The organism is Streptomyces sp. NPDC040410 (genome assembly GCF_055595715.1).
Window position 1 is genome coordinate 92,985 of record NZ_JBVIVK010000017.1, and the last position, 57,671, is coordinate 150,655.

Below are 57,671 nucleotides of genomic sequence, written 5' to 3' on the forward strand. Positions count from 1 at the left end.
CCCCGCGTGCGAAGACTTCGAGACGGCCGTCCTGGTTGATGCTCACGGCGGGGTTGCCGGTGAAGCCGCCTGCCATGGGATACCAGCCGTGCCATCCTCCGCCCGGGCTGGTCTGCCAGTTGTGGACCATGGCGCCGCTGTTGTCGCGGATGAAGACCTCAAGCCGACCATCGCGGTTCACGCCCGCGGCAGGATCACCAGCCAGCGCCCCACCCAGACTGGACCAGTTGCTCCAGAACGGTGGATACAGCTGCCTGACTCCGTTGATGTCATCCGAGGTCAGCACCCGATTCACCGCATTGGCAGGAATCCGCGGGAACATGACAGCGCCTGGCACGCGGGTGTGCAGAAGACCGAGGATGTGACCGATTTCGTGGAGAGCGACGCTCTCGACATCGAAAGCTTCCGGAGCGGGCCCAACGGACCACCGATGTTCATCGTCGTCGAAGTGGAGAGGCTTAGGAAGCCTCCGCCCGGTGACAGCACCGCAGTCCGGAGGAAAGTCAGCATGAGCCAGAACCCCGCCGCGCATGTCGTGATCTGGGTCAGCTGCCGGGCGCCAGCCAACCACAATGTCGACGGGCCCGGGCTGCAGCGGCACTTCAGTGAAGGACATCGCAGTTGCCGCACTCCAGGTGCGGAAGGCAGCGCGCACCGCCTGCCGTTCATCGTCGCCCGCGATGTCGTCAGTTCCAACATCGAATGCAAAACTGAGATCGCGTTTCCCCCAGGAACAGGCTGTCGAGAAGGCCAGCCCGCTTGCAACATCCGGTATTCCGCAGCGCGACTGGCTCATCGCATCCCGGGTCACCTCGTCGAACTCGCCGGAAACAGCTATCCCGTTGAACCGCTGAAAAGCCTGCAACGCCTGCGACGTCGGCTCGTCAAGGACTCCGGGATCGAAGGGACCTGGAAGACCCGCCGTGCTGGTGAAGATGGCCTGTACGACTGCCGGTGCTGACCCTTCCCCGGATGAGGAGAGATAGCCAAACCGAACCAGGTAGTCCTGGACAAGTGTCAGAGCTGATGATTTCTCGCCAGCTGCTGCCGTCGGCGCGTCCGCGACTTTTCGCACCTCTGGTAACTCCGTCAACGAATCCCCCAGATGCTCACGGGCCTCAAACGCAATCGAGGCCTCTCGAGTACCGCTAAACCTGCGCTTCAAATGCGCATGCAGCGGAGCGTCGAGTGAAGTGAAGCAGTTGGGTTTCTCACCGTCGAGGCCATCCGACCGACGACATGACAGCCGGCTGCTGTCAAAGTGAAACATACGCGGAACGGCGTAGAGCATGGCTCTGTACGCGCCCGGCATCAGTACGCCACCACTTCACACCGCCGAGGTAGAGCAGGCTACCGAACTGCTGGACCGGCACCAGCACCACCTGGCACCGCCCCCTGCCCAGAACGCCCACCACCATCACGAACCCGAGAAACTGAGCAACCTGACGGAGTCCTGATAGGGCCTATTTCGAAAGTGCATGGATAACTCAAGATCCGCTTTTGGAGCACGGTATCGAGGGTCAAGAGTGCCGTTGAAGGAACTGCACGATCGCGAGGTTCACGCTGTCCGGCTCCTGCTCTGCGGGGTAGTGGCCGGATTGCTCGAGGACGAGTGGGGTGACATCGGTGGCGAGGGTGGCCATTCCGTCCGCGACAGCCGTCCCCATCGCGTGTCTGCCTCCGACCGCCAGGACAGGCGTAGAAATCGGCTGGATGGCAAGAGCTTGGATGTCATGGACATCTTCTGACCTGGTGCGGTAGTAGGCCAGCCCGGCGTCCAGTACGCCTGGAGTGCTGTACGCCTCGATGTAGGCCTGAAGGGTGTCTGGGCCGAGGCCGCTTGGTCCGGCGCTCTGTTCCAGGAACGTGCCGTAGTACGCCGCTTCCCGGCCGGGCACGAGCTTCTCCGCGAGGCCGGGCGTCCGGTTGAACGGGCCGTGCCAGGATGGATAGCAGTCCCGGCCGGCCTCGGGAATCTCGACATCGACACCGGGAAGGATCTCTTCCTCGACCACGAGCCCACTGACCGATTCCGGTGCTTGGGCCGCGATGAGGTATCCGACCGTCGCACCCCAGTCGTGACCGATGACAGCGAAGCGGGTGACGCCCTCCTGTGCCAGCCGTGCCCGGACCCCGTCGGCAAGTGCCGCCTTGCGGAAGTCGGTCACGCCGGAGTCGGGAACGGTGCCCAGCCCGGGAAGCGTTACCCGGACCGCGCTGATGCCGGCGGCATCGAGTGCCGGAATCAGGTGCCGCCAGTGGTCGGACGTGACCGGCCAGCCGTGCAGCAGCACCGCCGTCGGGGTTCGATTCTCGCTCATCGCCCCATGATGCCCTTGCTCCGGAACACGCGTGCGTCCGCCTGGCGCTGATGCAACAGGGTCTGTCGCGGAGGTGCTGGTCACAGCTCACTCGTTGACGGCTGCGACCAACAGTGTCGCCTGATCCCGCGTCTGCGCGGGCAGGAGCGGTTTGCGCGGGAGCCGTAGGCTTTGTCGGCACGGACCTTGTCGGGGGTGGTGCGTGGTCGTCCGGGGCCGGTGCGGGGCACGCGGATGCGTTCGAGGACCGGCTGGAACTGCGGGCTGTCGTGCCGGTGCCCGGCGGTGATCAACAGGGACAGCGGCTTCAGTCCCTGCTCGGTCGCAAGGTGGATCTTCGTGGTCAGACCGCCGCGGGAGCGTCCAAGCCCGTGTTTGTCCGGCTCGGTGTCGATCCCGCCGGGAGGCTCGCGCTGCAGATCCCTTTTTTGCCGTTCATCTCGGCGAGGCCCGCCGTCCCCACGAGGCACAAGCAGTGATGGTGGAGGCCCGGGCTCTGCGTGACCAGCCAGCGCTGACCTCGGAGGAGTAGAGCCAAGTGCCAGCGGTGATACCGCAAGCCCGGTGTCGTCACCGATCAGCACCGCGTGGCGTCGCTGATGCTCTCCACGACGAAGCTCCGGAGGTCATCGCGGACCCCATCAATGTTCCAGTCCGCCTCACCCGGCAGCCGCTGCATCCCGACCGTACAGTCGTCATCTCGGTGGTACACGCGTCGACGGCACCGATGTCTGCGGGGTCGGACCAGTCGCCGCACGCGGTAAGGCCGAGGCCCAGGACGAGTGCGACGGCGCTGACGGTGGCGGTGCGAAGGCGCATGAGTGAACGTCCCCGGGTTCGGGCCAAAGGCCGGTGGATTTACTTGAATTCATCCACTCCCGGCGCACGCCCCCGGTTCCCCCGCCGCGCGCCTCAGCGGGGTGAGGTGACTCACCGGCGCCCAGGGCAACCATGCTCCGCGAGTCGCCGTCCGGGGGCATGTGGACGCAGGAGTGGTCACGGCCGTCGCTTGACATCCCGGTGCACTTTCCGGGGTCACGATGTTCGACACGGCCGACGTCTACTCCAGCGGCGCGTCCGAGGAGGTGCTGGCCGAAGCGATCAAAGGCCGCAGGGACCACGTGATCGTGTCCACCAAGACCAGCCTGCCGATGGGCGACGCCAACGGGAAGACCGGCAAGGTCGAGATGAAGACCGTCTACACCGTCACCAGCCTCACGCCCGAACAGACCACCCTCGCCCAACTGGCCCAACTCGTACAGGAAACACCGGTCAGTGGAAGCCCTGAACCACGTCCGAGACGTGACTTTTACAGAGGACGCCTCACGCGTGCGCACCGGGACCGCGCCTCGGAGCATGGCCGCCCTGCGCAACCTCGCCATCGGACTGATGCGCCAGGCAGGCTGGACGAACATCGCTGCCGCCGCCGACCACTACCGGTCACGCCCCGACCACGCGGCCGCATTACTCGATCTCGCAGCCTGAGAACGCATCAGCCCTGCCCATTGCCATGTCCGGCGAGATGTCGAACAAGATTTCCCCCTCTCTCGTATTCCGCACGAGGCGGAACAACGATTGCCGACCGTAGCGGCGGCTCGGCGATCGGCGGAATAGACCATGCCTGTGGATTCACCGACCGCCTCTGATCACTTCGATCACATTACGGTCATTCATTGACACTTTTGGAGCCGATTTCATCGGCCGAACGGGCATCCGCTGTCAGCAAATTCCTCATCTGCCAACCTGCTCCCTCCCGTCCCGGCATACATGTCGGCTCCCATGCTCCCGCGCTCCTTCTGGATATCGCGGATCCGCCCGCTCATTTCCGCACCATGACTGGTTTTCCTCGTCCGAGCGGTGGCATATTTCTGACCGTGTCCAGGCCCGGCCGGGGGGAGCACCATGGGTTGGCTGGAGAAATGGCGCCTGTCGCCGACGCGTACCGGCGGGGACGGTCTCCGAGGCGCCGGAGGGAACGGGCATTCGCAAGCGGGCCCCACGCACCATGAACCCGAGCGCCTCGCGGCCGAATTGCACGATCTCGCCGGGCATCCGCGGTGCGCGGTGCACGCGGACGCGCTGCGCCGTCTCGCCGACGCGGTACGGACCGGCAACCAGGACGAGTTGTGCCTGTGGGCCGGCGGCGGCCTGGTCGCCGCGTACTGCGGGCCGGACTCGCTCACCGTACCCGCCGCGGCCGAATCGGGCCGGGCGCGGCGGCTGCGACGCATCTCCGCGCTGCCCTCGGTGCTCGTCTTCGTCCCGCTGCTGGTCACCTGGGCGGGGCTGGGGGCAGCCACGTACGCGTACCAGCAGATGCGCGAATCGGATGCGGGCACGGACGGCGGCACCGGCCCGTCCGGCTCGTTCCTCACACTCTGGCAGCAGGGATTCGACGGCAACCTCTGGCCGTTACTGCGCTTCGACATGATGGTCGTCTACACCGTCGTCGCCCTTCTCGCCCTGATGGCCGGCACCGTCTTGAGCCGCCTGTGGGCCCGCGCTGAGGAGACCGAACGGCACCTGTTCGTCCAACGTCTGTCCGGGGCGCTCGCCCAGGTGGAGGCGCTGGCCGCACGCGCCGCACACTCTTCTCCCGCACGCTTCGCCGAGGAACTTTGGGGCGCCGCGGCGGGCCTGCGGACGCTGCTGACCCAGGCGGCCGACGTCCAGGAAAGCGCTCACACCCTGCTTGCGCGTGCGGCGACGGCTGCCGAGCAGCACCTCGACGCCGTCAAGGCGCTGGAGTCGGCCGTCGCGGAGCTGCGCGCGGGAACGTCGGACGTACGCCGGTCGGTGCACTCGGCCGCGCAGGCGGCGGGTGAAGTGGCCTCCGGGGCTCAGCAGCTGACCAACGAGCTGGCCAGGTCCGGCGCCGCGATGGCGAACAGCGTGGACCGGGCCGGACAACTGGCCGCGGACCGGATCGGCGCGGCGGGGAAGTTCGCTGCCGACCGGATCGGCGCGGCCGGGCAGTCGACGGCCGAACGGATCGACAAGGCCGCGCACGAGGCACGGGAGCGGGACGGCGAGGCGGCCGGCCGCGCGGCGGAGTGGATGCGCAGGGCCGTGAACGAGGTGACCGAATCCCTCGACGCGGTGCGGGCATCGAGCGCCGAGTCGACCAAGCTTCTGAACGCGACGCTGAGCGGTCTCGACCGCACCGTGGCGCAGCTGCCGGCCGCCCTCGAAAGCGCCGCGGCCGAGGGGGCCGAGCGCATCGGCGGCGCCTACGACCTGGCGATCGCGGCCCTGGCCGCTGCCCTGCGCGATGAGGTGACCGCTCTGAGCACGGAGCTGGCGGCGCGCATGGCGGAGCTGCGGAACGCGGGCACCGCCCAACAGGACGGCCAGACCCGGATGCACACCCGTCTGCTGGAAGCGGTCGAGCGGTTGCACGACGTACTGCGGTCCGTCGCGAACACCCCGACAACACCCCACCCGGTCGCGGACACCCCGGACGTGCCTCCCTCCGCGCCGCTGCGGCCCCGCACCACGCCCACGAAGGTCCTGAGTCAGCCCGCGTCCGGGGATGAGCAGCCCCCCGCCGAAGCCCCCGGCACAGGCGCCCCACGGCATCCGGCCCAGCCAGAGCCTGGTGACGATCCCCGGACCCGGCAGACGGCGACCGAGGAGGACCGGTGAGCAGGCGTGGGCTGCCGGTAGCGCACCTGGCGGGCTGGCTCTTCGCGGATCTGCTGTTGGTCATGGTCCTGGTGGCGTTGGGCGGGACGGATTGGACAAGGTCCGGCCCGGCCCCCTGCGACCGGTCGCCCTCCCCTCCCTGCACACCGCCGACCACCCCCATACCTTCCACCTCGGCGCCCACCCGGGCCCCAGACCCTCCAGCCCCACCGAGCGGCGGACTGGACCCCGTCACCAAGTCGATCACCGTGCACACCGATCCCGAGGCCCTGATCACTGGCTCGGAGTCGGCCGTGACCGGCCTGAAGAGTGAAGTCGCCCGGAAGGTGAGGAAGTTCCGCGGCGAACGGGCCGCCTTCGTCATGGTCTTCGGCAACGCGGGGCGACTGCCGGGCGGAGCGGTCGACACCCAATCGAGCACGGCCTACGCGGAAGCCGTCGCCAGGCTTCTCCCCTCCGCCGCCCCGCGGTTCTTCCCGCCCTACGACGAAAAGATCATCCGCGGCTACCACAACACGGACCGACGCGTGGCCTCCGGCACCGCCCGCATCGAGCTGTTCTTCCTTCTCCACTGACGCATTGCCCCACTGACCCACGCACCACTGACCCACGCACGACCGACCCACGCACGACCGACCCACGCACCACCGACCCACGCACCACCGACCCACGCACCACCGACCCACGTCCCCACCGACCACCCCACCGCCCCACTCTCGACCGCACTCACCTCGGAGTCGCCATGCCCCGTTCAGCCGCCCCGGCCGCAGCGCGTCACCCAGCGGCCCCGCCCGTCGGTCTCGCCGATCTGCAGCGGTACGTCAAAGACGTCCAAGTCATGCTTCAGAACCAGGAGATGCCGGACACCCCGGAGTGCCACGCCGCCCGGGACCGCGTCCGGGAAGCCGCCCGGGAGCTGTGGGAGCGGGCCACGTCCCCGGTCACCATCGGCGTCGTGGGAGAGTACTCCGTAGGCAAGTCTCTGCTGCTGGGGACCCTCCTCGGCAGCCCCGACCTTCTGCCCGTCGAGGAACGTGCCACCACCGGCAACATCACCGTGCTGTCGCTCAAGGCAGGCGAGCACGGCGGCCCGACCGGCGCCGCCGAGGAGATCGAGGTCCGCTATCTGACCGAGTCACAGCTCAGCCGCTGCGTACAGGACATCCTCTCCAGCCTGATCACCAAACTGGACGAGCGGCACCCGGCACTGGGCGCGGGCAAGGCGCTCGGCGGATACGACCCGGTGACCGATCCGGGCGGCTGGGCACGCTTCGAGAGCTGGTACCCGTGCCTGTGGCCGGCCCCGCCGGGCGCCGCCCCCCGCCCCGTACCGCCCGAGGCCGTGGGCGACACCCACCGGGACACCGTGGCCGAGTTGTGCCGGATCAGGGATGCGTTCCTCAGCCAGCAGCGAGAGGGCGTTCTCGGACAGCGCGTCACCGTCAAACGAGCGATCGCCGACCAGGCCCTGAAACTGCCGACGGAGAGGCTCACTCCCCCCGCGCCGCCCAAGCCCGTGCTCCAGCCGTTCGACCGCGAGAGCGTCAAGAGCGACCCCGAGGCGCTCGGACACAGCTTCCCGTTGATCGAGCGGGTGGTCCAGGAGGTCACGGTGTCACCCGACCGCTGGCCCCTGGGCGGCCTGCTGACCGAACACCCCGTGCAGCTGCTGGACTTCCCCGGGATCGGCGCCGCGGGTTCCTACGGCAGGGACAAGTCCCTGAGCCGGCGGGCACTCGTGGACGTGCACACGATTCTGCTGGTCGTCCTCGCCTCCCGCCCGCAGTCCAAAGGCGCGTCCGAGTTCTGGGACATGCTCCTCGAGGACGGCCGCACTCCGGAGGCCCTCGCCCACGCCGCACTGGTGGCCGCGAACGTCTTCGACCGGACTCATCTTCCGTCCCTAGCCTCCGTGCCGGGTCCTGGACTCCCCATGCTCCAGCTGCTGCGGCACGCGGACGAGCTCAACGGGATCCACGTCCACGGCAACAAATACGTCCGGGGCCGCCAGGACGGCATCGTGGTGACCTCGCCGATTCCCGCGATCCGCCGCTACGAGCTGTCGTACACCAATCTCACCGAGGAGACACGCGACCGCGTCCGCAAGGCCATGGGCACGCTACCGCCCGTCGGTGCCCGCCAGTGGGAACCCATCGCGGCCCGTCTGGAGGAGACGGAGTCCGCCAATCCGTGGACGCCGCGGCTACGCGCGTACGACGAGGACGGGGGCATAGGCCTGCTGCGCAACCTGATCGAGGACCACGTCCGCAAGAACGGCGTGGCGCAGAAGCTGGAACGCGCCGAGGCCTCGCGCCGCAGGCTCGACGCGGCTCTGCTGACGCTGCAACGCCAGGTGCACCGCGCCACCGCGGGCGACAGCGCCGTCTACCGAGAGATCGCGGAGAGGTTCGCCGAGCTGCGCCGTCTGCTGGACCGGCAGGTGCGTCCGGCCCTGCACGCGGTACGGGATCCCGGCACACCGCTCGATCCCGGCTCATCGCCGGTGGGGGGTGCCACGGCGGATCCGCACCGCGACGCGGAGGCCTCGGACGCCCCTGCCCCGCCGCCCAGTCTGGCGGCGACCGCCGCCGCGGTGCACCGGGACGTCTTCCAGTGGACGCAATGGCGCCACCTGCTGGAGCGGGCCGACCGGGACCCGCGGCACCTGGTGACCAAGAGCAGGCCGCCGGTGACCGAGCCCGTGGACGACGAGGATCTACCCCCCGGCTACGACTTCGGCGCGGCCGCCGGCGCACCCGCCGCCGACGAGCCGACGGAGGATAGTTCGGACGTCTTCGTCGACAACTTCGTGCAGACGGTCCAGCACTGGAGCCGGAACGGCACCGACGGGTTGCGGGACTGGTGCCAGGACTGGGCGGACCACTGGCAGCAGGAGTTCGCCGCGCTCCGCGAATGGTTCGCCGACCCGGGCACCGCCACCGTGCTGACGGAGCTGTACATGCGACGGTCCGGCGACGGTGCGAAGGCACGTGCGCGCCTGACACACCTGTGGAACGGGCTCGTACCCGCGAAGGCGGTCGAGAAGCTGATGCCGGCGCTCGGCTACCGGGCGTGGGACACGGCGGAACTCGAACAGTGCTTCCCCGCGCAGCCACATCACGCACTGTCCTGGCACCACTTGATGCGGGACCTCGAGGAGTACCTCGAGGAGCGGGAGCGCCATCCGCTGCGAGTGGTGGAGCTGCGCCAGCACGCGGCGGTCGCCGCCGCCCGGGCGGTCACGGACCACCTGGGTGAACTGCTCGGCGCGGTCGCCGAGAACCTCGTCCCGCTGTACGACCGGGCGTCCGCGGCCCTCCTCCAGGAGAGCGACATCGTGCCCCCGCCCCGGGAGGACCCGCCGCAAGGCTCCGCCGGCGGCCCGGCGGACCGGCCCGAAGGCCCATCCGGGTCCGGGGAGCTCACTGGCTCGCCGGACGGTGACGACGGCACCACGCACGACACGCACGCCGAACGGCCGATCGACCGTCTCGTCCAGGCATGGAGCGTCGACTGACATGAGCGCACTGGAGATCTCGTTCCGCGTCCCGTGCCCTGCCGGGACTGAGTCCCCCGCCTTGGCACCACCCGGCGTCGTGGCCCTCGGCCGGCGCCACTTCCGTGTGTACGCCGGCCATCAGGGCTATGCCCTCCCCGAGGTGCTGGTGGAGCGCGAACCCGGCACCTCGGGCCACCTCTCCGTGCACCTGCCGCCCCGTGTCGAGGTCCGCGCCGAGCATGGAGTGCTCATACCGGCGCAGGTGGCCCACGCCCTGGAGACGGTCTGGACGCCCCAGGACTACACGGTCGTCAGCGTGGATGGGCCCCGCATCCTCTCCCGCGAGGCCGGGCTGCCGGTGAGCCTGGTCCACGGCGACCCCCGTGCAGCGGACTCCGCAGGAACCAGGCCGCCGGAGCTTCGCATCGACGTCCACTGGTCCGTGGAGTACACCGGATCGGCGGGAACGGCCACCGCTGCCGGCAGCGTCACCCTGGAGTTCGCCCCGCCCGGCGAACAGCCGCCGGACGCGGCGGGTGTCACCGCGCAGTCCGACTCCGACGACGAATTTTTGAGGCTGCGGCCCCCGCAGCCCAGCATGGACAGCCTTCAGCAGTTCATCGCGGTCGACCTCGGTTCCACCGCCTCCACGGCGACCGTCTGGGACCTCGGGAGGATCACCCACAAGCTGGTCGATCCCGGCCGGACGGCGGCGTTGGCGGACATGCTCAGCAGGCTGCTGGCGCCTCCTGCCGACTCGCCAGAGGAGTGGCGGAAGGCGGTGGAAGGCATCATGTCCGGCGGCATCGTCCTGGGCCGCCGCGGCGGGCAGCGGATTACCGGCAGGCAGGCCCTGTGCCGGCTGGACGACCCCCATGCGGTGGACGCCCTGATGGTGAAGGTCGAGCAGGCCCTGTGTGAGGACGGCCGGCCCGCGCTGCGGGACTGGCTGGTGCCGAGGCTCTTCGAGGAATACGCCCGCGTCATGAAGGCGCCTGCGCTGGACCGCCAGCGGCTGCGGCCGGTGGACTATACGGATGGCACCGGGGAACGGACCATGGCCCCCGCCAGCGCCCTGGTCGAACAGCCGCCGGAGTTCCACGAGAGCCGGATCGGCCGGGTCGAGCCGGACGGCGGGGTCATGTTCACCAGCTGGCAGGCGCCCGAGGAGCGACGCTTCGACCTGCAGGGTCCGCTGAGGGCTGGCGAGGTCACCGCGATCACCGGCATCAAGCGCGCGCTGCTCCAGCAGCAGCCGCCTCCCCTCGACGGCACGGACATGAGCGCGGTCCATCTTGCCCAGCATCTGTATCTGCGCCTGGTGGAGCGGGCGGAGGAACTCCTGCACCGCCCGGCCGGCCGGGAACGGCCCACCGTCCGGACCGCGGTCATCACCTCCCCGACGACCATCCTGCCGGAGATCAAACTCCGGCTGGAGAAGCTTGTCCGTGCCGGTCTCGGCATTCCGCAGGTGGTCATGGACTACGACGAGGGCCTGGCCGCCAGCCTCTTCTTCGTGATGCGGGAACTCTCCGACAACCAGAACCTCGGTCTGGAGGCCATGCGTTCCCGCTCCCGGCGGGTCGGCGACGACCCGCCGACCTGGCATCGCATCCTGCTCGCCATCGACATCGGCGGCTGTACGACGGACATCGCCCTGCTGCGCCTCGCCCTGGTGGACGGCACACCGGACCTGACGAAGGAGCAGCATTTCGTCTCCGGCCGTGACTACCGGCTGGAGCCCGTGCTGCTCGGCTCGACCGGGCACGGGCAACTGGGCGGAGACCTCTTGACCCTTCAGGTCTTCTACTGGCTCAAGGCGTGCTTCGTCGACCAGTTGCGGCCGAAGGCGTCGCCGACCGCCCCCGGTACGGCGAGCGAGTTCGGGGAGCGCACCCTGTCCACCCGGGTCGCCGAGCAGGCCGCCGACGCGCTCGGCACGATCGTGGCGCCCGACGTCCGGCTGACGCTCGACGAACACCTGCCGACGAACTGGGGCAGCGAGGAGCTCTCGGAGGAAGAACATGAAGGGCTGAAGCGCCGCTTCTCGTCGCTGTGGGCCCTGGCCGAGCACAAGAAGTGCGCGCTGGGCCAGGACGGCGACAGGCCGTCGGACGACACGCTCACCATCACCAAGACGGATGTCCAGGGGATCCTCGACGCGGCCCCGCACCGGCTGGGCCACGTCAAGGAGGTCATCCTCGACCCGGCCGACTTCCGCAAGCTGATGGATCCGGTGCTCAGGCGGGCGGCCGAGATGGGTGCGGACCTCGTCCGCACCGTCTTCGCCCACGTCCACGAGGACAACGCCAAGCGGGTCGCCAAGGGACTGGAGCCAGAGCCCCTGCCGATCCTCGACCAGGTCGTGCTCTCCGGCCGCAGCAGCGCCCTCGACCAGGTCGGGGAGACCGTGACCGACGTCCTCACCAAGGCCGACGCCGGTACGCAGCTACGCCTCGGCTGGAATCCGACGGCGCTGTCCGTGGAAAGGGGCGACATCGCCAAGCAGGCGACCTCGCTGGGGGCCGCCTGGGCCCACTCCACACGAGCGCTGGCGGGGCACCTGGCGCGGCGGGACGAGCTGTCCGCCACGGATCCGTTGATCCGGCTGAGCGAACTCGACATCAGGACCCAGGGGCTGTTCAGCAGCCTGCCCAGCGACTTCGGCGCGGCTGCCGAGGGCGGTGCGAGCGTACTGACGCTGCTGCGGGCCGGGACTCCGTTCGCCGAACTCGACGCACGGGGCCGCCGAGGGGTCCGTACGGGCTGGAGGCCGCTGACGGACATGGTGATGCTGCACCGGGCCACGTCGTCCCGGGACTCCATCCTCTGGGGGAGCTTCAACCTGTTCCTCGCCGCGCATGACGAGTCGCTGCCGCAGCCGCTCGCCGAGGTGTGGGGACGCAAGGACGGCACCGGGGTCAACTACCAGCTGGAGCTGGACCAGGAACTGTTCCCGTACATCCTGCTCTGCCACGGCACTCCCCGTCTGCTGGTCGCCGGGCAGGCGCTGGAGCTGAACGGTGCGCGCCCGGGTCTGGAATTCGACGCCGGACTGGGCAGGTTGGCGCTGCCGGGCAGTATCTGCGTGTCGCCGGGCGAGGCGGGCTCCGGCGGCCCGGAGTTGGTGGAGGTGTTCCCGGCGGCGCGGGACACGGAGGCGTATCTCGGCGCCCTCTTCCACGACACCACGGACTCCGAAGAGCCACCCGTGCCCGGCCGGACGGCGGTCGTCGACGCTCCGCCCCGCGACGGTGGCCACCACTTCTACCTGTTGCGTGAGGAGACGGGGGAAGCCGAGTACCTGGGCCGGCTCCCCGCGCCCGGCGGGACCGAACACCGCGCGACGCTGGACGCCCATGGCCGGCTGCGGCTCCATCGCGGTGCCGTGCCCTACCTGCCCGCCGAGACCCTGCGCGAGGTCGAGCAGCGCCCCGGGCGGGTGCTGCACCGGCCGATGAACAGCGGCACGACGGATTTCAACCCCTATTGGGACCCGTGGACTGGGAGGCACTGATGCCCGACAACGCAGCCGCGGCCACGGCAGCCGGTCACTGGGAGGAGTTCTCGGCGGCCGTGACCGCCTTCCTGCAGGAGGGGCCGTCGGCGACCCTCGACGCCCTGTTGGACGCCCTGGACGCCTGCTGCGTGGAGCTGGGCAAGGTGGGGCCGCACACCGTATACCTCGGCGACGGATTCGCCGTCGTCAACCGTGCCACGACCGCACGTGACGCGCTGGGCTTCGCGATCGCGGAGGCCAAGCGCATGCCCGTCGAAGGGCCGGGCGCGGCATCCGCGGCGAATACGGCGTGGGACGGGACCGAGCGCGTGGGGCCGCGCCAGGACGTCACCGGCAGCGTGTCCGGCCGGAATGGCCTGCCAGGTCCGGGACCGGGCCCGGAAGTCGAACCGAAACCGAAACCGGAAGCGGAAGCGGAAGCGGGGCCCGGGCACCGGCCAGGGCCCGACGTCGCGCCAGACTCCGAATCCGGGACACCGGAGTCCGAGTCGGCGCCGGAATCCGAAACCGTGGCCGCCCGGGAGCCGGACTCCGAACCCCGGCCCGTGCCCGAAGCGGAGGCCGAGACGCAATCCGAAGCCCGTCCCGGACCTGGGTCCGGCCCCGGCCCCGCGCCGGAGCCCGTGGCCCGGTGGGCCTTGCAGCTCGGCGAGTTGCGAGCGGAGATAGCCAAGCGGCATGGCAAGCACCTCGGTTCCCGTGTGTCCGACCCGGGGGACGCGGCCGGCGCCGTGACACCGGCCGCCGAGGCAGCGGCGGCGGCCTGGACGGCGCTGCACCTGACGCTGCTGCGACTGCCGGACGCCACCAAATGGCACACCCGGGCGGCGCAGACCGTACGGGACTGCCTCGGTGCCGAAGCGTCACATGACGATCCGGCCGTGATCGTGCCGGCGGTACAAGGTGCCGAAGAACTCCTGGGTGCCGGTGGCGGCTCGGGACCGCACCGCCTGCGCCAGGAGACCGCGGTGCCCCTGGAGTTGCGCGACCCCGCCGTCCTCCAGCGTGCCGCAGCCGCCGCGCCCTCCGATGTTCTCGAGGCACTCGGCCTCACCGCGGAGGTCATCGAGGTCCTGACGCCCGACGATCCCCGGCTCGCCTGGGCGGTCCGGGCCGGGCAGGCCCTGCTCCTGGCCCGGCTGGATGCGGAGCTGTGTGCCGTCGACGACCTGAGCATGTCTCCCAGCGCTGTCCCGCTCAGGGACGGCAGTCGCCGCAGGGCGTACGAGAAAAGGCTGTGCACCAACCTGAAGGGCGCGGCCGACGCGCTGCGCGGAGACCACTGGACGGACGACGAGCGGCTCGGGCCCGCCCACCGGCTCGACGGGGTGCTGGGCTCCTTGCTGCACTGGCCCCCGGCCGCTCCCGGAAGCTGGTGGTGGCGGTGGCGCCTGGAGGTGGCGGACATCCTGCGACCCCTGGCGCGCAAGGCGGATCACGTACTGGTCGCGGCTCCGGAGACCTGGAAGGAGAGCGACCTCCTCGAACACACCGGCGCCAAGCCCAACATGGGGTGCTCGGCGAGGCAGGGGCCTTTGGTGATGTGGCTGCTGCAGACACCGCTGCGCCGGACCGGCGCACAGCGGACGGACCTCAAGGGGCGGGTGGTCCGCCGTTCCGCACCGCCCGCGACCGGCGGGCTGTGACATGACAGAAGTTCGTCCGACCGGCCACGACGTTGTGCGTGGTCCGTGGTGGGTGCGTGCGAGCGCCGCGCTCGCCGCGTCCGGGGTGGGCCGGGCCGCAGGGTTCTCGCCGCACCTGGCTGCCGATGTGGCGCTGCTCGGCGCCACACCCGGAAGGCGGGTGCCGGTCCGAGTGGCGGTGGTCCGTACCGGCCCCGGCCCTGGGCCGGTACCGCTTCTGACGGGCCTGCGGGCCGCCGATCCGTCCGTGGAGGGGGACCTTCTTCCGGTCTCCGTGGTCTACGCAGGCGGCGTCCCGCGTCCCGAACTCCGGTTTGCGCCCGGTCAGGCCGCGGCGCTGAACCGCCTTGCACGGCTGTTGGCCGCCCGGCCGCACCTGTTGAGCGAGCGACTGCGCGCCGCGCCGGAGACGGCGGCGTGGCTCCGTGTCCGCGCCCACGAGGGTACGGCCGGCCAGGTCTTCTTCGCCCCGAGCTGCGCGGGCGCCGACGAGGTTGCCCGCACCTGGCGCCGCTGCCAGGACCTCGCGGCCACCGGCCGGTTCTCGTCGGACCTGGACGCCACGGTGGCCTCGATTCCGGCGTTCTCGGCAGAGATCCACACGCCGTTCGGCGCCTGCCTGCTGTCCTGGCCCCCACCTGACGTGGAGGACCTGTGGATCGAGGTCGTCGACCTGCCCGTGCAGTCGCCGGGCGAGGCCGGGCCCGCGGCCCTCCGTGCGCTGCGCCGGCGGGCCCTGGAAGTCATGAACGCCGCGCACCTCGTGCTCGCCGCGGTGCCCGCCTCCGCGCTCGCTGGGGACACGCGGTCCCCCGCCGCTGTCGGTGAGCTCGGCACGCTGCTGGAGCAGATACGGCGGCTCCCGCATGCGCAGATCGTGCTGCTCGCCACGGTGTCCGGGCTGCGCGGCGCGCAGGGCATGGCCGACCTGGGCGGTTGGCTGCGGGGGCCCGTCCGCCGGGCCCTCGGGCCTGCGGCGCACGGGCTGCCGCTGTACGCCGTCGCCCTGGCCGAGGCCCAACAGGCGGCGCGACTGCTCAACGACACGGTACGGCGGCCGACGCACGCGGTGCGTCAGGCGGACGCGGACTGGGTGGCTTCCGGCGCCGCGGCACTGGCCGACGGCGTCCTGTGTCCGCTGCTCGACGGGGCACGCGACCGTGTTCCGGAGCTGACCGCCCGGCGGCTCCTGGCGGCGTGCCGGGACATCCGGGTCGCATGCCGTGAGGTGACCGCACGTCAGGCCCCCATCCGGGCGCAGGCCTCGGCCGCCGGTGCACCGGGCCGTGGTCCGGGAGGGCCGGCAGGACGCGGCGCAGGCGACGGAAGCGGCGGAATCGGCCCCTGGGATGATCTGGAGGCCTTCGCGACGGCCGGGCTCGCCCAGCGGGTCGTGCGGCGGCTGGCCGCCGAGGAAGGGCGATGACATGGAGATTGAACCATTGGGCGTGGTCGCACTGCTCGTCCTGCTGTTCGCCTCGCTGGCGCTGCTCGGCGTACTGGCCGTGCGGACCCACCGCAGGCCCCCCGCGTCCCTCCCGGCGCCGAGGCCTCCGGGGCCCGGTCCGGAAGACCTCGAGCGCATCCGCAGCTCCTACGAAGCCCAGCTCGCCGCCCTCCGTGACGAGCGGCAACAGGCGCTCGCCGGCCATCACGAGCTCCGCTTGCGGCTCACCGATCTGGAGAGCGGCAAGGAGGCCGATGTCGCGGCGCGGCTGTCGGCCCGCCTCCCCGTACTGAAGGCGCAACTGCAGGCCGAGCTGAGGGCGGCATTCGACGCTCGGGTCGAAGCGCGAGTGGAGGCGAGGCTGGCGGCCGAAGTCGAAGCACGGGTGGAGGCCAGACTGGCGGCGGAAGCACAGGCGCGACTCGCGGCGCGACTCAGCGTGGGGCGGCTCACCGCGGGCGGCGGCGCTCCTGGAGAGACGCCCGAGGCCCTGGACCCGCCCGGCGGGGAGCCGTTCGGGCCCACCGTGCCGCAACCGCTCCCCAGAGGCAGGGACGCGGCCGCCGACAGCACCGTCGACGGCGCGGACCTGGGTCCGCTGACCGTCCGGGCGGCGTCCGTGCGGGGCGATCGGCAGCGTGAGGATGGTGAGCACCGGCGGGACGCGGTCCTGCTCCGGGTGGTGGAGGAGATCCCGTCCCCCACACTGCTCAGCGTGGTCGCGGCAGGTGCCCCGCGCGCGCCGTGGTCGCGGTCGGCTGCGGAACGGGCCTGCCGGAGCCTGACCGCCGAACTCGGCAGGTACAGCCGTCAGCTCGGCGACGAGCTGTATCGCGATCCGGGCACGGCCGGCGAGGAGGCGGAGGACGGTGAGCTGGGCGGCATGCTGTGCACGGCGGTCCAGGCCGTCGCCCGGTCCGTACGGCTCTTGGCGTGGGCCGAGGCGGGCGGCTCCGCCCCCGGCGCCCCCGCCGTCGGCGACGCCGCTGCGGGGAAGGACGCGACGGTCGAGGTCGCGCTCACCGCGCTGCTGACCCGCCTCGGTGATCACGGGGTACGTGAGCACGTGGCGTTCGGCGTCGGCGAGGGCTCCGTGCTGCGGCTGCGGGACGACGGCTGGCAGCTGGTCTTCAGCGGCGCCGCGGAGGCGCGACTGCCCGCCTCCCCGCTGGCACTGCGTTGCGCGCGGTTCGAAACCCGGCGGGGCGATGTGCTGGCCGTGTGCAGCCCCCACATGGGGCAGCTGCTGCGCCGTCCGGATCTCGGGGAGTGGTTCGCACACAGGTGGGCGGGCCGGCCGCGGGACCTGCCTGCGTTCCTCGACGAAGTGAACGTCCCGGCGAGACCCGCGGACGGCGACCGGTCCGTCGTCTGCCTGTGGGACTTCGGGGAGGCCCGCCGCCCCCCTAGCGACCCCTGACAGCGGTCGCAGTCCTGCGCGACCAGCCGGGCCACTTCGGCGGCCCGCCTCACACCCGTCTTCGACGCAGCCCGCCTCGCCCGCGAACTGGCCGCCGTCACCGAACACGAGTGGGAGCGCGCCAGCGCACCCACCACGCCGCTGACCGCATCGGCCCGGACACACCGACCGACTGGCGCGTCCTGCCGACTCTTCCCCGAAGCGTGGCAGGAGGAGCTCGCTGACAGCGACCTGCTGTTCAACCGGCAGCCCACCCGCACACGGCCGCCCGCGCCACTGCCGGCCCGGACCCCCGACCCGGGGCGGCACCCGCGTCGAAGGACTCCTCATGCTGTGCACCGGCGGGTCGAGGACTGTCCCCACCCGCGGAGAAGTTGGTCTCATCCGCAAAGCACGGACGTTCGTCGGCCTGTCCTGTTTGCGAGGGTCGGGCGGCCCTCCGTGCAAATCCTTGGGCGGCGACGCCAGCCATGCTCAGCATCGGCGGCGACAACGGCCACGACTCCTTCACATTTCCGTTTCTCTGAGTGATTCAACATAAGCTGAGCGCAATCGACGTGACGCGAAGCCCCCTTGAGTCGGAACGGAGGCGGCGAAAGACTTCTGCGGCAGCAAGGCCGCACTTGTGTCGCGGGACCCGCGACACAGCAGTCACGATCGCAATGTGAGGAGAACGTCATATGCCCGACGCCGGCGGTCGAGACGCCACACACTCGATCACGCTGACCGACGGCACCGCCACCCGGACCCGGGAGGGCACCCCCGTCGACCTGGCGCCGGTCCAGGAACTGCACCGCCGCTGCTCACTGGGCAGCCGAGCCCTGCGATACCACGCCGCAAAGTCCCAGATTTCACCCGTCGAATGGCGCCAGTTGTCCAATCCGGAGCGCGGCACCACCCTCGTGACCACTCCGGCCGGGCGTGCGAACCACATCATCGCCATGACCAACGTCATGCACACCGATCAGCAAGGGGTGGGGGAACTCGCGATCCTGGTCGAGGACGCGTGGCAGGCCAGGGGTCTCGGCACCGCGCTCGCCGAACACGCGGCCACCGTGGCCCGCCGCGAGGGACACCACACACTGACCGCCGCGGTGGCGGCGAGCAACGAGCCGATGCTCCACGTCCTGCGGAGACTGGACGCGACGCCGGTCGACGCCACCGGGCCCGTGCTCGACCTGCGCATCCCGCTGTAGCGGCCACTGTGGCCGGTCCGCACCGACGGGGCGATACCGCCGACACGGGCGGGTGGGTCAGGCGGGGTGTTCTACCGCGGTCGGCCAGACGCCCCGTTCAGAGAGGTGAAGCACGAGGGCCGCGATGTTCCAGGCATCGTCCTCGCCCCGGTGGTGACGGCCTTCGAGCCGCCGCCCGGCGATCTTCAGGGCCTGTGCCATGCCGGGGCGTTTGCGCAGGCCGTACGCCTCGGTGAAGACAGCCTTGGCGTTGGTGTGGTGGCGGCCGAAGGGGTAGGGCGTCCGTGTGCCCTGACACTGCCGTGTGAACTGGTGGCGGTCGTAGTCGCCCCAACTGACCCACGGCCGGGCGCCGGCGCGGTGCTCGGCCGCCAGTAGTCGGCATGCCTCGGCGAATGTGACCCCCTGGTCGACCTCGTGTTGAGTGAGGCCCGTCAGCTCCGTGCAGAACCCGCTGACCATGGACCGGGCGGGCCTCACCAGGATCCGGTGCCGGGCGAGGCGCTCGTTGGCGCCCAGGTCGATGACGGTCAGTCCGATCTCGATGATCTCGCTGACCTCGCCAGGCGGCTGGGAACCGGCCCAGCAGGTCGCTTCGACGTCCACGACGTTGACGAGGTCCTCCGTCCAGGTGCTGTTCATGGTGAGAAGCGTAGGGAGGCACAGCGGCGGGAGCACGTGGTTTTCGGGGCTCCCCGACGCCGGCCCGCTCTACACCGTCCTCGCCCCGTCGGACTCCGCCCATGGATCGCCGGAACCGCAGTACATGCTCGATCCGGCGGACCCCTACTCGGTGGGCTTCACCCTCTGAGCGGTCTCGTGTGCCGACCGTGCGGCGGTACGAGGCGCCCAAAGGTCACGCATCCATCACAAGAGGCAGCGAATTTCCCACCCCGCAGCCTCGGCAGCTACGGTCTGCGCAATGTCACACACCGCAGTACAGATGTGACATGACGCAGCCAGAGCCAGGCGTCCACCACAGGAACCACCAAGCTCCCTCCGGTGTCGCACTCCATGCCATGTCACAGTTTGTATGGCGTGGCGTTTGACGCTCCGGAGCGACCTCGGCCACCGGATGTTGGACCACGCATGATGGAGTACTACATGACCCTGATTCGTCGCGGCACCACGGCGGCGGCCGCCATTGCACTCGGGCTCACCCTCGCTGCATGTGGCGGCAATCTCACACAGGAAAGCTCCGGACAGAAGAACTCCGGCCCCATCAAGCTCGGCATGCTGACGCCGCTGACCGGCAGTTCGGCCGCCATCGGCCCGTACATGAAGAACGGCGCCCAGCTCGCCGTCGACGAGATAAACGCCAAGGGCGGGGTCAACGGTCGAAAGCTCTCGCTCACGGTTGAGGACGAGGCCTGCGACCCGAAAACGGCTGCCGCCGGTGCCGCGAAGCTCGTCAGTGCCGGCATCGACATCTCTGTCGGTGGCTATTGTTCGTCGGCGACCCTGCCGACGCTGAGCATCTTCAACAAGGCGCACATCCCGATGCTCATCCCGGCCGCCAACTCCGCCGACCTGGTCGCGAAGAAACTGCGGAACGTCTTCCTGATCAACGGCACGGGCATCCAAGAGGCAGAGGCCGCGTCGAAGTTCATCAAGGCGCAGGGCAGCAAGGGCGTGGCCCTGATCGACGACAACACGTCGTACTCGGCCGACATCACCCAGCGCACAGGGGACGAACTGGGGCTGCTGGGCGTCAAGGTCGCCAACCACGAGTCGGTCACGGCAGGCGAGTCGGACTACTCCGGTGTCGTCAACTCCGTGCTGGACTCGAAGGCGGACTTCGTCTACTGGACCGGCTACTACCAGGAGGGCGGCCTGCTCATCAAGCAGCTCAGAGCTGCCGGTTACCAGGGCAAGATCATGGTCGCGGACGGCTCGGCCGACGGCAAGCTGGTCCAAATCGCCGGCAGGAAGAACGCGCAGGGCGTGTTCGCGACGATGACCAAGACGCCGCAGACCATCCCCGGTGGGGAGGCGTGGGTCGCGAAGTACAAGAAGAGGTTCGGCTCCGAGCCCGGCACGTACTCGACGCAGTCGTACGACGCGGTGCGCATCGCCGCGGAGGCCGTCAGGGCGGCCGACTCCACCGACGGCGACGCCCTCACCAAGGCGCTCGAAGAGATCGACGGCTTCAAGATCTTCTCCGGGCCGCTGAACTTCACGATCCAGCACACGCTGAGCGTGGGCGGCTTCGACATCCTCGTCGTCAAGGACGACAACTTCGTCCTCACCAAGTGATCCGTGAGCCGGCTGCCGTCGCCGGCGGCGGTAGGCGCACGGGAGGCCTGTTCGTGTCGGTCGGTGGCTGCGGCCAGCTGCCCGGCGGTGGCTTCGATCTCTTGGAAGGGACTGCTGCGCTGCTGGTCATGTCGGTGACGCCGTCGGGGGTGCGGACGGCAGCCAGCAGTCGTTGGCGACGCTGCAGTCTCTCGTGTCCCTGTCGGGCCTGGTCGCGGCGCTCACGGCTCTCCTCGATACCGCGGTGGGCCTTGGCGACGACGTCCGCCGACGCTTCCAGCCGGTCTTCGCACTGCGCCGGCCCCCCTTGGGCGCCCTCGGCAACGGCGTAACGCCGTCGCGGCGCCCGGCCAGGGCTGCCTTCTCGGTGTACCGGTCGCGGGCGACAGCCAGCACGGTGCGCTGCGGGCACGCCTGGGCCGCTTCGGTGGCGTCGAAGAGAGCCTGAGCGGCGGCGTCGGCGGCGCTACGGGCATGCTGGGCAGCCGTCCGTGCCTCTGCGGCATGGCGTTGCAGCTCGGATTGGCCAGGACATCGCGGACGAGCCGGCCGTAGGCGCCGGCGTTCTGCGACGGGGTGTTGGCGATGATCTCGGCGGCCGGCGAGGTGGCGTCCACCAAGCCGCAGGCCGACCGCGAGGCCAAGCGCCGCTGCCACGCCCGCGGGGCCAGCCCGCTCCACCTGCTCGTCGACAGGGCTCGGCGCAGAATGAGTGGTGACGCTGGTGTCGTGCAGAAGGGTGTACCGGTGGACGAGCGCAGGGCCGCGTCGGTGAGCCGCGACGCCGCCGTGGCCGCGGCGGACGCCGAGGGGCTGGTCACCGCATGGAGCGACGCGGCCCGCCGCCTGCTCGGCTTCGGGCCCGGTGACGTGATCGGCCGCTCCGCGGCTGATCTGCTGGCCGAACCGCTGCCGGCCGACGCCATGCGCAGCCTGGCCGAACTGGAGGAGTGGAGCGGCACGGTCGCGGTGCGGCACCGGGACGGCCATCGTGTCGAGGTGCAGCTGGAGGCGCACCCACTGCTGGACACGGCCGGTGCGGTCCGCTGGTATGTGAGGGCCACCGTGCCCGAGCCAGCGGCGCGGCTGCAGAAGTGGGCGCTGGAGCAGTTCCCCGTGCCGGTGGCCCTCTTCGACCAGGACGGGCTCGTGGTGTCCGTCAACTCCGCGATGGAGGGGGTGATGGGCAGGCCCTCCAGGGATCTGCTGGGCTGGCGGGTGGGCGAGTCGGCCGACGGCCTGCGGCGCCTGCCCGGCTTCGAGGGCCTCGGTGACGCGGTGCAGCGGGTCTTGCGCACCGGGCAGACCGTGCCCTACGAAGCCCGGTTGCACGCCCCCGGCGAGCTCCGCGAACACGCCTGGCTGGTGTCCCTCAGCCCGCTGAAGGACAGCGCCGACCGCGTACGGGGCATGTGTCTTGCGGCCATGGACAGCACGGAGCAGTTCCTCGCCCGGCGCAGACTGAGCGTCCTCAACGAGTCCAGCGTTCGGATCGGCTCCACCCTCGACGTGGCCCGCACCGCCGAGGAACTCACCGAGGTGTGCACGGAGCACTTCGCGGACTTCGCGCTCGTGGACCTGCTGGACTCCGCGCTGGCCGGGGACGAGACGGCCGCCGTGCCCGATGCCGCGCCCGTCTTCCTCCGCACCGCCTGCCGGTCTGTGCTGGAGGGCTGTCCCGAGGTGACGATCCCCGTCGGTGCCCGGCACGGCTACCGCGAGGACTCGCCGCAGGGACGCGTGCTGACGGACGGCCGTGGTCTGTTCCACGCGGTCGACGACGCCGGGCGGCGGTGGTGGGCCGCGGACTCCCCTGACAGCGTCCGGAGCATCGACACCCACGGCATCCATACCCTGTTGGTGGTGCCGCTGCGTGCCCGCGGCATCACGCTCGGCCTGGCGATCCTCGGCCGCCACCGGACACCGGAACCCTTCGACGATGACGATCTGCTGCTCGCCAAGGAACTCGCGGCACGCGCGGCGGTGTGCGTCGACAACGCCCGCCGCTACACCCGGGAACGCGACACGGCACTCGCCCTTCAGCGCAGTCTGCTCCCGCAGCACACACCCAGACAGGCGGCGGTCGAGGTCGCCTCCCGTTACCGGCCAGCGAGCTCCCGCGCCGGCATCGGCGGCGACTGGTTCGACGTCATCCCCCTGTCCGGAGCCCGGGTGGCCCTCGTCGTGGGCGATGTCGTCGGCCACGGGGTGCAGGCGTCCGCCACCATGGGCCGGCTCCGCACCGCCGTACGCACCCTCGCCGACGTCGACCTCGCCCCCGACGAGCTGCTCACCCAGCTCGACGACATCGTCCTGCGCCTGGACTCCGAGCGGACACCGGATGCCGCCGAGGAACCACAGAGCCCGGGCGAGGTCGGAGCCACCTGCCTCTACGCCGTCTACGACCCCGTCTCACGCCGCTGCAGCGCGGCCCGCGCCGGTCACCCCTTCCCGGCCATCGTCACCCCGGACGGAAACGTCTCCTTCCTCGACCTGCCGAGCGGGCCACCCCTGGGGCTGGGCGGTCTGCCGTTCGAAACCGCGGAGTTCGACATCGCTGAGGGCAGCGTCCTCGCCCTCTACACCGACGGTCTCGTCCACACCCCCGACCGCGACCTCGACGACGGGCTCGCCCTGCTCCGCCGGGCCCTCGGCGGCCCCGGACGCGCACTGGAGGAGATCTGTGACGGAATCCTGCACGGCCTGCTGCCCGACCGGCCCGCCGACGACGTCGCCCTCCTCGTGGTCCGCACCCGCGCGCTGGAAGCCGGCCGGGTCGCCGCTTGGGACGTACCGGCGGACCCCTCGTCCGTCGCCCGCGCCCGCGCCCTGGCCTGCGAGCAACTGGCCGCCTGGCACCTGGAGGACCTCGGCTTCGTCACCGAACTCGTCGTCAGCGAACTCGTCACCAACGCAATCCGCTACGGCGGATCCCCCATCCAACTCCGCCTGATCCGTGACACCGCGCTCATCTGCGAGGTCTCGGACTCCAGCAGCACCGCCCCCCACATGCGCCGGGCCCGCGTCTTCGACGAGGGAGGCCGCGGTCTGCTGCTCGTCGCCCAGCTCACCCAGCGGTGGGGCAGCCGCCACACCCGCACGGGCAAGACGATCTGGGCCGAGCAGGCCCTGCCCACCGGACCCGCGGAGGCCGAAGAGCCAGGTCCCGGAGCCGAGGAGCCACCCGGCCCGGGCACCCCGGACGGTGGTGGGAAAGAGCCGCTCGCGCGACGATGATGGTCCCGGACCGCGGCGGCCAGAGCGGTTCCCAGGCCCTTCCCACGGACGTCGCGTGCGACGTACACGTCACACAACCAGGCGAAGGTGGCCGGGTCAGTGACAACGCGGGCACAGCCGACCTGGGCGCCGGAGGCTCTGTCGTAGACGCCGAAGTGTAGTTCGGGGTCACCACCACGTCCTCGTCACCGGCATCAAACAGGACGTTCAGTGCCGGCCGTGGAATGCAGCCGCCTCCATACGACGACGGCCGCGGCGGCCGGCGGTGGGCGTCACCGTGCTGAGCGCAGGCGGGGAGTCCTGCTGGTGCCGGATCCCCTGGTACCGGTGTTGGCGGCTCGTACGGCGGCGCACACCCGCTCCACGGTCACCTCGCTGATCAGGCCGCGCAGCCCGGCCTGGAACACCTCCCGACCCTCCTGGCCGACCAGATCTCGGGCGACCTGGTTCAGCATCAGCAGCAGCGTCAGCGAATCGCCCCCCAGCCGGTGGAAGGCGTCGGCGGGCCCGATCGGGAGGTCGGCCGTGCCGAGGTGCCGCGACCAGATCCGCGCCACGGCCGCTACCAGGGGGTCGGCCTGCGGGGCGGTCCGCTCCCGGCCGGCGGGGTCGTGCTCGTACGGGGCCGGCAGCGCGCGAAGGTCGACCTTGCCGTTGACCGTCCAGGGGAACGCGTCGACAACCCGTATGGCCGTCGGGACGAGATGGGGCGGCAGCAGCCGAGCGGTGTGCTCGCGCAGCGCCTCGGGCTCTGTGCTTCCGGTGACGTACGCGCACAGCAGCGGCTCCCCTGCCGGTCCGGGGCGGGCTGCCACCACGGCGCGGGTCACCTGCGGATGCTGTTCCAGCGCTGCCTCCACCTCGGCGGGTTCGATCCGGTACCCCCGGACGGACAGCTGGTCGTCGGACCGGCCCAGGAACTCCAGGGCGCCGTGGCAGGCCAGCCGGGCCAGGTCGCCGGTGCGGTAGGCGCGCGTGCCGTCGGCCAGGCGGACGAACCGCTCCCGGTCGAGTCCGGGCCGGCCGAGGTAGCCGCGGGCCAGTTGGACCCCGGCGAGGTGGATCTCGCCGACGTCACCCGGGCTGGCCGGACGGCCGTCGTCGTCCAGCAGCAGGACCCGCGTACCGGCGGTCGGCAGGCCGATTGGTACGGCGGGCCGGTCGCCGTCCCGCTGCGGGTCGAAGGTGTGGACCACGCAGCCGATGGTCGCCTCGGTGGGTCCGTACTCGTTGAAGATCTGGCATCCGGGGCCGAACAGCCGCTGGGCCCGAGCCGCCGCGGTGCCGCGCAGTTGCTCGCCGCCGACGATCAGGGCCCGGAAACCCTTCGGCTCGACGCCGAGCGAGGTGATCAGATTCAGATGAGCCGGTGTGAGTTTGAGGGCGTTGGCGCCGGAACCGGTCAGCAGTTCGGCGAGGGAGCAGGGGTCGGCCGCCTCAGGGACCAGGGCGACGCTGCCCCCGGCCAGCAGCGGGAGGAACACCGCCGTACCGGTGAGGTCGAAGGCGAGGGAGGTGAACAGGGCGAAGCGGGTGGTGGCGTCGATGCCGTAGCGTTCCGTCGCCCAGCGCACGTACGCCACCAGGGCGCGGTGCTCGACCTGCACGCCCTTGGCCACCCCGGTGGAACCGGACGTGTAGATGACGTACGCCACGTCGTCGGGCGTCGCCCGCTCAGGGGCGGGCTCGGCGCCTTCCGTGGGCAGGCGGTCCAGCACCAGCACCGGGCAGTCCTCGCCCGGCAGGCCCTCGTACGCCGCACCCACCAGGCACAGGGCGGCACGCGAGTCGGCGAGCACCCCGGCGATCCGCGCCGGTGGGTGCCCGGGGTCCAGCGGCAGATACGCCGCGCCCGCCTTGAGGACCCCCCAGAGGCCGGCGAGCGCCGCCGGGGTGCGGTCAGCCAGCAGCCCCACGACCGCCCCGCGCCCCACCTGCCTGGCGGCCAGCTCGGCCGCCACCACGTCGGAGCGCCGGTCCAGTTCCCGATAGCTCACCGGACCCTCCGGGCCCACCAGCGCTTGTGCCTCCGGAGTACGCGTCACCTGACGCTGCAGCAACGCGGTCAGGGTGGCGGGGGCTTCGGCGGGCATGGGCGGGCCGGCGCTGATTCCAGCACGGTGGGCGGCGGGCGACAGTGCCTCGCACACGGCGGCCAGCAGTGCGGCGGCCCGGTCCGTCTGCCGGCTGCTGTCGGCCGACACCACCAGCTCGGTGCGCCGGTCGAACTCGATCGTCGTGAAGGACGCAGGGATGAGAGGCGCTTGCAACGGCAGGGGGTACACGGTGTGGGCCTCAAAGCCGGGCGCGCGCAGGTCCTGCGGCTCGACCCTGCCGAGATGACTGACCAGCACCGTGCACGGGTAGCGGTCGAGCGCGGAGACGGCGGCACCGGCGGCCCGGGACAGCCCACGCAGCACGCCCCGGGGCAGCCGGGTCACGAACCGCTCCTCGCCTGCGGCCAGCTCGCGGTCGTCGGCGAGCGCCCGCAGAAGCTGCTCGTGCCACTCCTGCCAGGTCCGGCCGGGGCTGCCCGCGAGGAAGACCGGCAGGGTGAGGTTGGCGGTGGAGCGCAGTCCTGGGCGGTGCCGGCGCAGATCCACGGGGACCATGACGCGCGAGGCGGTGCCGGAGTGGTCGGTGACGGCTGCAGCGATCTTCGCCACCAGCCCGGGATGGACGCCGTCCAGAGCCCGGCGCGCCCAGCGCGCACCGGATTCCCCCGGACGCGCTGCGCGGACGAGCGGGGAGCGCCAGGCGGCCCGCTGCCACTGCCTGCGGGGAGTGCCTGTGGCGCCGGTCAGGTTCTCCAGCAGGGTGTAGTCGTGCCAGGGTGAGGGTGCGCCGACGGGGTCCTCGCCGCGCAGGACGCGGAAGACGTCGAGAGCCCATGCGTGCAGACCACGGCCGTCCATCACCGCGTGGTGGGCCCGGAAGGCCAGCGTCACCGCCGGCTTCGCGGCGCCCGGAGGGCTGGCCGGCTGCACCGAGACCACGACCTCACAGCCCTGCCCGGCGAGGGGATCCAACGGCGCGCGCAGCGCCGTGTCGAGGTCCCCGGCCTCCCGGACCGCCGGGGGCCGTCCGCTGTCCACCCACATCCTGCCGCTGAGCGTCAGCCGCGCGCCGGGGCACGCCTCGGAGGCCCGGTGGACGGCCCGGCGCAGCGCGTCGAGCGTGACGGTGCCCTCCCCCTCGACGACCAGTTGGATGACGAAAGGCGACCCTGACCGCTCCAGGGCCAGGCAGAGCCACTCGTTGGGGGACACCGGCCGCCGGAACCGGTATCCGGCGTGGCTGCCGTCTCCGTCCCGATGGGGGGCTGTCGCTCTCATGGTCTCCCGTATTCACTCTTCACACCGGCGTCCTTCGCCGTGGCCCGCCCACCGGACGCGGCGCAGCCGTGGGCGGCGGTGCCACCATAGGGAGGGCCGGGGTGCCTGCGGATGCGTCAATTCACCCGGCCGGAACCGGCCGGTGACGTTGATGTACTCACGGCTGTTGAGTGCAGGTACTCAGGTCCGCCGCCGGCCGGGTTCGCAACCATCCCTCCATGCACATACATCTCGCAGCGGACCAGAGCCGCCGTGTGGGGATCACCGCTGTCGGCTCCTTCCTTCCCGAGCAGGAGGTGACCTCCGATCAGGTGCAGGAGCGGCTCGCCCGAGCGATCGGTCAGCCATTTCCGGCCGGAATGCTCCGGCGGGCCACCGGTATCGCCGCCCGCCGGGTCGCCGCCGAGGGCGAATACGCCTCCACCCTTGCGGTGGCGGCGGCCCGTGACGCGCTGGCCCGTGCCGGGCTGACGCCGTTCGACATCGACCTGCTGGTGTTCGCCTCGGCCAGCCGCGATCTGGTGGAGCCAGCCACCGCGCACATCGTGCAGGCGGCACTCGGCTCCCGCGCCCACGCGCTGGACGTCACCAACGCCTGCAACAGCTTCGTCAACGGCATCGACACCGCGCGGGCGCTGATCCTGGCCGGGCGCGCCCGGCGCGCCCTGGTCGTCACCGGCGAGACCCCGAGCCGCGCCGTCCGCTTCGACCCGGCCGATCGGGCGGAGGTCGTGAGCGGGTTCGCCGGCTACACCTTCGGCGACGCGGGCGCCGCGGTCGTACTGGAGCCGGTGGACCACGGCGGCGTGCTGGACGTGGACACCGAGACCCGATCCGAGCACTGGCCGGTCGGCGGCATCTTCGGCGGCGGGTCCCGGCACCCCCGCTCCGAGGAGCACACGTACTTCACCGGCGACGGGCGGGAGTTGAGGGAGGTCTTCGAGAAGGTCGGTACCGCGGTGCTCGACCGCGTCCGCCACCGCACGGGCCTCGGCTGGGACGACTACCGGTATGTGCTCGTGCACCAGGTGACGGTCCCGTACCTTGAGCGCTTCGTGGAGCTCACCGGAGTGCCCGAGGACCAGCTGGTGGTGAGCGTCCCGGAGATCGGCAACGTCGCCTCCGCCACCCTCGGCGTCCAGCTCGACCGGGTGTACGACCGGCTGTGTCCGGGTGACAAGGTGCTGTTCGTGGGCCTGGGCGGCGGGGTCAGCATCATGACGATGGTCTGGGAGAAGGCGTGAGCGGGCAGCGGCCCGCCGTGCCCGCCCGCCGGTCCCCCGACGCAGGCAGCGGCCGCCACGGAAAGGACATGGCCTGATGCTTGACGCCGTCCCCCTCGCCCTGCGCCGCCGCCCGGAGCGGCCCGCACTGCTGGGCACCACACGGTCCGGCTCCGTACGGACCCGGGCCACCTGCGGCGAACTGGCCGATCTCGCCGAGGTGTACGCCTGCGCGCTGCACGGCCGAGGCCTGCGCCGCGCCGACACGGTGGGCGTCGCCGTACGCCCCGGGGTGCATGCTCTGGCCGTACTGCTGGCCGTGCACCGGCTGGGCCTGCGGGCCGCCGTCCTCGACCCGGCCGCCGGACCGGAAGTGCTCCGGGCGCAGCTCGCCCTGGCCCGCCCCGGCATGGTGGTCGCGGACTGCGCCGCGCAGGCCGCCGCGGGCTGGGCCCGCCCGCTCGCCCGCCGCCTCGGTGTTGACCTTCCGCACCTGGCCGGGCTGGGTCCGGTGGCCACGGTCGGCCCCCGGCTGCCCGGCTGCGCGCCCGCCCTGGAGCGGGTGCCACGGGCCGGTGTGCTGCCCGCCCCGGTGGACGGGGACGGTGACGCCGTGATCGTGTTCACCTCGGGCACGACAGCCCGGCCGCGTGCGGTGGTGCACACCCGGTCCTCGCTCGCCGCGGGCCTGGCCCAGGTCTCCAGGCTGGTCCGGCCCGAGCCGGGGGCGCCCGTGCTCGGCGATCCCTTCTTCGTACTCGTGCCGTCCCTGGCGAGCGGGGCGCCGGTCGCGCTGCCCGCCCGGTCACCGCAGCTGCTGGTACGGCAGCTGCGCCGACTGGACGCCCAGGCCACCTATCTGACGCCGCCGCAACTGCGCGCCGTGCTGGCCGTGGGCGGCGGTTTCACGGGGCGGGTGTGGACGGGTTCGGCGCCCGCGAGCGCCGGGCTGCTGACCCGCGTCAAGGCGGCCGGGGCGCACGAGGCGTGGGGTGTGTACGCGCTGACCGAGCTGTTCCCCGCTGCGGCTGTGGAGCAGACGGAGAAGGCCGCCTACGACGGGGACGGCGACCTGGTGGGGCATCCGATGCCCGATGTGGCGGCGAGGACCGGCCGTGCCGGTGAGCTGCTGCTGTCCGGACCCGCGGCCCGTCACCGCTACCTGGGGGAGGACCCCGACCCGTGGGTGGCCACCGGCGACCGCGGGCGGCTGGAAGGTGGACGCATCGTACTGGAGGGCCGCATCAAGGACATGGTGCTGAGGGACGCGGAGAACATCTATCCCGGCCTGTACGAACCCGCCCTGCATGTGCCGGGCGTGGAACTCGCCCTGCTCGTCGGGGTACCGGCCGATGACGGCGACGAGCGGCTGGTGGCCGTCGTACAACCGGGCCCGGGGGCCGATCCGGCGCGGGTACGTGCCGAACTGTCCGGCCCGCTGCGGCGGATGGGGGCCGCCCGCCCGGACGCCGTGCTGCTGGCCGAGATCCCGTTGGCCGGCCGCTCCCGCAAGCCCGACCGCGCGGCCACCGCACGCCTCGCCGCCGCCCGCCTCACCGCTGCATGCCCGGCCGCGCGATGAGGGCCGCCACGGCCGCGGCCCGGCGCCGGGACCGCAGGGTCTACACCCGCTCACACCCCGCGCTGTTCGTCCTGCTGGCGGCCACACGCCGTCGGTCCGTCGCGCGGGTCGGCGGCACCGTGCTGATACACGGCACCGAGGCGTTCCGCCAGGTCCTCACCCGCGTCCCGCTCGACCGAGGCGCGGCCGGCACCACCGGAGCGGCGGCCCGGGAGCTGTCCGGTGGCGGCCTACTGTTCGACCAGGAAGGCGACGAGCACCGCAAGGCCCGGCGCGCCGTCGCCGAGCAACTCTCCTCGGCCGGAACGGCGGATCTGCGCCCGGTCTGGCTGGACGTCCTGGACCGGCACCTGGAACCGCTGCGCGCCGGCCGCCCCGTGGACCTGGTGCCGCTGGCCCGGGAACTGGCCGGGGCCACCGTCGGCGCGCTGCTCGACGTACCGGCCGACCCGCCGACGATCGCCCGGGCCGCCACGGAGGCCGCGGCGACGGCCGTACGGGACCACCTACCCGGCCCGCGATGGCCCGGCAAGGCCCGTGCCGCCGCTGCCGCGGCCCGGCTGGAGGCACTCCTGGCGCCCGGGGGCTCCGGTGCTGCGGCACTGCGGGCGATGCTGGCCGTCGCCGCGGTCAACACCACCGTCGCCGCGCTGCCCCGGGCCGCCGCCTGGTGCGCCGACGCCCGGCTGTGGGACCAGGCCGCCGACGACGCGCTCCGCCCCACCCTCGTCGCCGAACTGCTCCGGGTCACCGCGCCCTCACCGCTGCTGCCCCGAGTCGCCGCGGCCGACGCCACCGTGGGCGGCTGCCCCGTCCGGGCCGGTGACAGGCTGCTGCTGGTGGCTCGGCACGCCGCGCGCTCCCACGACACGCCGCCCGACGCCCGCTGCCCGGCCGCTCCCGCCGTCGCCCAACTGGCCTTCGGCGCCGGACCGCACGCCTGCCCCGGCGCCCGCCTGGCCCGGGCCCAGCTCGACGACCTCCTCGCCGCGCTGGCGGTTCACCGCCCGCGCGTGGTCCGCGCCCGTGTCGACCGCAGTGCGGCCCTGCCGGGCTGGCGCTCCCTGACCATCGGCCCCAGCAGCACGCCGGAGGAGCAATGATCACCGTCGCCGTCACCGGGGCCAGCGGATTCTGCGGCTCCCACGTCGCGGTGGCCGCCGCCGCGCACGGGGCGGAGGTGCTCTGCGTGGGCCGCCGCCCCGGTCCGGTGGGACGTCACCTCCCCTGGGAGGCCACCCGGCAGGTGCCTGATCTCGGGGGTGCCGACATCGTCGTGCACTGCGCGGCCGCCGTCGGCGACCCACTGCCCGGCTCCCCGGCCGAGGCGGTGATGCACGCCGTGAACGTCGACGGAACGAGGCGGCTGCTGGAGGCCGCTGCGGGCCGCCCGCTGGTATGGGTGAGCAGCGCCAGCGTGTACACCCCGAGGACCGGAGGGACCCCGGTCACCGAGGACCATCCGGTACGCGGCCAGCCCACCGCATACGGACGGACCAAAGCGGCAGGTGAGTCCCTGGCCCTGGCGGCAGGTGCGGTCGTGCTGCGGCCCCGCGCGGTGTACGGGCCAGGCGATCCCCATCTGGTGCCGCGCCTGCTGGCCCGGGTGCGCCGTGGCCGGCTGCTGCTGCCGGGCCCAGACGTGGAGCTCAGCCTGACAGCCGTGGAGAATCTCGCCGAGGCCTGCCTCATGGCCGCCGACTGGCCCTCGGGCGCGTACAACATCGCCGACGCGCTCCCCTACCGGCGGGACGAGACCATGCTCGCGGTGCTCCATGCCCACGGGGTACGCGCCCGGCTCGCACATGTGCCACGGCCCGCGGCACGGGCCGCGGCACAGGCCGCCGAGCGGCTGGGGCGGTTGCGCCCGGGAGCCGAGCCGGTCCTCACCCGCTACGCGGTCGACCAACTCGCCCGGGGCATCGTCCTGGACACCACCAGGGCCCGGCAGCGGGGGTGGTCGGCGCGCAGGAGCATCACCGACTACACGGCGGCGGTGGCGGCCGGCCGATCAGCCGTGACGCAGCGGTAGTGGAAACCAGTGGGCGCCGTCATCAGGTTCCGCAAGTGCCCGGCAGCACAAGTGCCCTGCGGCCTGCTCGACAGCGGAGGTCCCCCGCATGTCGCAGCCGATCCAGCTCATCATCCTCCTCACCACCCTGCCTGGCCGGGGCGCGGAGCAGATCACCACCCTCGAACACCTCGCACCCCTCGTCAACCCGGAAGACGGATGCCTCAAGTACGACCTCCCCCAGGTCGCCACCGAGCGCGCTATCCGCGAGCTCACCGTCTGCGGCTTGGACGGGTCCCGGTGCCGTCCGGACGTGACCAGCGCGGCCCCGTGCAGCTCGCGGAAGCTGCTGTAGCCGAACGCTTCGGACTCGGGGACACGGTCCCAGGGCTCCGTCGATCGCGCCCTGGCGGAAAGCGCCGACGCGATGCACCAGGCGTGGGGACTTGGCGGGCCGTCCGCCGACGGCTGAGCCGTGCGGGTGACGTATCCTCACGCCACCTGCCATGCCCGCGACCGGGGGGACTCACGGTCTGCGGCCGGCTCCAACCGTTTGGGAATTCATGCGCGCAACATCCATAAGTGCCGTTCTCACCGGCGCCCTGGTCCTTTCCGCCTCCGCGGTCACCGCCCCTGTCGCGTACGCGGCGGAGACCAGTGTGGTGATCCAGAAGCTGTCCGTGAACGGTGGCAAGCCTGTCGTCCTCGGCACGTCCCAGACCGAGTCGTTCACCATCTCGGTGACCGCCTCGGACGACTCGGGAATCAGCAGCAACATGGCGTTCCTGCAGATCGACCGCGAGGTCGGGGACGACTACTGGTCGTACCACGGCCGCCCGACGTGCACCACGGTCAGCGCCACCACCTCCACCTGCAAGCTCACCGTCAAGCTCGACTCGGGCTGGGGCGTGCCCCGTAACACCCTCGCCGGTCCGTGGGACGTGACCGTCCAGCTCCAGGCCAAGGACGGCGACCTCTACAACAACGGCGGCGAGCCCAAGCACCCCGTCCTGCGACGCGGCAAGCTCACCGTCGACGCCTCGCCGGAGCCGGTTTACAAGGGCAAGCCGCTCAAGGTCACAGGCAAGCTGACCCGCGCCAACTGGGACAAACGCACCTACGCGGGCTACGCCGACAAGCTGGTGAAGCTGCAGTTCCGCAAGGCGGGCACCAACACCTACACGACCGTCAAGACGGTCTACACCAGCAGCTACGGCAACCTGTCCACGACGGTCACCGCCTCGGCCGACGGTTACTGGCGCTGGTCCTTCGCGGGCACGTCCACGACATCGGCGGCCAACGCCGCGGGCGACTACGTCGACGTCCGCTGACGACTCGGCCGCTTGCAGCCCCGCCTTGACGGGGCTGCAAGCGGCGACCTCAGGTCACCCGGCCCACGACTTCACACACAGCTGCGGCGCGACGTCGTCGAGTTCGTCGAACGCTTGTGGAACGTTCACGCGGCCCGCATGCCAAAGGTGGCGATCTCGACTGGCCGGCTCGGTCGTCACCCTCCGCGTGGCCGGCCGCCCCTCGCACGCTTCTGACGGACACTCCGCTCACCGGCTACGTCCGGCTGCGGAGCCGCAGGCGTTGCGCTTGCGGTTCACGCGCCGCCCCAGACGCCGCAGTTCGGCGTGGATCCGCGGGACGCCGTAGGTCCTGCGGCAGGCGATGCGCGGCACGGTGATCTCGTGTGCGGGCTCGTGGTCGGCCATCAGGCGGACCCGGCGGGCGGCGTACAGCTCCCTCACCGGTCGCTCTCCTTCACGAAGAGCCTGGCACTACCTCCTCTGGAACCTCACGTCCCAGTCTCCAAGTGTCCACGACCAAGGGGAAGCTTCACTGCGGCTTGGCTCTTGCGCCAGCGAACGCCTGCCTCGAGGAAGCCGTCGATGTCGCCGTCCAGCACGGCCCACGGACTGCCGGCCTCGTGGCCGGTGCGGACGTCTTTGACTGTCTGGCGTGGAAACAGGTCATATGAACGGATGAAGTCGTCACCGTTCCCGGAACTGTCGTCGTTGCCATGAAGGATGTCCATCTTGGCCTGCTCTGCCTGCTCTGCCTGCTGTGCCTGCTCTGCCTGCTGGCGCTGATGGTGCAGCTTTGTCTGCAGGACATCCATGGCATTGGCCTTGTTCCGGGCCGGGGAGCGCTCGTTCTCGCAGGTGATGACGATGCCGGTCGGGATGTGTCTGATTCGCACTGCGGAGCCGGAGGTGACGCTGGAGCAGCCGACGCCTGAGAAGCGGTACACGTCGACGCGCAGGTCGGACTCGTCGATCTCGACATGGTCGGACTTCTCGGCGACCGGCAGCACTTCGACACCGGCTGAGGAGGTTGGGCCGCGGCGCTGGCTGTCGAACGGTGAGCTGCGGACCAGCCGGTGCGTGCCTTGCTCCACGGAGAGCGTGCCGTAGGCGTACGGCGCCTTGACGACGAAGGTGGTCGACCTGATGCCGACCACCTCCGCGTACGACGTCTCGTACACCTCGGTGCCGTAGCCGTGCCGCTCGGCCCAGCGCAGGTACATGCGTTGCAGCTGCTCCGCGAAGTCGGCGGCGTGGACGCCGCCCGCCTCAGCCCGGATGTTCACGAGCGCCTCACGCCGGTCGTATTCGCCGGACAGGAGAGTGCGGACCTCCAACTCACCGAGGGCCTTGCGGACGGCCGCGAGCTCGGCCTCGGCCTCGCCCCGGGTGTCCGGGTCGCCCAACTCCTCCGCCAGCTCGAAGAGGACCGCGAGGTCGTCGATCCGGCCGCGCAGGCACTCGGTCTTGCGGACGTCGGCCTGGAGGTGCGAAAGCCTGCGGGTGATCTTCCGCGCCCCCTCCGGGTCGTCCCAGAAGGACGGGGCAGCTGCCTGCTCCGTGAGCACGGCGATGTCTGCCCTCATCTTGTCGAGGTCCAGGTTCGCCTCGATCGACCCCATGGTCGAGGAGAGAGACTTCAGCTCTTCGGATACGGCGACTGTCACTGGCGCCACTATGCCAGTCGGCACGCAGCCTTCGCCTTGCCTGTTTTACCCGGCGGCGAGGCCCGGGGAGACGGCGACGATGAGCAACTGCTGCGCGGCCGTGTGTACGGCCGCCACCACGACGACCGAGGCCCGGGGCTACGGCCGGGACGGACCCAGGCCGAGCTGACCGGCGGGCCGCTGGACGGGCTCTTGCAGTTCTCTGAACTCGTCCGGTGCCAGGCAATGTTCGCCCCGGCGAGGCTCGGATGGTGATCTCCGTGATACGTTCGGCGCCGCCGTGCACCACTACGCATTCGAGGAGGTGAGACCGATCAGTGCTGTCACAGGTCGGGGTTCCCTCCTTCGCAAGGCTTGGGAACGCCCGAACAAGGCATTCCCGAAAGGCTTGCAACGCTGATGCGCTTCACCTCTCAGACGTCATCGGAAGGCGTCACTGAACAGTTCTTCACCTTCGACGGGATCCCCGGCGTGCTGTGGACGCCGGAAGGCGCCTGCGGTACTCGTCCCATGATTCTGCTGGGTCACGGCGGCGGGCAGCACAAGACGGCCCCCAGCACGGTGTCCCACGCGCGCCGCTACGCCGCCGAGGGTTTCGCGGTCGTCGCGATCGATGCGCCCAACCACGGCGACCGGCCAAAGGACGAGGAGTTCGGTCGGATCGCGGCCGAGATGCGCGCCGGCATGGCCGCCGGTGAGGATCCGGGCGCGCTGGTCGGCGGCATGCACAGCTATCTGGCCGGTCAGGCAGTCGCCGACTGGCAGGCTGTCTTGACTGCGACCCAGCGCCTCGACCATGTTGGCGTCGGCCCCGTGGGCTATTGCGGCATGTCGATGGGCTGCGGGCTCGGCATCCCGCTCATCGCTGCGGAGCCCCGGATCCGCGCCGCGGTGCTGGGTCTGCTCGGTGTGCACGGGCTGGCCGAGGACGCCGCGCGGATCAGTGTGCCGGTGCAGTTCTTGGTCCAGTGGGACGACCAGATGGTTCCGCGGGACCAGAGCCTGGCGTTGTTCGACGCCTTGGCCTCGGCTGAGAAGACACTGCACGCCAACCCTGGCACGCACGGGGATGTGCCGTCGTTCGAAGTGGACAGCTCGCTGCGGTTCTTCGTCCGGCATCTGAGCTGACGCGAGATCGCTGTGCTCGGCGCGCTGGCCGGAGCTCGTTCCCGGCCGGCGCGGCACTGCGGGTCACGGCTGCCGTACGATCGCCTCGCGGGGTTCATGCGGACCCGGCCGGGGCGACGACTACCCGCCGACGCCCGCGAAGTCCTGGACACCTACCGCGAGCACTGGCGCCGCCCCTTCACCGACGTCTCCGCGTACCACCGCGAAGCCCTCATCGGCAACCGGCGCCTCATCGGCGGCGACCAGTCCGTGCGCGCGAAGCGCCGGCCCAAAAGGGCTCTGGTAGAAGTCCTCGGCGTGCTGGGCGAGTTCGACGACGACCCCGCCGTCACGGCGGGGAAGCGATCGCCGCGTACGCCGCCGAGGAGCTAACCACCGAGCATGCCCGGCTGATGGACGTGCCCGCCGGCACCAGGACGCCTCGTGAACCGCGCAGTCCAGAACAACCTGCTCCCCGGAGCGCCGTTCGCAACGTCCAGGGCGACGTGCTCAACACCCTGGTTGATGATCGGCCAAGTGGTCCGCGGAGCCGGCACGGCACCCGGGCGGGAGCGCCGCCTCGGGCACCGTGCCGGCCGTGGGGCGGGCTCAGGCGGGAGTGATGTTCTCCGCCTGCGGGCCCTTCTGACCTTGGGTGATGTCGAAGGTCACGGCCTGGCCTTCCTGAAGCTCCCGGAAGCCGCTGGCGTTGATGTTGGAGTAGTGCGCGAAGACGTCGGGACCACCGCCGTCCTGCGCGATGAAACCGAAGCCCTTCTCGGCGTTGAACCACTTGACGGTTCCGCTGGCCATGCTGATGCCTTTCATCTGTTGACGGGTCCGCACCGCGCGTACCCGGAGGTGGTCGTCTTGGTCCTCGGGTACTGCACAGCAAAACGCCCGCACCTAGGCGCGGGCAGGAACTGCGAACCACGACATCTGCGCACGACGCTACAGGGCGGATGCGCCGGTCACCAGTGAGTAGGCCCCTCAGACAGAACTGTGTTGCGCTTGCCTCGACCTGCCTGGGCGTCCAGGCAGCGACCCGTCGCCGCGTGCAACGACTGGTCAGGCTTGGTCAGCGTCACTTGTGAGTGGCGTGTCTGTCGGGCTGCGGTGTCGTTGTCGTGGTGTGACACCTGGAGAGACGGCCGGGTCCGGGAGGACCTGGAGGCGTTCACGGCGGAGTTGTTCGACGGGATGATCGACGAGGCCCGCAGCTGGGGCGTTAGCGTTCCGCTGGTCGTGGCGGACGCCGGATACGGCGACGCCACCGCCTTCCGTCTGGGGTTCACTGGCGTGAAGGCACCCGGCCGAGCACCGGCTGCAGCGCATGGCCTCGGCGTGGACCACGCGCACTCCATGGCCGCAGGCAAGGGCAGCGGGTGGCCACGAAACGCGGCCCTTGTTGCCGGGCGCGTGCCACCCAGAATGCCCCGGGCGCGATCACCCCCATGGGACTCGCTCCAGGCCCCTGCTCCCGATACCGAACACGACCGTGCCATATCGGCTGATTGCCGGGGCCGGTGGACTGGGAGAGCCTGGAGAGGTGATTCGTCGGAGTGTGTTCTTCCGTCCGCCCGACGCGCCGCAGAGGCCGCGCACCGAGCGCGGGGTAGAGCCGTTTCCTGGAAGCGCCGTCAGGGCTCCGATGGCTTACGTGGTTGTGCTGACCGTTCCGATTGTGCTGTTGGAGCTGGCCATCGACGACCGCACAGTACGGCTCGCTCCCCTGCTGGTCCTGCTGCCGGCTTTCCCGGCCGCGGTCGGGACTGTGCGGCAGACTGCCTGCGCAGCCGGCTGGGTACTGATCGTCCTCACTGCAGTGCTGCTCTACCGTCCCCTCCCCTCCTGGGGCAACTTCGTGATCATCATGGTGGTGGCCGCGGCGCTCGGCGTGTTGTGCGTTCTGACCTGTCACGTGCGGCTCCGGCGCGAGCAGGATCTGCATCGGGTCCGGTCCACGGCTGTCGCCCTCCAGCGTCAGATGCTGCGCCCGTTGCCCGTCCTGACCGAGCAGGTGATCGTCGACGGGGTGTACCTGCCGGTGGAGGAGGACCGGCTGGTGGGAGGAGACATCTACGAGGCGGTGGCCTCACCGTACGGGACACGGCTGCTTTTCGGTGACGTCCAGGGCAAGGGACTGCCCGCGCTCGGAGCTGCTTTCGCCGTGCTCGGAGCTTTCCGCGAGGCCGCCCTGCGCGAGCCGACGCTCACCGCGCTCGTGGACGACCTGGAGTGGGCTGTCGTCCGGCACAACGCTTTCGCTCAGCAGACTGGTGAGCCCGAGCGGTTCGTCACCGCTCTCATCTTGGGCATCGACGTCTCGGCGGAGACGCAGGCCGTCAACTGCGGCCATCCTGCGCCCTACGTGTTGCATGCCGGTCCGGTGACCTCCGTTCCGCTCGGCGAGCCGGGTGTGCCCCTTGGCCTTGCCGACCTCACCTCGAAACCCCGGACCGTTGCCTGGTTCCCGTTCCCGACCGGCGCCACCCTTCTCGCCTGCAGTGACGGCGTCACCGAGGCCCGCGACACCACCGGTGCCTTCTATCCCCTCGAAGAACGCCTGCAGCTCTGGGCGGATGGCTCCCCCTGGGAACTGGCCGCCAGCCTGGCCGCCGACCTCAGCCGCCACACCGCAGGTGAACAGCGGGACGACATCACCGCACTCCTGGTCCGCAGGACCGCCTGAACAGGCGCAGCCCACTCGGGCAGTGCACGACACGGCTTGGAGGATCCGCAATGACGAACGCCGCCCCTCCCGCACCGATCGTGGTCGGCACCGACGGCTCCCCCGCCTCCGGGCCCGCCGTACGATTCGCCCTTCAGGAGGCACAGCTGCGCCAGACCAGCCTTCGCGCCGTGTGTGCGTACGACTTCACCACCAGGTACAGCGGCTTGGCGTGGCCTGCCGCCTCGGGATTTCACGATCTGGACACGCAGCTGCGTGACGCCACCTGGGAAGCGGTGACCAAGACCGTTCAGGAGGCCAGAGAGCAGGTCGGGGGCGCGCCGGTGGAAGTGGAGATCAGGGTCGAACCGGGCCGCCCGTCGCAGGTCCTGCTGGACGCAAGCCATGACGCCTCCCTCCTGGTGGTCGGCAGCCGGGGCTCAGGCGCATGGGGGCGCCTCATGCTGGGCTCCACGAGCACCGAGGTCGTGCACCACGCCCAGCTCCCGGTCGTCGTCGTGCCTGTCGGGCGGCCGGGCCAGGGGCAGTGAGCTGCTGACCGAGACCCCGCCACGTCATGCAGGGCACCCGTGGCCATGAGCATGAGGAGAGGTGGACTTGCTCCGTCTGCGTTTGCCAAGCGGGCCCATGGCCAACAGGCTGAAACTGATCGCTGGTTGCAGCGTCGGGTGCCCGGCGGCGCGGCTCGGGACAGGAACCTGGCACGTGACCTCGGCGTTTACGGACGCTCTCCGCCTCGGCACGTTCGGGCGGAATCCCCAGGTATGTGACCAGCGGCCTTCACTCCGCCGCGCAGCGTGAAGGAGAAAACCGTGAGCGACCCATTGACTGCGCTCAGTGACTACGGGGTTTCGATCTGGCTTGACGATCTGAGCCGGGAACGCCTTGCAACGGGCAGTCTCGCTGACCTGGTCGCCGACGAGCACGTGGTGGGAGTGACGACCAATCCCACCATTTTCGCCAAGGCCATCACAGCGGGCGACGCCTACGATGCGCAACTGCGCGACCTGTCCGTCCGGGGTGTGGAGGTAGGGGAGGCGCTGCGGGCGCTGACCACGTACGACGTCCGCGACGCATGCGACGTGCTGCGGCCGGTCTACGACGCCACGGGTGGGGTGGATGGGCGGGTGTCGATCGAGGTCGACCCACGCCTGGCCCACGACACCGCGGCGACCATCGCTGAGGCTCGGGCCCTGTGGTGGCTGGTCGACCGGCCGAATCTGTTCGTCAAGATTCCCGCCGCCCGTCAGGGGCTGCCGGCGATCGCCGCGTGCCTGGCCGAGGGCATCAGCATCAACGTCACGTTGATCTTCTCGCTGGCCCGCTACGACGCTGTCATGGATGCCTTCTTCGACGGGATGGAGCGAGCCCGGCAGTCCGGCCGCGACCTGTCTTCGCTCGGGTCGGTGGCATCCTTCTTCGTCTCCCGCGTCGACGCCGAGGTGGACGCGCGACTGGACAAGATCGGGACGGCGGCGGCCGCCGGACTGCGCGGCCGGGCCGCGCTCGCCAATGCCCGGCTCGCCTATCAGCACTACGAGCAGGCGTTCGCCTCGCGGCGCTGGGACGTGCTGCGCGAGGCCGGTGCCCGCCCGCAGCGGCCCCTGTGGGCATCGACCTCGACCAAGGACCCGGCCTACCCAGACACGCGTTACGTGGTCGACCTGGTCGCGCCTGGCGTGGTCAACACCATGCCCGAGGCCACACTCCGTGCGGTCGCCGACCACGGCCAGGTGCCCGATGACTCGGTGCGCGGCTACTACGCCGAAGCACAACAGGTATTCGAGCGGCTTCAGGCCCTGGGCATCGACTACGACGATGTGGTCCAGAAACTCGAGGACGAGGGCGTTGCCGCGTTCGACGCTAGCTGGGACCGCCTGCGCGAGCAGCTGTCCGCCACGCTGCGCGCACAGCCCAAACAGCAGAGGAGCTGACCATGGACTCGGAGGCGACGTACACCCGCCCCAGTGGTACGCCGAGCACGGTGTCCCTGCGTCTCGGCATCACGGGCGTGGACGCGGCCGCACACAGAGTGACCTTTGTGCACGCTGCAGGACAACGCGACAGCCGCTCACGGCACCGGGGTCACCTTCCTCCCCAGCGTCTTCGGCCGCCCGCACCTGGTTGTGGTGCACGCGCCCGGGTGGCAGCCGGTGGTGCAGTACCCCGACGACCGGTGTTGATCCAAGAGCCGCGGCGGGTCGGCGCCCGTGACGGACGCGGGTGTTGGCAGGCGGAGCCAGGCCGCCGACGACCGCCCAACCGGAGAGCCCTCCGCCGTCCGCTCGATTGCCGGAGAATCCGCCCCTCATCGCGGTGACCCATACCCGAACTCCGCTGTCCCTACGTTTGTTACTGAGCGAGCCATTCGTAGGGTCGGCTCACCCATGGGCGCCGGGTATGGGTTTCCGCAGTCTGCCGTGGGCGTGGGGCGATCTGCATGAGGGTGGCGCGGAAGCCGTCGGGCATCCAGCCCCTGGGCTCGATGCGCTGGTCGCGGGCTGTGGTGTCCTCGAAGGCGGAGTCCGGGCTCTGGGACGCTGATGATGTGCCGGTCGGGGTGTTCATGGTGTTCGATTCCCGGTGTACTCGGCGTGTGGGTGGGTCAGTGGCCGCGAAAGGCCGGACGGCGGCGTTCGAGGAAGGCGGTGACGGCCTCGTGGTGGTCGTCGGTGGCGCCGAGCCGGCGCTGGATGACGGCCTCGCGTTCCAGCGCCGCCGGCAGGGGAAGGGAAGCGGCCGACCGGAGCAGTGCCTTGATCTCCCGGTAGGCGGCGGTGGGGCCCCCAGCCAAGGAGCGGGCGAGAGTCAGTCCTTCGGCCGCGGCGGAGCCGTCCGGTACGACGCGGTGGACCAGGCCCCAGCGTTCGGCGTCCTGCGAGGAGAAGTGTTCTCCCAGAAGCATGATTCCGGCTGTCCGTGAGGGGCCGAGCTGGCGGGCGAGGGCGCGGGCCACGCCGGAGTCCGAAGCCAGGCCGATGCCGGTGAAGGCGGTCGCGAAGCGGGCGCCCTCGGCGGCGACCCGCAGGTCGGCGCCGAGCACGATGCCGAGCCCGGCTCCGACGCAGGCGCCCTCGACGGCCACGACGAGCGGGATCGGCAGCGCGTGCAGCTCTTTGATCAGCGGGTTGTAGTCGTTGGGAAGGTTCGCGAAGGCCGTGGCCGGTGCGGTCTTCAGCAGTCCGGCGTGTTCCTTGAGATCCTGGCCGACGCAGAAGTGCTTGCCGCGCCCCGTGATCAGGGCTGCCCGTACCCCACCGCGTGCGGTGTCCGTGGTGAGGCGTCGCGCCGCCATGAGGAGTGCGCTGCGCATGTGCGCGTCGAGCGCATTGCCTGGGGCGGGTCCTCGCAGCTCGATGACGGCCACGGCATCGGTGACGTCGTACGCCACCCCGTAGGGGGCAGGGTGCCCCGGTCCGTTCTCCTCAGCCGGGAGGGCAGGGCTGTCGTTCATTGCCATCGGTGGAACACCTAACCTGTCTTTCTTGCGGCCCGGCTCGCCGCGGGCGACCTTCTCCCGCAGCAGTGTGGGGCCCGGGTACGGCCTGTACGAGTGAAGTGGCGCTCAGGTCGAGGTGCCACGACATGCCGCCGCCAGCTCCGTAGGCGCTCCGGCGACCCCGGGCAACAGCCCGCAGGGGGATTCATCGCTGGCCAGCACGACCGCACCGGGCGGCTTTTGGCCCGGAACAAAGTCGGGCACCTGCGCCAGGGACGAACGGACACGCACCATGCTCGACTCGCTTCTGAAGCGGCGGGGCCCGGGGCCGTGCTTCCGGGCACTTGACATGGCAAGCGTGAACAGCGGAGGCCAAACGCTCAACAGTTTGGAGAATTCGGCGACAGATCGCTGCAATCCGACGTCCGGCACGGCAAGCCGTCTCCCCGCCTGGTCGTTCGGCCTCCTGTCACGAGACGGACAGCAGGGAGTCCGTCAGGCGCCGATGGCTTCCGTTGGTCACAGATCGGACACACGGGGTTGTCGGGCCCACCGACCGCCGAGGCGGTCCGTGAAGGCTGCTCCCCGCACCCTCCGCCAGAGCTGCCCCGCGTCTCGCCCGCTCCGATCGAGGGAGACCATGTCCAGGACTCACTCCCACACGGGTTGTTGACGTGGCTGGCGGCGGTTCTCGCACTGCTGACGGCCGGCTGTTCGGGAACGGCCGAGGGTGCGGAGACCGGTCTCTGCCACGAGAAGGGTGGCCGGTCGGCGAATGGGCGGCCGAGTCGCTGGGCCCCGGGCTGCCTTCCCCCAGGCCACCAGCGACGCGAGCACCGGGAACGAGTCCGGAAACATGGCGCCTGCACCGGCGTCCTCATGGCCGCGTACCTGGGCGCGACTCTGTTTCGAGGCCGAACTGCCCGAGGACGTCGGCCAAGAGGCTCCCTCTGCCAGGGTGTTAATCAGTTCCTGGAGTGGGTCACGGCCGCCCGCAATGCCGTGCTCAAGGTCTGCCAGGGCGCCGTCGAGGGACGACGAATGACCAGCCAGACGCCGCCGGTACGGCCCTGCCAGGGAGGAAGCGTGGTCAAACGCCACGCGAGAACGCGACATCAGTTTCCCGGAGAAGGTTCTCCAGATAGTCATGTGCCCGCTGTGGACGTGTCAGCGGGCCCGCCTGTCCGGCCCACAGATTGACGTAGTCGGCCAGTCCCTGGGCACCAGCCGCTCGCCGGATCGGCAGCATCAGTGCGTTCTGCAGCGGGTAAGGAGGGACATGGTCCTCCAAGGCGGCCATCTCCTTCATGAACCGATTGGGCAGTGCACGAGCGTGGCGTCCGGAGAAGAGCCTGGTCAGTACCGTTGTACGGGCCTGTGGGCCGTGCAGCGCCGCCTTGTGCACAGTGCTGGCTCCCGACTCCTCCGTCACCAGGAAGCCGGTGCCGATCTGTACCCCGTGCGCACCCAAAGTGAGTGCGGCGGCGACACCGCGCCCGTCGGCGATGCCCCCAGCGGCGATGACCGGGACCGTTATGGCATCTGCGACCTGGGGCACCAGCGAGAAGGTGCCGACGAGGGACTCCTCGACCGGAGCCAGGAAGGAACCGCGGTGACCACCCCCGTCGCTGCCTGCGGCGACAACAGCGTCCATTCCGGCCGTCTCAAGGGCGACAGCCTCGTCGACCGTTGTCGCCGTGCCGATCGTGACGATCCCGCGCCGACGGGCCTCGGCCAGGATCCTTTGCGGTGGAACACCCATGACGAAACTGATCACCGGGGGCTGGGCTTCCAGGAGCGCCTCCGCCTGAGCCGTGAAGTCGTGTACGGTCGGCAACTGCCGGGGAGGGGTCACGCCGAGCCGGTCGAAATACGGAAGCAAGGGCGCGAGGTGGGCCTCGAAGTCAGCCCCTTCGAGGCGCAGTTCGGTCTCCCCCGGAAGCGGCACCCACAGGTTGACCGCGAAGGCCTTGCTCGTGCTGTCCCTCAATTTCCTGACCAGGGCCGGGATCTCCTCCGGGGCGGTGATGTTTGCACCGAAGGAACCCAGCCCGCCTGCTTCGGCGACCGCGGCGGTCAGGCGAACCGAGGACAGCCCGCCGCCGAAGGGGCCTTGAATAATCGGGTGTTCGATGTTCAGCAGATCCAGCAAGCGGTCGTTCGCCCAAGCCCGTCGGGTGGTACTCATTGCGGTGATCTCTCCTTGACAGTTCATAGAAACCGGAACGACTATCGCCGACCCGGGCATCGGCCGACAAGGGCCGCCAGGCGCGCGGGAGCAGGCCGCCGCCGGCCAGGGCGGGGTCCGTCTCCGGAACACCCCCTGCCGAATGCAGCGGCAGCACACCGGCCCACAGGCCGAGTGCGGCATCGGGCCCGTCCCGTCCTCCGGGGACCCAGTGCGCGGCTTCAGCGCGGGCTCCAGCAGCGACAGCGCGAGCAGGGCCGTGGCAGCCAGTTCTTTGCGGCTGGGCTGCCTTGCGTAGTCCCACTGGCCTCCCTGCGGCTGTCCGACCGCACATCGATGGCCATGTAGGCGCCACCGGCCTTCAACACCCCCAGCAGGACGACGAAGAGGCCCGTGGTGCGGGGCAAGGAATGCACACGGAGCGGTGAGCCCGGCGCCGAACGCTGACGGTGGTACCTGTGCAAACAGGTGTCTGCGCCTGGAAGTTCCGTCGGCAATGCCGCAGACTGCGCTGCGTGCCGTGCAGGCCTGCGCAAGCGACGACGTGCAAGAAGTAGGCCGTCCAGCCGCAGGCCACCTTGCGGGCGACGTGGCCGACCGCTCTCTCTCCTTCGCCCTGACCGGCAGGAACACCAACGACTGCACCCGGTTCACAGCGGTGATTTACGCGATACGGGAGCCCGGCTCGGGCCGGGCCGGCCGCGCATCAAGCCTGATCAGGTCATCGGCGGCAAGCGTTGCTGCTCGTCGATCGCGCGGAGCGTGAGCCACCCGCAGGCCGGCCGCGGCCACGGTGGCGATCGTGGTGTCCGCGATGAGGGTGCGGCAGGCAGGGTCGGACATGCCCTCACTCTACAGTTGTAGAGTGAGGCTCTACAACTGTAGAGAATGCCTGAACGAACTGAGGGGTCTTCCATGCCGAAACGTCACGCGGTGGTGGTCGGGGCCGGAATAGGCGGCCTCACGGCCGCCATCGCACTGCACCGCCGCGGCTGGCACGTCACCGTCTGCGAACGCGCCCCCGAACCGCCCACCACCGGCGCAGGCATCGGTCTCGCGCCCAACGCCCTGCGCGCACTCGAAACCATCGACGTCGACGCCGCCCACGCCGCCGGCCGCGCCGTACCCGCAACCATGGGCCTACGCCGCTCCGACGGCCGGTGGCTCACCCGGACCGCCACTGCCGACATGGCAGCCCGGTACGGCATGCCCCCGATCGCCGTCCCGCGCCCGGCCCTCACCGCCGCTCTGTCGGCCGCCCTGCCGCCGGAGGCCCTCCGCTACGGCACCGCCGTGATCGCCGTCGACGACGCCGCGGGCCGTCCGGCCATCCGTACGGCAGTCGGCCCGGACCTCACGGCCGATCTGGTAGTCGCCGCCGACGGCATCCACAGCCCACTGCGCCGCGCGTACTTCCCCACCCACCCCGGCCTGCACTACATCGGCGAGACCGCCTGGCGGACCATCGTGGACGCCCCGGACCTCCGGATACCGGCCATGAGTGAGACCTGGGGACGGGGCGAGCGGTTCGGCGTGACCCCGCTCTCCGACGGCCGGTTGTACCTCTACGCCACCGCAGTCGTCCCGGCCGGCACCAGGTCGGCCGACCACCGCGCCGAACTTCGCCATCGCTTCGGCTCGTGGCACGACCCGATTCCGGCCCTGCTGGACCGCGTCGGCCGCCTCGACCCCTCCGAGGTCCTCCGGAACGACCTCTACGATCTGACCGCCCCGCTCCCGCGCTTGCACCACGGCCGGATCGCCTGGCTTGGCGACGCCGCCCACGCCATGGCCCCCAATCTCGGCCAGGGCGGCTGCCAAGCCATCGAAGACGCGGTTGTCCTCGCCCACCTGCTGCCCGCTGGAGACAGCGGTGACAGCTCGGACTCCACCCCGGCCGCCCTCGCCGCGTACACCGCCGCCCGCCGCGACCGCGGCGACGCCGTGCGCGTCCGTGCCCGCCGGGTCGGCCGCCTGGGCGCACTCCGTAACCCGCTCGCGGTGGCGGCCCGCGACCTCGCGGTCCGAGCCACCCCTGCTCGCCTGGCCGTGCGCGGTATGGACGACCTGTTCAACGGCTTCCGCCTCCCCGAGTAGCAGAGACCCGTTGGGTTCCTTCGTCAAGTCCCGCCTGGCCCGCGGCGGACGTCACGGCATCTCGCTTCGCCGTCGCACGGCAGCGTGACCTGATTCTCGCCCTGTACACGGCGCACTCCCCCGTGTACAGGCAACCCACAGGTCCCTATTCGCTTCCTTCGAGTCGTGAGGGGCGCCCGGTACGGACGGGGCGCCCGCGCTCGAAGTGCGAGGAGGGACTCTTGATCCATGCCCGGCGAATAGGTGTCACCGCTGTGGCCGCGCTGGCGGCACTGGCGGGCTCAGTGGGACGGGCGCAGGCCCAACAGCCATTCCAGGTAAAGCCGTTGACCGTGAGAGCCGACAGTGCGCTGCCGCCGGGCTGGCGCGTCACCGGGGAGGGTGTCGCGCGTGAGCTGGTCTGGCGGTCGGACAGGGCCGTGCCCATGGGCGACGCCCGTGTCGAGTTCCATGCGGACGGCCGGCTGCTCGGCGTGCCGAAGGCAGCCAAGGACGGCCGCACGTTCCGGCTCACCCTCGACGACGCCGGTCCGCTCAGGAATCTTCAAGTACTTGCGGGTGGACGCCGGTTGGACGCGCCCACGGAGAACTCCGGCAAGGACCCGAAGAATTCCCTGGCTGCCGCCCAGCCCCCCGCCCAACTCCCGGCGAATTCCGTGGACCCCGGAGAGCCGGGCTCGTACCGCACGGTCACCGGGAAATACGACCTCGCCCCGGTGAAGCTGCCCGGTTTCGCCCAGCCGGTCGAGATGCAGGCCGTCGTCGTCGCGCCCACCGGCGCCACCGGCAAGCGTCCGCTCGCACTGTTCCTGCACGGTCGCCACACCACCTGCTTCAAGCCGGGTGGGTCCGAGGACGACGTGACCGGTCAGTGGCCCTGTCCGGCGGGCATGAAGTCGATCCCGAGCTACAAGGGCTACCTGCAGGACCAGAAGCTGCTGGCCTCCCAGGGCTACGTGACGGTGTCGATCTCGGCGAACGGAATCAACGGCCAGGACTGGGAGGCTGAGGACGGCGGTGCGCAGGCGCGCTCCTCGCTGGTACGGCAGCACCTCGCCAAGTGGGCCGCCTGGGCGGCCCACCCGAACAGCGCCCCTCCGGCCGTGCCCGACGCGGCGAACGCCGACCTGTCCCGCGTCCTGCTCGTCGGGCACTCGCGCGGCGGCGAGGGTGTCAACCGGGCTGCCATGGACAGCCTCTACCCCCCTTCGGCCGCTGAAGACGGCTACCGTGGCCCGGTCCGCTGGAAGATCCGCGGAACCGTCCTCATCGGACCGACCATCTTCGGCCAGAATCCGGTCGCCGACGTACCGTCCACGACGATCCTCCCGGGCTGCGACGGCGACGTCTCCGACCTCCAGGGCGAGGTGTACGTCGACGGGACGCGCGGGATCAGTCGCGGCGCCGCTCTGCACAGCGCCGTCTACGTGGTCGGCGCCAACCACAACTTCTTCAACACCGAGTGGACGCCGGGCAAGTCGGAGGCGCCCTCCTTCGACGACTTCTGGGACGACCCGGATGGGCGCGACCCCGTGTGCTCCTCAGGGACGCGCACCCGGCTGACCCCCGACCAGCAGCACAAGGCGGGTGCCACCTACATCGCCGCCGCTGCCCGGCTGTTCGTCGGCGGCGACGACCGGGTGCGCCCGTTGCTGGACGGCTCGGGCCGGCGCGCCCCCTCGTCCGACCCGGCCCGCGTGCTGACCCACGCCGTCGGCGCCCGCCGCACGGGCGGCTTCCTCCCCGACGCCCCGGTCAAGGTGACCGGCGGCAGGCTGTGCTCGGCGGTCCACCCCGACCCGGCCGTGGCCTGCCTGGGCACCGGTGCCAAGGGGTCGTCCCCGCATTTCGCGCTGTGGCAGACGGAGAAGGAGGCAGGCCGCAGGGCGGTCGCCCTGAAGTGGTCGGCGCCGGGCACCGCGACGAAGGTACGCCCCGCCGCACCGCTGTCCCTGGCCGGCGCCAAGAAGCTGGCACTGCGCCTGGTAGTGCCGCCGAACACGACCGGCGCCAAGCTGGACGTGGCTGTCACCGACTCAGCCGGCCGCCGCGCCGAGCTCGGCCAGGTGAAGGTCGACGGGCTGCCTGGCACCGAGCGCACCGCCTCCTACTGGGCTCGCGAGCTGCGCGTCCCGCTGACCGCGGCCACCCGGGCCGGTCTCGACCTCAAGCACGTCAAGTCCCTTCAACTGACTCCGCGTTCACGGTCCGGAAAGGCCTGGCTGATGGATGCCTGGGGCTGGGCTCCCGGTACCCCGGGGGTCAGGGCGGCGGCGCTGCCGCGCGTCGACATCGGTCGGCTCAGGGTCCAGGAGGGCGACTCCGGCACCCGCACCTATCACATCCCGGTGCAGGTCTCCGGGCACGGCAGCGGCAAGGTCCGCTTCTCCGTCCTCGACCCGGACACAGGTCAGGCCAAGGACAAACTGGTCACCGTACGGCCCGGCAGCAATCCCATCGACGTCCCCGTAGTGGTGAAGGGCGACACACGCTTCGGCTACGACGAGCAGCACGACCTCCTCGCAAAGGCCGTGCGCGGCGCTGTCGTCGGCTCGTACCGGGGCGGAGTCACCGCGGAGAACGACGACCCCGCGCCGAAGGTCACCCTGACGCCGGTCGCGGACCGGGTGACCGAGGGAGAGACGCTGACCTGGCGGATCTCCCTCTCCCAACCTGCCGATGTGGACATCTCGCAACCGGTGCAGGTGCTTCCGGTCACCGAGGGCACCGAGCTGTCCACGAAGGACGTGGCCGCACAGTGGCTGCTGGACCACGCCGGTGAACTCCCCGATCCGGAGCGCCCGCTGTCCGAGGCGAACCTGTGGGTGTGGACGGACATCCCGGCCGGGACCACCACCGCCGAATTCATCGTGCCGACGGTGAAGGACCGGCTCGCCGAACCGACCGAGTCGGTACGCCTCGCACTGACCGACTTCGACGGCGAGCCGCTTCCCGACCGCCCGGTCCTGACGGGCACGGTGGTGAACGCACCGTAAAATTGCGCTGAGTCGGGGGCATGGACCACGTGGTCCATGCCCCCTGCCTGTTCGCAGCGACACCCGGATCCCGACCGATGTCATCCCGGTCGAACAGGGGCTGCATTTCTGATCCTCGAATGGGCTTCAGAAGTGGCGTGACGCCGGCGGCGTACAACAGAGCGTGTACGCCGGCAGGTTCGCAAGCATGAGCAATCAGCGCTCAAGGCGTCTCGATGCTTCTTGCGTACCGGTGACGTCAACGCTCTGAGTTGGTCCCCTTTTCCGCCTTGCGGAAGGCCCCATCCCCGCCTGGCCGAGGGCGGTGGGACAAGGCGGCGATGAGGGCGAGCACCAGCAGCAGCCGGTCGCGGTCGCCGCCGGGCTGTCACGGTGGTCACCCCAAGGAGCGAGCCCCTTTCTGATCGGCGGCCTACCCACCTCCTGAGCGTCCTGGGCACGACCCACCACCCGGTCATCACCCGATCGGTGACCACCCATGAAAAGGCTCACTGGCAATCAATACATTGTCCATCATGGGGAGTCATACAGTTACACCCAACGCACTTGACACTGAGGCAGGGGTGTCCTCAAACAAACCGCAACGCGTAATTAGCATATTTTAGGTCCTGTGTAAATATGAATCCAAGCACTGTCGTGAAATCTTCGGAAGTGACGCTCTGAGTAACAACTGCTCTCGATGCGCGCAGCGCACTTGGCTTTTATGGCAGCACCTAACTACGTTGACCCGACAGGATTCCATGACCGCCGCCGATCAGATCATTGCCTGGACCGTCCTTGGATCACTCATGGTGTCCCTCTCACTGCTGGCTGCGCTCGTTCTCCTCGGAGTCATTCGAGAGACAACCAGGAAGCTTCGCGACAGGGGCGAGCGCCGCTGACCGAGTGCTCCAACCAGGACCGCTTCTTCAGCGTCGACCGCCAGCCCGTCGGCCTGCCCGCTCGGGCTCTGCCACCAGGGCGTGAGCTCATGCCGTTCCGCGGCAGACCACCGGGCGCGCAGGACCGTACCAGTGGCGAAGTCGCTGAGACAGAGCCATTCACCGGCGACAGCCACGCCGTTGGGCCAGATCACATCACCGGGGACCTCGTGCGCAGCGACATCTGCTCCGACCACGAGGGAGCCACCAGGAACTGTCGGCTCTCCCCGGAAAGGCCGGTAACGGAGCATCCCGCCAGCAGCTGCCCCGCCGGACCCACGCCCAGATCATTGAGCCCGTGACATGAGGGTCCGTCAGGACCTGCACGACGCGCTCTGTGCCGGGGCGGGGATCCAGTTCCAGGCGCAACGCCTCGAAGTCCGGGTCGGGCAGCAAGATCGTCATCCCACCATTCGGCGATCCAGGCCCCTGCCCTGTCAGTGCAGACCTCTGCCCTGAGCGGCAGGCCTCCGGCTGCCGCATCCGCCCGCTCGGCGGCCCTGGCCCACCTCGCCCGGCACGCCCGGCACGCCCGGCACGCCCGGCACGCCCGGCACGCCCGGCACGCCCTGCACGCCCTGCACGCCCGCTGCGATGTCCTGCCGGTACACATGCGTACCTGTCATGACTTTGGGCAGCGTTTGTCAACTGACTCCGAGGGGCTGCCCCATGCTCGAGGGGCTGAAGGACCTCACCGGTAATCTCTTTCGAGGCCGAGAGCCTCACATTCATCCTCGGTGATGCTGTCTGCATCCACACCCTCGAAGCCGGCATAGCACTCGACCTCATCACCCTTATCATTTCCGGCCACGACGGTGAAGATCTTGAGCAACCTCTCGTTGCCGATCCGTACGCAGAGCCCGGGAAAGGGCGGGAATGGCAATTCGACCCCTTTACTCCATTGCGCCGCTTGCGCGAAAGTGATGAGGTTCACTCGAACCGACGGGCGAATTTGCATGCGGGGCGTGGTAGGGGCGCTTTCCGCGAAGCCAAACTGTTCAACCTTGGAAGCAGTGACCGCAGTATTTTCCTGGCCATCGAATTCGACGACGCAGGTCACGCTACTATCGGCGTCATCGAAAATAACCGTCCCGATGTTCAGAACTTCGTAGGTGTCGATACGCACACCAAGGCCAGGAAAGGGTGCGAACGGCAAGTCCACATTGCGCACCCACGTCCTATCCGCCGCTGACAGAACGAATCGTGTACTGAAGGTCTTGGTCTGGTCATGATCCATGGTGGGGAGACTGCCGGATTGTTTGACGAGATGTCAAACCGTCCCGCTCCCATGGGGTGGACGAGCATCTTTCAAGATGCGGCGCGTGCCCATCCGCGAGTTGAGTAATCAAGGCTCGGACGCCGGGAGGGCGTCAGCCGGGCTGTCCGACTCAGGCTCGTGTGCTGGCGAGGCAGCCGAACGACTCATCGGAGGCGATGGCGACGCTGTTCTTCTCCTCGCGTTCGGTGAGGACCTGAGAGGAGTTCGGCTCCATGCCGGTCGAGCTCCATGTGTTGGGTCGGGGACGGGACGCCGAGCACTGTTTCCAGTGCCGGTTTTCCCGTCCCCGCCCGCCGAACCGGACGGGCCCGTCTCATCGATGTTGCCTGGCGTGCTGATCTGCGCTCCTGGACCCGCATCTTCGCCGGGTTGTAGAGGACGACCCGCCCTAAGGGAGCGTTTCGGCCTCGGACTTGGTGCCGTGCACTGGCACGACGCATGAGGACCAACCCGGCGGACATGTGCGAGGACGAGGACACCACCCGTCCCAGCGAGGCGAACGGGTCGTCGGGACTGCCCGATGTCCGCTCCTCGCAGGCGCCGTCCACACACAGCCGGATCCTCGCCGCGTCCCGGCCGCCGAAGTCGGCGAGCCGCCACACGGCGAAGACCTGCGAGTCCGCGTCGGCCTCGGTGCACGGCGCGTCCTGACCGAGGAACGAGCATCCGGTCAGGGTCGCCGCCAGCAGTGGTGTGATTCCTGGGGCTCTGCTACTCGTCGATCGCCGCTCCGAACCGCGCATTGGCCACGGGCGCCCCGAGGCGTGCCCCGTCATAGGTCCACGTGCCGTGGGCGACCAGGCCCGACGACGACGGTGGGATGACCCACACGAAGCCGTCGTTGGTGTTCTCGCCCGGTGCCGCCGCAAGCAGGCCGAACAGGCCGTCCTTGTTGGCGTCGACCAGCCGTACCTGTCCGCCCCAGCGGTCCAAGGCCTCCGCCCCGCCGGGGATGTCGGGGTGGTTCTGGTCGAAGCTGCGCGCTCCGGTCGCCGTCAGCCCGCCCCGTGCGCCACGCAGCGCCCAGACCGCGCCCGCGTCGAAGACGGAGCCGATGTCCTCCCCAGGCGCGCCGATAGCGAGGTCCGGCAAGCCGTCGCCGTTGGTGTCGCCGGAGGACATCTCGGCGCCCCACCGGTCGCCGGCCTCGGCTGCGCCCGGAACGCCCGGGGAGTCCTGCGTCCACGTCTGCGCCGGGGTCGGGTCGAGGCCGGAGAGGTCGCCCTTGCCCAGATAGACGGAGACGGATCCGCCGACGGGTGAGCCGACGCCCGTGTCGCCGATGGCCAGATCGTCCTGGCCATCCTGGTTGAAGTCGCTGGAGACGACCGCGGGACCGCCGTCGAACCCGCCGCCATCCGCCAGCGCCTCGACGCTGGGTGCGCCGTGCAGCACCTGGGTGGCGCCGATGCCCGGCTGGTCGCCGGTGGTCACCCCGGAGATCGCAAGGTCCGCCCAGGAGTCCTCGTTGTAGTTGCCGTGGCTGAGACTGCGCAGGGCGAAGCCGGTCTCCAGCGGGGTGGCATCCAGGGCCTGGACTCCGTTGTCAGCCGCTTTCAGCTGCTGGGCCGCCGCTCCCGGTGGGGCGGTGAAGAACAGCAGCGTGTCGTTCTCCAGGACGGCAATGCTGTCGCGCGGGTTGGCGTCCGGGTCCGACGGGTCCGGGGCGAAGAAGCGTGCCGCTTCGATCGCCCGCCCGAAGTTCGCGCCGGCCCGCAGCTGGCCGGGATCCTCCAGCCAGGTGCTGTCGGCCCCGTGCAGCCCGGTCGGCGAGCCCCAGAAGACGATGGCGCCGCCCGCGTTGGACAGCCCGGCCAGATCCTCGCCCGGGATGCCGACGATCGCGTCGTCGTAGCCGTCGTTGTCCAGGTCGCCCGAGGCCACAGCCTGCCCGAAGCCGTCGCCGGCCTCGGCACCGCCCGGGACGCCCGAGGTGTTCTGGTGGAGGACGCTCTTCTTGGTGGTGCTCAGACCGCTCGACGAGCTGTACTGCACGGTGACGTAGCCGGCGCCCGTGGCGCCGCTCACCGTGGCGCCCGGGGCGCCGATCAGCACATCGTCGAAACCGTTGCCGTCGTAGTCGCAGTTGCGCTGCTGCCAGCCGATGGACGGAAAGGGCGTTGCGGCCTGTGCGGCGGGGGCCGCCAACACGGCGCCGCACAGGGTGAGGGCCGCCACGGCCGTGAGGGCCGCGCTTGTGAAATGACGCACAGGAGAACCTCCTTGGTCCCCAAGGTTGCCCGCGGCGTCCTGCTCAGCCGCGATGGACTGTGCGTGGGGGGTTGGTCGGCGGGTGAGGTGCGTTAGTCCGTTCCCCGGGCGAGAGGACAGAAACAGACCCGTGCGGGTGCCTGAAGCGTCCAGGCTTGATGCCGACAGGGCCGTAGCGGAACGGCGCGGATCGTCTGCGCCGCCCCTGTTGGTTGGTGCGGTTGAGGACAATGCCTCTTACTTCTCACCTCGAAGACACCCGAAGTTCGTCCAGGGTTGTACGCCTCGTGGCGGCAAGCTCGTGCTCGATGACCTGGCCGCTGCGCATCCCGGCGTGTCCAAGGTCTGGGCCGGCGGTGATTACCAATGCAGGCTCTTCGGCCATGGCGCTGGGCTGGGCATCGATGTGGAAGTGATCCAGCGACCCGCGGGGGAAGGGGTTCGAGCCGTTGCCGAAGCGGTGGGTGATCGAGTGGGCAGGCGAGCACCGAAGTCCCGCGGACGGCCCTGGGGTCAGGCGGCGGCGTTGCTGGAGGTGAAGGCGCGCTCCGGCGGTGCGTGCAGCGTGTCCCGCTCCTGGGCACTGAGTCCGTCCAGGCCGGCGAGCGTGTTGTGCATCTTCCGGCGGATCACGTCGCTGGCACGCTCGCCGTCGGCGGTGAGGACGACGTTCTTGACACGCCGATGGGAGGGTCTGGGCTCGCGGCGTACCGGGCCGCGTATCTCCAGCCGGTCGATGATCCCGGTCATGTTGGAGGCGTCGCAGGTCAGCGTCGTGGCCGTGACGCTCATGGAGGCGGGCCCCCGGCGCGGCACGTTGAGTGTCCTGCCCTGGCCGGCCGTGAGGTTTCGCCCGCAGCGGCGGCCGCGAAGTCGCCGCGCAGGCAGCCAGCGACGCCGGGAACAGCTCCATGAGCTGGGCTGTGTCGACGTGGGGGGTTGCTGTCATGCACGTCACCTTACGCCGGGAAAACTTGACGATCTCAAATATCGCTGACTACGGTCCCGACAATACTTGAAGTTCTCAAGCTTAGAGTTCAGCGCCGCGAAGGTCACGGAGTCCGGAACGGCGGGGCCCGCGAACGCGGAACCCGGTTCCGAGCTCGTGGGGCCGGGCCCCTCGCGGGGCGTCAGCGCGGCCGTCTTTCAACCATCTGCCCGGCTGTACCCCCACCTTCTGGCGAAAGGCACGTCACGATGAAGACCTCCGACCACAACGTCCGCGCCTCCGTTTCGGCCCCGGTCGACCACCGCACGGCCGTCGCGGCGGAGACCGCCCGGTTCGCCGCAGTGGTGAAGGACACCGACCTGGCAACGGCGGTGCCCAGCTGTCCCGGCTGGACGCTGGCCGACCTGATCAAGCACACGGGCAGCGTCCAGCGCTGGTTCTCGGCCCTGTTGCGGGCAGGCATCCAGGAACCCCCACGCAAGCGTGAAGTGGAGCTGCACCTCCCGAACCGGGAGGACGGATACGCCGACTGGCTGGCCGAGAGCGCGACCGTGGCCGCTGACGCCTTCGCGGCCACCGACCCGAACCTGCAGATGTGGGCATGGGGCGTCGACCAGCATGCCCGCTTCTGGGCACGCCGAATGCTGTTCGAGACCCTGCTGCACCGAGCCGATGCCGAGCTGGCGCTCGGCCTCCGGCCCACGATCGACCGCGCGGTCGCGGTGGACGGGATCGATGAGTTCCTCGTCAATCTGCCCTTCGCCACCTCCTTCGCCCCCAAGGTGGCCAACCTGCGCGGCCCCGACAAGACCATCCGCTTCCGTGCCACCGACGGGGGTGGCGGCTGGCTCGTCCGCCTGCGGCCCGACGGCTTCGGACTCGACACGGCCCAACTCACCGAGGACACCGCGGACGCGACCGTCCGAGGAACCGCGGCCGACTTGCTGCTGCTCGTTTACGGGCGCCTGCCCTACGACGCAGAGACTCTTGCCTGCGAGGGGGACGAGGGCCTGCTGGCCCACTGGTTTGCCAACTCCGCATTCTGAGACCGCGCTTGAGTCCCCGTCGGGCTTCGCTGCTGAACGCGGAGTCCGACAGGCCCGGTCCCGCCCCTCCGACGCGGTGAGGATGCCAGGACGGGGTCCAGGTCAGGTCAGAGGGAGCACGGTCAGAGAGGTGGCGATGCCGCAGGCGATCCGGGACGCCGCCCGCCGTGGCCCCTCCCCACCGGCGTCAGGGCGGACAGCGCCGCGTCGCCGTGACTGAATTGGGGCAGCGCCAGCGGGCAGGGCCCGCTGGATGAGCCGGTGGGAAGGCCCGAGCCACCACCCTCCCACCGGCCCCTCACAAGCGGCCTGCCCGGTCGCGGCCGGGCCGGGCCTCCCGACACGGCGTGTGACGAAACCCGGGTAAGTCCGGCCCCTCCGATCGGATTGCTGAATCATGCTCGAGCGCTGAACTGTCCGTGGCGGCTCCGAGGCAAGTCTGTGGCCAGAGGTCGGGGACGCTCACGGCAGGGCCTTGCGGTAGTGGCCGAGGAAGCGGAAGGTGCCGTCCGTGGCCCGGAAGAGATAGAGGGCGTCCTCGTCGCGTACGTATGTGGTGCTCGTCGAGTACCGCAGGGTCTTGGTGACTCCGCGGTACTCGGTGTCGCGCAACTGGTGGAGGATCGCGCCGCGTTCCGCGCCGGACGGGCCCAGCGCGGTCATCGCCGTGACGACGAACATCGCCGCGTCATGGGCCTCGGCGGCGTACCAGGGCGGGGAGTCCGCCCCGAAGAGTTTCCGGTAGGCGGAGACGAAGGACTTCGCGGAGGAGTCCGCCGCCGGGTCGGTGAACACCGTCGCGAAGAGCCAGCCGTCCGCGGCGGGTTGGCCCGCGCGCCGCAGGAACTCCGGGGCGACAGCGCGTTGGGTGGCGAGCCGCGCACCGGAGTAGCCGGCCGAGCTCAGTGCCCGGGCCAGACTCGCGGTGCGCTCGGGTCCGCCGGTGAACACCACCGCGTCGGCGTGCGAGTCGGTGATGTGGCCGGCGAGGGCGGAGAAGTCGTCGTCGTCCGCGGCGAGTGTGCGCTGTACGGACGTGATCGCTCCGGCCGACCGCAGGCTCTCGGCGGCGTAGGCGCAGACGACCGAACCGAACTCGCCCTCCGCCCGGTCGTCGACGAGCATCGCCCTGCGCGCGCCGGGGAGCCGGCTGACGTAGGCCACGAGCGGGCCGGCCAGTGCCGCGTCCGATGGGCTGGTGGGCACGACCTCCCGGGTGGCCACGGAGGACACGGGCAGCTCGGCGGTGCTCTCGCCGACGGACACCCAGAGGGTGGGCAGCAGTGCCTCCTGATAGGTGCCGTGGACGGCCGTCGCGCAGGCGTCGGCGGTGGGGCCGATCACCGCGCGGATGTCGCCGTCGGCGGCCAGCTGCTCCGCGATGCGCCGGGCCCGTACCGTCTGCCCCGCGTCGTCGTGGACCCTCAGGTCC

Annotated in this window: 45 protein-coding genes and 6 pseudogenes (1 of these 51 only partly in view); 32 read left to right on the top strand and 19 right to left on the bottom strand. The window is 70.6% G+C overall.

The annotated features are described in order from the left end of the window. Positions 1 to 1,291, bottom strand: a 1,291-nt coding sequence (locus tag ACZ562_RS28995) for a matrixin family metalloprotease (protein WP_471184974.1), incomplete at its 3' end; no start/stop codon positions are given. Here ACZ562_RS28995 and ACZ562_RS29000 point away from each other — a divergent pair. After that, entirely contained in the window at positions 1,290 to 1,457 is a 168-nt protein-coding gene (locus ACZ562_RS29000; RefSeq protein ID WP_471184977.1) for a hypothetical protein, read from the top strand. The two genes, ACZ562_RS28995 and ACZ562_RS29000, sit on opposite strands and share 2 nt — an antisense overlap. A 63-nt stretch (positions 1,458 to 1,520) precedes the next feature. Here the strand turns inward: ACZ562_RS29000 and ACZ562_RS29005 are convergent, their stop codons facing one another. Next, entirely contained in the window at positions 1,521 to 2,321 is an 801-nt protein-coding gene (locus ACZ562_RS29005; RefSeq protein WP_471184979.1) for an alpha/beta fold hydrolase, read from the bottom strand. A 119-nt stretch (positions 2,322 to 2,440) separates the two neighbouring features. Continuing rightward, positions 2,441 to 2,689 (bottom strand): annotated as a pseudogene (locus ACZ562_RS29010) (transposase); the annotation flags it as partial. Between the two features lie 672 nt (positions 2,690 to 3,361). Between ACZ562_RS29010 and ACZ562_RS29015 the strand changes: the two are divergent. The 10 genes and pseudogenes from ACZ562_RS29015 to ACZ562_RS29060 all read left to right on the top strand — a co-directional run. Then, a pseudogene (locus tag ACZ562_RS29015) lies at positions 3,362 to 3,427 on the top strand (hypothetical protein); the annotation flags it as partial. A 223-nt stretch (positions 3,428 to 3,650) separates the two neighbouring features. After that, the gene (locus tag ACZ562_RS29020) at positions 3,651 to 3,806 is read left to right on the top strand and encodes a hypothetical protein (RefSeq protein ID WP_471185119.1); all 156 of its coding nucleotides are present in this window, start codon (positions 3,651 to 3,653) and stop codon (positions 3,804 to 3,806) included. A gap of 579 nt (positions 3,807 to 4,385) precedes the next feature. Then, positions 4,386 to 5,966: a hypothetical protein gene (locus ACZ562_RS29025; protein WP_471184981.1), complete on the top strand. Its 1,581-nt coding sequence runs from the start codon at positions 4,386 to 4,388 to the stop codon at positions 5,964 to 5,966. Then, positions 5,963 to 6,541 (top strand): hypothetical protein, encoded by a 579-nt coding sequence (locus ACZ562_RS29030; RefSeq protein ID WP_471184984.1) that lies wholly within the window; start codon positions 5,963 to 5,965, stop codon positions 6,539 to 6,541. The genes ACZ562_RS29025 and ACZ562_RS29030 overlap by 4 nt, the downstream gene beginning before the upstream one ends. Before the next feature lie 263 nt (positions 6,542 to 6,804). Beyond that, entirely contained in the window at positions 6,805 to 9,483 is a 2,679-nt protein-coding gene (locus tag ACZ562_RS29035; RefSeq protein WP_471184986.1) for a hypothetical protein, read from the top strand. Position 9,484: 1 nt separating this feature from the next. Beyond that, positions 9,485 to 12,982 carry a hypothetical protein gene (locus ACZ562_RS29040; protein WP_471184989.1) on the top strand — a complete coding sequence of 1,166 codons (3,498 nt, stop codon included), beginning with the start codon at positions 9,485 to 9,487 and terminating at the stop codon, positions 12,980 to 12,982. Further along, positions 12,982 to 14,631, top strand: a complete 1,650-nt coding sequence (locus ACZ562_RS29045; RefSeq protein WP_471184991.1) for a hypothetical protein — start codon at positions 12,982 to 12,984, stop codon at positions 14,629 to 14,631. The genes ACZ562_RS29040 and ACZ562_RS29045 overlap by 1 nt, the downstream gene beginning before the upstream one ends. 1 nt (position 14,632) lies before the next feature. Then, complete coding sequence (locus tag ACZ562_RS29050) at positions 14,633 to 16,057, top strand: hypothetical protein (RefSeq protein WP_471184994.1); 1,425 nt, start codon at positions 14,633 to 14,635, stop codon at positions 16,055 to 16,057. A gap of 1 nt (position 16,058) precedes the next feature. Then, a complete protein-coding gene (locus ACZ562_RS29055) occupies positions 16,059 to 17,498 on the top strand; it encodes a hypothetical protein (RefSeq protein ID WP_471184996.1) in 1,440 nt (479 codons plus the stop codon). Positions 17,499 to 18,178: 680 nt separating this feature from the next. Beyond that, on the top strand, positions 18,179 to 18,694 hold the full coding sequence (locus ACZ562_RS29060; RefSeq protein ID WP_471184998.1) for a GNAT family N-acetyltransferase: 516 nt from the start codon (positions 18,179 to 18,181) through the stop codon (positions 18,692 to 18,694). Between the two features lie 57 nt (positions 18,695 to 18,751). Here the strand turns inward: ACZ562_RS29060 and ACZ562_RS29065 are convergent, their stop codons facing one another. Next, entirely contained in the window at positions 18,752 to 19,336 is a 585-nt protein-coding gene (locus tag ACZ562_RS29065; RefSeq protein WP_471185000.1) for a 3'-5' exonuclease, read from the bottom strand. Here ACZ562_RS29065 and ACZ562_RS29070 point away from each other — a divergent pair. The 4 genes from ACZ562_RS29070 (at position 19,335) to ACZ562_RS29085 (ending at position 24,187) form a co-directional block, all read left to right on the top strand. Continuing rightward, positions 19,335 to 19,505, top strand: a complete 171-nt coding sequence (locus ACZ562_RS29070) for a hypothetical protein (protein WP_471185003.1) — start codon at positions 19,335 to 19,337, stop codon at positions 19,503 to 19,505. The two genes, ACZ562_RS29065 and ACZ562_RS29070, sit on opposite strands and share 2 nt — an antisense overlap. Positions 19,506 to 19,798: 293 nt before the next feature. Continuing rightward, on the top strand, positions 19,799 to 20,950 hold the full coding sequence (locus ACZ562_RS29075) for a branched-chain amino acid ABC transporter substrate-binding protein (RefSeq protein WP_471185004.1): 1,152 nt from the start codon (positions 19,799 to 19,801) through the stop codon (positions 20,948 to 20,950). Between the two features lie 172 nt (positions 20,951 to 21,122). Further along, complete coding sequence (locus tag ACZ562_RS29080) at positions 21,123 to 21,398, top strand: hypothetical protein (protein WP_471185007.1); 276 nt, start codon at positions 21,123 to 21,125, stop codon at positions 21,396 to 21,398. A 137-nt stretch (positions 21,399 to 21,535) separates the two neighbouring features. Further along, positions 21,536 to 24,187, top strand: coding sequence for a SpoIIE family protein phosphatase (locus ACZ562_RS29085; protein ID WP_471185010.1), 2,652 nt, complete (start codon positions 21,536 to 21,538; stop codon positions 24,185 to 24,187). Here the strand turns inward: ACZ562_RS29085 and ACZ562_RS29090 are convergent. Both ACZ562_RS29090 and ACZ562_RS29095 read right to left on the bottom strand, forming a co-directional pair. Beyond that, positions 24,187 to 24,348 (bottom strand): annotated as a pseudogene (locus tag ACZ562_RS29090) (GNAT family N-acetyltransferase); the annotation flags it as partial. The gene ACZ562_RS29085 and the pseudogene ACZ562_RS29090 sit on opposite strands and share 1 nt — an antisense overlap. A 111-nt stretch (positions 24,349 to 24,459) precedes the next feature. Next, positions 24,460 to 27,522, bottom strand: a complete 3,063-nt coding sequence (locus ACZ562_RS29095; RefSeq protein ID WP_471185012.1) for a non-ribosomal peptide synthetase — start codon at positions 27,520 to 27,522, stop codon at positions 24,460 to 24,462. 218 nt (positions 27,523 to 27,740) lie between these two features. On the opposite strand from ACZ562_RS29095, the gene ACZ562_RS29100 reads away from it, so the two are divergent. The 6 genes from ACZ562_RS29100 (at position 27,741) to ACZ562_RS29125 (ending at position 33,669) form a co-directional block, all read left to right on the top strand. Next, complete coding sequence (locus ACZ562_RS29100; RefSeq protein WP_471185015.1) at positions 27,741 to 28,766, top strand: 3-oxoacyl-ACP synthase III family protein; 1,026 nt, start codon at positions 27,741 to 27,743, stop codon at positions 28,764 to 28,766. Between the two features lie 76 nt (positions 28,767 to 28,842). Further along, entirely contained in the window at positions 28,843 to 30,327 is a 1,485-nt protein-coding gene (locus ACZ562_RS29105; RefSeq protein WP_471185018.1) for a class I adenylate-forming enzyme family protein, read from the top strand. Next, the gene (locus ACZ562_RS29110; protein ID WP_471185020.1) at positions 30,324 to 31,430 is read left to right on the top strand and encodes a cytochrome P450; all 1,107 of its coding nucleotides are present in this window, start codon (positions 30,324 to 30,326) and stop codon (positions 31,428 to 31,430) included. The genes ACZ562_RS29105 and ACZ562_RS29110 overlap by 4 nt, the downstream gene beginning before the upstream one ends. Next, positions 31,427 to 32,359: an NAD-dependent epimerase/dehydratase family protein gene (locus ACZ562_RS29115; RefSeq protein ID WP_471185023.1), complete on the top strand. Its 933-nt coding sequence runs from the start codon at positions 31,427 to 31,429 to the stop codon at positions 32,357 to 32,359. The genes ACZ562_RS29110 and ACZ562_RS29115 overlap by 4 nt, the downstream gene beginning before the upstream one ends. 88 nt (positions 32,360 to 32,447) lie before the next feature. Beyond that, a complete protein-coding gene (locus ACZ562_RS29120) occupies positions 32,448 to 32,693 on the top strand; it encodes a hypothetical protein (protein ID WP_471185026.1) in 246 nt (81 codons plus the stop codon). A gap of 208 nt (positions 32,694 to 32,901) precedes the next feature. After that, on the top strand, positions 32,902 to 33,669 hold the full coding sequence (locus tag ACZ562_RS29125; RefSeq protein ID WP_471185028.1) for a hypothetical protein: 768 nt from the start codon (positions 32,902 to 32,904) through the stop codon (positions 33,667 to 33,669). Positions 33,670 to 33,897: 228 nt separating this feature from the next. Here the strand turns inward: ACZ562_RS29125 and ACZ562_RS29130 are convergent, their stop codons facing one another. Both ACZ562_RS29130 and prfB read right to left on the bottom strand, forming a co-directional pair. Further along, the gene (locus ACZ562_RS29130) at positions 33,898 to 34,092 is read right to left on the bottom strand and encodes a hypothetical protein (RefSeq protein WP_471185030.1); all 195 of its coding nucleotides are present in this window, start codon (positions 34,090 to 34,092) and stop codon (positions 33,898 to 33,900) included. A 47-nt stretch (positions 34,093 to 34,139) separates the two neighbouring features. After that, a complete protein-coding gene (gene prfB / locus ACZ562_RS29135) occupies positions 34,140 to 35,315 on the bottom strand; it encodes a peptide chain release factor 2 (protein ID WP_471185032.1) in 1,176 nt (391 codons plus the stop codon). Between the two features lie 399 nt (positions 35,316 to 35,714). Between prfB and ACZ562_RS29140 the strand changes: the two genes are divergently transcribed. Further along, positions 35,715 to 36,443 carry a dienelactone hydrolase family protein gene (locus tag ACZ562_RS29140; protein WP_471185112.1) on the top strand — a complete coding sequence of 243 codons (729 nt, stop codon included), beginning with the start codon at positions 35,715 to 35,717 and terminating at the stop codon, positions 36,441 to 36,443. Between the two features lie 96 nt (positions 36,444 to 36,539). Then, positions 36,540 to 36,815: a hypothetical protein gene (locus tag ACZ562_RS29145; protein ID WP_471185034.1), complete on the top strand. Its 276-nt coding sequence runs from the start codon at positions 36,540 to 36,542 to the stop codon at positions 36,813 to 36,815. Positions 36,816 to 37,031: 216 nt separating this feature from the next. Here the strand turns inward: ACZ562_RS29145 and ACZ562_RS29150 are convergent, their stop codons facing one another. Continuing rightward, entirely contained in the window at positions 37,032 to 37,235 is a 204-nt protein-coding gene (locus tag ACZ562_RS29150) for a cold-shock protein (protein ID WP_037751662.1), read from the bottom strand. Positions 37,236 to 37,622: 387 nt separating this feature from the next. On the opposite strand from ACZ562_RS29150, the pseudogene ACZ562_RS29155 reads away from it, so the two are divergent. The 5 genes and pseudogenes from ACZ562_RS29155 to ACZ562_RS29175 all read left to right on the top strand — a co-directional run. Further along, positions 37,623 to 37,712, top strand: a pseudogene (locus ACZ562_RS29155) (transposase); the annotation flags it as partial. Between the two features lie 361 nt (positions 37,713 to 38,073). Further along, a complete protein-coding gene (locus ACZ562_RS29160) occupies positions 38,074 to 39,114 on the top strand; it encodes a PP2C family protein-serine/threonine phosphatase (RefSeq protein ID WP_471185037.1) in 1,041 nt (346 codons plus the stop codon). A 50-nt stretch (positions 39,115 to 39,164) separates the two neighbouring features. After that, the gene (locus tag ACZ562_RS29165) at positions 39,165 to 39,644 is read left to right on the top strand and encodes a universal stress protein (RefSeq protein WP_471185039.1); all 480 of its coding nucleotides are present in this window, start codon (positions 39,165 to 39,167) and stop codon (positions 39,642 to 39,644) included. A gap of 282 nt (positions 39,645 to 39,926) precedes the next feature. Then, positions 39,927 to 41,048: a transaldolase gene (gene tal / locus ACZ562_RS29170; protein WP_471185042.1), complete on the top strand. Its 1,122-nt coding sequence runs from the start codon at positions 39,927 to 39,929 to the stop codon at positions 41,046 to 41,048. A 114-nt stretch (positions 41,049 to 41,162) separates the two neighbouring features. After that, positions 41,163 to 41,282, top strand: a pseudogene (locus ACZ562_RS29175) (DUF5937 family protein); the annotation flags it as partial. A 184-nt stretch (positions 41,283 to 41,466) separates the two neighbouring features. On the opposite strand, the gene ACZ562_RS29180 reads toward ACZ562_RS29175, so the two are convergent. From ACZ562_RS29180 to ACZ562_RS29195, 4 genes are all read right to left on the bottom strand, one after another. Then, on the bottom strand, positions 41,467 to 41,682 hold the full coding sequence (locus ACZ562_RS29180) for a hypothetical protein (RefSeq protein WP_471185044.1): 216 nt from the start codon (positions 41,680 to 41,682) through the stop codon (positions 41,467 to 41,469). A 37-nt stretch (positions 41,683 to 41,719) separates the two neighbouring features. Then, the gene (locus ACZ562_RS29185; protein ID WP_471185047.1) at positions 41,720 to 42,574 is read right to left on the bottom strand and encodes an enoyl-CoA hydratase/isomerase family protein; all 855 of its coding nucleotides are present in this window, start codon (positions 42,572 to 42,574) and stop codon (positions 41,720 to 41,722) included. A gap of 1,069 nt (positions 42,575 to 43,643) precedes the next feature. Next, entirely contained in the window at positions 43,644 to 44,741 is a 1,098-nt protein-coding gene (locus ACZ562_RS29190; protein ID WP_471185050.1) for an NAD(P)H-dependent flavin oxidoreductase, read from the bottom strand. Positions 44,742 to 45,404: 663 nt separating this feature from the next. Beyond that, complete coding sequence (locus tag ACZ562_RS29195; RefSeq protein ID WP_471185053.1) at positions 45,405 to 45,584, bottom strand: hypothetical protein; 180 nt, start codon at positions 45,582 to 45,584, stop codon at positions 45,405 to 45,407. A gap of 72 nt (positions 45,585 to 45,656) precedes the next feature. Here ACZ562_RS29195 and ACZ562_RS29200 point away from each other — a divergent pair, with 72 nt between their 5' ends. Further along, positions 45,657 to 46,838, top strand: coding sequence for an FAD-dependent oxidoreductase (locus ACZ562_RS29200; RefSeq protein ID WP_471185056.1), 1,182 nt, complete (start codon positions 45,657 to 45,659; stop codon positions 46,836 to 46,838). Positions 46,839 to 47,059: 221 nt separating this feature from the next. Further along, a complete protein-coding gene (locus ACZ562_RS29205; RefSeq protein ID WP_471185059.1) occupies positions 47,060 to 49,834 on the top strand; it encodes an alpha/beta hydrolase in 2,775 nt (924 codons plus the stop codon). Positions 49,835 to 51,191: 1,357 nt separating this feature from the next. Here ACZ562_RS29205 and ACZ562_RS29210 read toward each other — a convergent pair. The 3 genes and pseudogenes from ACZ562_RS29210 to ACZ562_RS29220 form a co-directional block, all read right to left on the bottom strand. Continuing rightward, positions 51,192 to 51,380, bottom strand: coding sequence for a hypothetical protein (locus ACZ562_RS29210; protein WP_471185062.1), 189 nt, complete (start codon positions 51,378 to 51,380; stop codon positions 51,192 to 51,194). A gap of 65 nt (positions 51,381 to 51,445) precedes the next feature. Further along, positions 51,446 to 51,991: a hypothetical protein gene (locus ACZ562_RS29215; protein ID WP_471185065.1), complete on the bottom strand. Its 546-nt coding sequence runs from the start codon at positions 51,989 to 51,991 to the stop codon at positions 51,446 to 51,448. Between the two features lie 178 nt (positions 51,992 to 52,169). After that, positions 52,170 to 52,266, bottom strand: a pseudogene (locus tag ACZ562_RS29220) (IS21-like element helper ATPase IstB); the annotation flags it as partial. Between the two features lie 205 nt (positions 52,267 to 52,471). On the opposite strand from ACZ562_RS29220, the gene ACZ562_RS29225 reads away from it, so the two are divergent. Beyond that, entirely contained in the window at positions 52,472 to 52,684 is a 213-nt protein-coding gene (locus ACZ562_RS29225) for a hypothetical protein (RefSeq protein ID WP_471185068.1), read from the top strand. Positions 52,685 to 52,744: 60 nt separating this feature from the next. Here the strand turns inward: ACZ562_RS29225 and ACZ562_RS29230 are convergent, their stop codons facing one another. Both ACZ562_RS29230 and ACZ562_RS29235 read right to left on the bottom strand, forming a co-directional pair. Further along, positions 52,745 to 54,244, bottom strand: a complete 1,500-nt coding sequence (locus ACZ562_RS29230; protein ID WP_471185071.1) for an FG-GAP repeat protein — start codon at positions 54,242 to 54,244, stop codon at positions 52,745 to 52,747. Between the two features lie 513 nt (positions 54,245 to 54,757). Continuing rightward, a complete protein-coding gene (locus tag ACZ562_RS29235; protein ID WP_471185074.1) occupies positions 54,758 to 55,036 on the bottom strand; it encodes a MarR family winged helix-turn-helix transcriptional regulator in 279 nt (92 codons plus the stop codon). A gap of 405 nt (positions 55,037 to 55,441) precedes the next feature. Here ACZ562_RS29235 and ACZ562_RS29240 point away from each other — a divergent pair, with 405 nt between their 5' ends. After that, entirely contained in the window at positions 55,442 to 56,239 is a 798-nt protein-coding gene (locus ACZ562_RS29240; protein ID WP_471185077.1) for a maleylpyruvate isomerase family mycothiol-dependent enzyme, read from the top strand. Positions 56,240 to 56,701: 462 nt separating this feature from the next. Here the strand turns inward: ACZ562_RS29240 and ACZ562_RS29245 are convergent, their stop codons facing one another. After that, positions 56,702 to 57,671 carry the 3' portion of a bifunctional serine/threonine-protein kinase/ABC transporter substrate-binding protein gene (locus tag ACZ562_RS29245; RefSeq protein WP_471185080.1) on the bottom strand. 1,310 nt of this gene lie beyond the right edge of the window, so 970 of the gene's 2,280 nt are visible here — the last part of the coding sequence; the start codon falls outside the window, past its right edge; its stop codon occupies positions 56,702 to 56,704.

Coding starts and splice junctions, on each gene's coding strand:
- ACZ562_RS29085 (WP_471185010.1), top strand. CDS start 21,536: ATGATCTCGGCGGCCGGCGAGGTGGCGTCCACCAAGCCGCAGGCCGAC.
- ACZ562_RS29095 (WP_471185012.1), bottom strand. CDS start 27,522: ATGAGAGCGACAGCCCCCCATCGGGACGGAGACGGCAGCCACGCCGGA.
- ACZ562_RS29140 (WP_471185112.1), top strand. CDS start 35,715: ATGCGCTTCACCTCTCAGACGTCATCGGAAGGCGTCACTGAACAGTTC.
- ACZ562_RS29125 (WP_471185028.1), top strand. CDS start 32,902: ATGCGCGCAACATCCATAAGTGCCGTTCTCACCGGCGCCCTGGTCCTT.
- ACZ562_RS29145 (WP_471185034.1), top strand. CDS start 36,540: ATGCGGACCCGGCCGGGGCGACGACTACCCGCCGACGCCCGCGAAGTC.
- ACZ562_RS29075 (WP_471185004.1), top strand. CDS start 19,799: ATGACCCTGATTCGTCGCGGCACCACGGCGGCGGCCGCCATTGCACTC.
- ACZ562_RS29110 (WP_471185020.1), top strand. CDS start 30,324: ATGAGGGCCGCCACGGCCGCGGCCCGGCGCCGGGACCGCAGGGTCTAC.
- ACZ562_RS29225 (WP_471185068.1), top strand. CDS start 52,472: ATGAGGACCAACCCGGCGGACATGTGCGAGGACGAGGACACCACCCGT.
- ACZ562_RS29165 (WP_471185039.1), top strand. CDS start 39,165: ATGACGAACGCCGCCCCTCCCGCACCGATCGTGGTCGGCACCGACGGC.
- ACZ562_RS29070 (WP_471185003.1), top strand. CDS start 19,335: ATGGTGAGAAGCGTAGGGAGGCACAGCGGCGGGAGCACGTGGTTTTCG.
- ACZ562_RS29065 (WP_471185000.1), bottom strand. CDS start 19,336: ATGAACAGCACCTGGACGGAGGACCTCGTCAACGTCGTGGACGTCGAA.
- ACZ562_RS29210 (WP_471185062.1), bottom strand. CDS start 51,380: ATGACAGGTACGCATGTGTACCGGCAGGACATCGCAGCGGGCGTGCAG.
- ACZ562_RS29120 (WP_471185026.1), top strand. CDS start 32,448: ATGTCGCAGCCGATCCAGCTCATCATCCTCCTCACCACCCTGCCTGGC.
- ACZ562_RS29200 (WP_471185056.1), top strand. CDS start 45,657: ATGCCGAAACGTCACGCGGTGGTGGTCGGGGCCGGAATAGGCGGCCTC.
- ACZ562_RS29190 (WP_471185050.1), bottom strand. CDS start 44,741: ATGAGTACCACCCGACGGGCTTGGGCGAACGACCGCTTGCTGGATCTG.
- ACZ562_RS29235 (WP_471185074.1), bottom strand. CDS start 55,036: ATGAGCGTCACGGCCACGACGCTGACCTGCGACGCCTCCAACATGACC.
- ACZ562_RS29195 (WP_471185053.1), bottom strand. CDS start 45,584: ATGTCCGACCCTGCCTGCCGCACCCTCATCGCGGACACCACGATCGCC.
- ACZ562_RS29105 (WP_471185018.1), top strand. CDS start 28,843: ATGCTTGACGCCGTCCCCCTCGCCCTGCGCCGCCGCCCGGAGCGGCCC.
- ACZ562_RS29055 (WP_471184996.1), top strand. CDS start 16,059: ATGGAGATTGAACCATTGGGCGTGGTCGCACTGCTCGTCCTGCTGTTC.
- ACZ562_RS29150 (WP_037751662.1), bottom strand. CDS start 37,235: ATGGCCAGCGGAACCGTCAAGTGGTTCAACGCCGAGAAGGGCTTCGGT.
- ACZ562_RS29040 (WP_471184989.1), top strand. CDS start 9,485: ATGAGCGCACTGGAGATCTCGTTCCGCGTCCCGTGCCCTGCCGGGACT.
- ACZ562_RS29100 (WP_471185015.1), top strand. CDS start 27,741: ATGCACATACATCTCGCAGCGGACCAGAGCCGCCGTGTGGGGATCACC.
- ACZ562_RS29240 (WP_471185077.1), top strand. CDS start 55,442: ATGAAGACCTCCGACCACAACGTCCGCGCCTCCGTTTCGGCCCCGGTC.
- ACZ562_RS29115 (WP_471185023.1), top strand. CDS start 31,427: ATGATCACCGTCGCCGTCACCGGGGCCAGCGGATTCTGCGGCTCCCAC.
- ACZ562_RS29180 (WP_471185044.1), bottom strand. CDS start 41,682: ATGAACACCCCGACCGGCACATCATCAGCGTCCCAGAGCCCGGACTCC.
- ACZ562_RS29215 (WP_471185065.1), bottom strand. CDS start 51,991: ATGGATCATGACCAGACCAAGACCTTCAGTACACGATTCGTTCTGTCA.
- ACZ562_RS29035 (WP_471184986.1), top strand. CDS start 6,805: ATGCTTCAGAACCAGGAGATGCCGGACACCCCGGAGTGCCACGCCGCC.
- ACZ562_RS29045 (WP_471184991.1), top strand. CDS start 12,982: ATGCCCGACAACGCAGCCGCGGCCACGGCAGCCGGTCACTGGGAGGAG.
- ACZ562_RS29160 (WP_471185037.1), top strand. CDS start 38,074: ATGGCTTACGTGGTTGTGCTGACCGTTCCGATTGTGCTGTTGGAGCTG.
- ACZ562_RS29060 (WP_471184998.1), top strand. CDS start 18,179: ATGCCCGACGCCGGCGGTCGAGACGCCACACACTCGATCACGCTGACC.
- ACZ562_RS29185 (WP_471185047.1), bottom strand. CDS start 42,574: ATGGCAATGAACGACAGCCCTGCCCTCCCGGCTGAGGAGAACGGACCG.
- ACZ562_RS29005 (WP_471184979.1), bottom strand. CDS start 2,321: ATGAGCGAGAATCGAACCCCGACGGCGGTGCTGCTGCACGGCTGGCCG.
- ACZ562_RS29000 (WP_471184977.1), top strand. CDS start 1,290: ATGGCTCTGTACGCGCCCGGCATCAGTACGCCACCACTTCACACCGCC.
- ACZ562_RS29050 (WP_471184994.1), top strand. CDS start 14,633: ATGACAGAAGTTCGTCCGACCGGCCACGACGTTGTGCGTGGTCCGTGG.